Raw genomic sequence first — 57,129 nt, forward strand, 5'->3', positions numbered from 1 at the left:
TCGCGCGCTCGATCGCCGAGCGGTATCTGACTGGTGGTCAGATCGAGGAGAAGCTGGTCTACCCGCTCACCGTCGAGACCACCGACCACCCGGGCGGCTACCGGGGCGCGCTGGACGAGTTCTACGAGGAGGCCGCCGCCCGGCTGGCCGCCCACCTGGACGCCGGACGCGACGTGGTGGTCCTCGCCGAGGGCGACCCGCTGTTCTACGGCTCCTACCAGCACATGCACAAGCGGCTGGCGCACCGCTACCCGACCGAGGTGGTGCCCGGCGTGACCTCGGTCAGCGCGGCGGCGGCCCGGCTCGGACAGCCGCTGACCGAGGCCGAGGAGACGCTCACCGTCATCCCGGGCACCCTGCCCGAGGAGGAGCTGACGGCGCGGATCGCCTCCGCCGACTCCGCCGTGATCATGAAGCTGGGCCGCACCTTCCCGACCGTCCGGCGGGCGCTGGAGCGGGCCGGGCGGCTGGCGGACGCCCAGTACGTCGAGCGCGCCTTCATGGCGGGGGAGCGCATCGCGCCACTCGCGGAGGTCGACGGCGAGACCGTCCCGTACTTCTCGGTGGCGGTGCTGCCGAGCAAGGTCGCGCCGCTGGAGCCGACCGTGCGGCTGTCGGACGGCACGGGCAGCGTGACCGTGGTCGGCACCGGGCCGGCCGGGCCGCTCTGGCTCACCCCCGATGCGCGCGGCGCGCTGGCCGAGGCCACCGACCTGGTCGGCTACACCACCTACCTGGACCGGGTGCCGGAGCGGCCGGGGCAGCGGCGGCACGGCTCGGACAACAAGGTGGAGTCGGAGCGCGCCGAGTTCGCCTTGGAGCTCGCCCGGCGCGGGCACCGGGTCGCGGTGGTCTCCTCGGGCGACCCGGGCGTCTTCGCGATGGCCACCGCGGTGCTGGAAGTCGCCTGCGAGGAGGCGTACCGGGACGTGCCGGTGCGGGTGCTCCCCGGGATGACCGCCGCCCACGCGGCCGCCTCCCGGGCCGGGGCCCCGCTGGGGCACGACTACGCGACGGTGTCGCTGTCGGACCGGCTCAAGCCCTGGGACGTGGTGGCCAGGCGGCTGCGCGCCGCCGCCGAGGCGGACCTCGTGCTGGCGCTGTACAACCCGGGTTCGAAGTCCCGCACCACCCAGGTCGGCCTGGCTCGGGACCTGCTGCTGGAGTACCGCGCGCCGGAGACCCCGGTGGTGATGGCGCGCGACGTCGGCGGCCCGACCGAGCGGATCCGGATCGTCAAGCTGGGCGAGCTGGACCCGGCGCTGGTCGACATGCGGACGATCCTGCTGATCGGCTCCTCGCAGACCCGGGCGGTCGAGCGGGGCGGCGGCGTGGAGGTCGTCTGGACGCCTCGGCGCTACCCGGAGGCGTGACGGGCAGGGCGCCGGCGGCGGACGACTGACGGTCGCCGGCCGGCAGTCAGCGGCCGGCAGCAGTGGCCAGCGGCCGTCGGTCGGCCCGTGTCCGACCGACGGCCGCCGCCTGTCACCGGGTCGGCTTGGTGATCAGCAGCTCGGTGTTGTGGTCCTCCCCGGCGCCCAGCAGGGCCGAGACCCTCCCGTTGGGGTCGTTGTACGACAGCTCGCGGTACAGCGCCGCGAGGTTGGCGTCCGAGGTGCTGCCGAAGTCGGTCGTGTACGGCGCGGAGGACTCGATCAGCGTGGTGAACAGGGAGAGCGTGCCGTCCCCGTTGTCCGCGACCTCGATGATGCGCCCGTGCTGCGGGTAGTCGATGTGCGAGGCGGTGTTGATCTCCCAGAACGCCCGCTCCGGCACCTGGTGGCCGTGCGCCGTGATCTTGTTCATGTGGGTGTGCCCGTTCACCCACGCGACCACGTTCGGGTAGCGCTGCAGCAACGCGACCAGCTCGTTGCCGTCGTGCCGCTTCTCGAAGATGTTGCGCGGGTCCGGCAGCAGGTTGCCCATCGAGCCGCTGGTGTGGTGGCTGAAGACCAGGATCACGTCGTCGGTGTTGCCGCCCGTCACCCGGTTCCCGTTGGTGTCGTACCAGTGTCCGCTGTGTTCCTTCAACTGCTGCTCCAGCCAGCGCAGTTGGGAGGTACCCAGGGAGCCGTCGGCGAATCCGGCCTGGTTGGTGGTGTCCAGGCTGATGCCGACCACCTTCTCCGAGATCCGGAAGGTGTAGTAGAGCTTGCCGCTGCTCACCATGTCCGAGGTGAAGCCGTGCCCGTGCGGGCCCGCGCCGGTGACGGCCGCGTCGAGGTGGGCCTGGGCGAACTCCTTGAGCGTGAACGGGTGCCGGCGCTCGTCCGGGGTCACCCGGCGCACGGCCTCGCCGTTGGCGAGCAGCTTGGCCAGCAGCAGCACGGCGCCCGCCGGGTCGCGGCGCAGCGAGTCCATCAGCTGGCCCGCGGTTGCGTCGTCGCAGCCCTCCAGCTTGAACTCGCCGGTGTAGAGCTCGTTCAGCAGCCCGAAGTCCGGCAGCGTGCCCTCGATGCTGTCGTCGTGGTTGCCGACCGTCGTGTACCAGGGGGTGTGCAGGCCCGGCGCGTCGAAGGGCCGGCCGGCGGCCGAGAGGAAGCCGGGTACCTGCGGGAAGCCCTTCGCCTTGTAGCTGTCGTTGTAGGCGAGTTCGGGGTTCCAGAAGGCCGAGTTGCCCGAGTTCTGCACGCCCTCGTAGCGGTTGGGGTCACCGGTGTTCTGGGCCATCCGGCCGCCGCCCATGACTGTGAGGTACCAGTCGAGCTCGGCCAGTTCGTGGTTGTCGGTGTTGTCGCCGGTGGCCATCACCATGCTGAACGGCATCCCGGTGTAGGGGCCGCCGTCGAGCGAGTTGACCCGCTCGACCAGGGACGACACGCCACGGGCGTTCAGGGCCTCCTGCGGCCGGTAGGCACTGCCGTTGCTCTTGGCCAGGAACTCGAATCGCACCGGGGACTCGGTGTCCACCAGGTGCAGGTCGCTGAACTGCACGAAGCTGGCCAGCCCGGTGCGGCGGTCGTCCCGCCCGGCGCCCGGCGCCGCGAGGTCCCCGCGCACCACCAGCGGCCAGCCGGGCCCGGCCGTCAGCCGCTTGTAGGATCCGGTGCCGACCGGCGTGGCCACCTGCTCCAGGGTGGTGCCGGTGACCTTGACGGCCCGTGCGGCCGTGGTCGCCAGCGCCTGATCGCGCGCCGCGGCCGAGGCGAACTGGGCGCCGCCGAGAGACAGGGCCGACCAGGCGGCGGCCACCGACGTACCCGTGAGGAACGTACGACGTTTCATCCCTGCCACAAAAACCCCCACATGCTGATGGCCCGGCCGGGCGAACGCCCCGTCCACCGGACCTGAGTGTCATGAACCCGCACTTCTGGCGGACCGCCAGATTACCCACGGGTAGGCGCAGGGTGTTAGGCCGGTGCAGAGAACTTCTCGGGAACGCGGGGCGGCGCCTGCTGCGCAGCTCACGCACGGGGCGGCCGCCGTGGGCGGACCGGGACGCGTACCGCCACCCCGGTCGGCGCGGCGCCGACCGGATGGGGGAAAATCGGCGGCGACGGCCGGTGCGGCCGCCGGGGCAAGCGGGACGGCGCGCGAGCGCGGTCCGACGCTCGGACGTTCGGAAGTGAGGCGCAGGTGGCCGCAGCGGGAGCCGAGGCGGGAGGCCGGGCCGGCCAGCTGAAGAGCAGCGGCCTGCGGCACGGCTGGACGACGGGCGCCTGCGCCACCGCCGCCACCAAGGCCGCCTACACCGCGCTGCTCACCGGCGACTTCCCGGACCCGGTGACCATCGCCCTCCCGAAGGGCCAGCAGCCCGCCTTCGCCCTCGCCGCCGAGGAACTGGAGACCTCCGACGGTCGGCCGGTCAGTGCCATGGCCGGGGTGGTCAAGGACGCCGGGGACGACCCCGACGTCACCCACGGCGCGCTGATCCGCTCGACCGTACGGGCCGGCGAACCCGGCGCCGGGGTGGTGTTTCGGGCGGGCCCCGGGGTCGGGACGGTCACCAAGGCGGGCCTGCCGCTGCCGGTCGGCGAGCCCGCGATCAACCCGGTGCCCCGGCAGATGATCCGGGACGCGGTGGCCGAGGTGGCGGCGGCGCACGGCGGCAGCGGGGACGTGGTGGTCGAGGTCTCCGTCGACCGCGGGGAGGAGATCGCCCGCTCGACCTGGAACCCGCGTCTGGGCATCCTCGGCGGACTCTCCATCCTCGGCACCACCGGGGTCGTCGTCCCCTACTCCTGCTCGGCCTGGATCGACTCGATCCGCCGCGGTGTGGACGTGGCCCGGGCGGCGGGGCGCACCCACGTGGCGGGCTGCACCGGTTCGACCTCGGAGAAGGTCGCCGTCGCGGTGCACGGACTGCCCGAGGACGCGTTGCTCGACATGGGCGACTTCGCCGGCGCCGTCCTCAAGTACCTCAAGCGCCACCCGGTGCCCCGGCTGACCATCGCGGGTGGCTTCGCCAAGCTGTCCAAGCTCGCGTACGGTCACCTCGACCTGCACTCCGCGCGCTCCCAGGTGGACAAGGGCTATCTGGCCGAACTGGCCCGGCGTGGTGGGGCGGAGGAGGAGCTCGCCCAGGCGGTGGCGGGTGCCAACACCGGGCTGGAGGCGGTGCAGCTGTGTCGTGCGGCCGGGGTGCCGCTCGGGGACCTGGTCGCCGAGGCGGCCCGGGCGACCGCGCTCGACGTGCTGCTGGGTTCGCCGGTCACGGTGGACGTCATCTGCATCGACCGCGCGGGCACCGTCGTCGGTCGCGCGGAACCGCTCGGGCCCTGAGGAGCGTCGAGTTGAGTGCCTCGCTCGTGCAGCGGAAGCTCAACGCCACCGCGTGGTGATGTGAAGATCTGATGCCTATACGGGGTGAGAAACGGACAAAAGCGGTGCATCGCCCACCCTTGATTCTGTCGCAATCTCAACCATGAGATATGGTCTGCCGGGTGACAGGCGACTACCTCAACCGTATCGGCACCCTCATCCGTACCGCGCGCCAGCACCGCGGCTGGTCCCAGGCGCAGCTCGGAGAGGCACTCGGCACCAGCCAGAGCGCGGTCAACCGCATCGAACAGGGCAAGCAGAACGTCAGCCTTGAGATGATCGCCCGCATCGGCGATGCCCTCAACAGCGAGATCGTCTCCCTCGGCTACTCCGGCCCGATGCACCTGCGCGTCACCGGCGGCACCCGACTCTCCGGCGCGATCGACGTCCGCAGCAGCAAGAACGCCTGCGTGGCGATCCTCTGCGCCTCGCTGCTCACCACCGGCCGCACCACGATCCGCAGCGTCGCCCGGATCGAGGAGGTCTACCGCATCCTCGAAGTGCTCACCAGCATCGGCGTCAAGAGCCGCTGGATCAACGACGGCCGCGACCTCGAACTCACCCCGCCGGCCGAGCTCGACCTCGCCGCGATGGACGTCGAGGCCGCCCGCCGCACCCGCAGCGTGCTGATGTTCCTCGGCCCGCTGATGCACCGCGCCGAGCGCTTCGCCATCCCGTACGCGGGCGGCTGCGACCTCGGCACCCGCACCGTCCAGCCGCACCTGACCGCGCTTCGCCGCTTCGGCCTGGAGGTCGCCACCACCGGCGGCGCCTACCACGCCTCGGTCGAGCCCGGCGCCCCGCTGGACCGCCCGATCGTGCTGACCGAGCGCGGGGACACCGTCACCGAGAACGCCCTGCTGGCCGCCGCGCGGCACGACGGCGTCAGCGTCATCCGCAACGCCTCGCCCAACTACATGGTCCAGGACCTCTGCTTCTTCCTGGAGGAGCTGGGCGTCAAGATCGAGGGCATCGGCACCACCACCCTCACCGTCCACGGCGTCCCGGAGATCACCTGCGACGTCGACTACACCCCGGCCGAGGACCCGGTGGAGGCGATGAGCCTGCTCGCCGCCGCCGTGGTCACCGCCTCCGAGCTGACGATCCGCCGGGTGCCGATCGAGTTCCTGGAGATCGAGCTCGCGGTGCTGGAGGGCATGGGCCTCGACTACGACCGGACCCCGGAGTACCGGGCCCACAACGGCCACACCCGCCTGGTCGACCTCACCGTGCGCCCGTCCAAGCTGACCGCGCCGATAGACACCATCCACCCGATGCCGTTCCCCGGCATCAACATCGACAACGTGCCGTTCTTCGCCGCCATCGCGGCGGCCGCACACGGCACCACGATGATCCACGACTGGGTCTACGACAACCGCGCGATCTACCTCACCGAGCTGACCCGGCTCGGCGCGGACGTCAAGCTGCTCGACCCGCACCGCGTGCTGGTCCAGGGTCCGACCCGCTGGCGCGCCGCCGAGATGATGTGCCCGCCCGCGCTGCGCCCGGCCGTGGTCATCCTGCTCGCCATGCTCGCCGCCCAGGGCACCTCCGTCCTGCGCAACGTCTACGTCATCAACCGCGGTTACGAGGACCTGGCCGAGCGCCTCAACTCGATCGGCGCGCAGATCGAGACCTTCCGCGACATCTGACCGTCCTGACGGCCAGTCATCAGGAAGACCGGCCCCACCCGTTGAGGCCGGTCAGCGGCACCGCGACGTCCAACCCGGTGTTCAGGTAGTCCACGAACACCGGGTTGTTCAGTGCCCAGGGCGAACGCCGCTCCCGGACCAGCCGGATCGCCTCGCCGCTCTCGTGCCCGAGGTCGACCAGCGCCTGCGCGACCACCGAGCCCGAGCGGTTGTAGCCGGAGTGGCAGCACACCAGCGTCCGACGGCCCCGGCAAACGGCGGCCGCCCGGCAATTTCACTGGGTGGACGCCCTACGGCAGTTGCTCCAGCCAGTGCACCGCGCCCGGTACGTCCGGCGCGACCGGCACGCCGTCCGGGACCGGCGGGCGCTCCACCATGACCACCGGCAGCCGGAGTTCGCGCGCGGCGGTGAGCTTGGGCGCGGTCGCGGCGCCGCCGCTGTCCTTGGTGACCAGGACGTCGATCCGGTGCTCGCGCAGCAGGGCCCGCTCGCCGTCCAGCGTGAACGGCCCGCGGTCCAGCAGGACTTCGAAGGAGGGTGGCAACGGTGGCTCGGGCGGGTCCACCGAGCGGGCGAGGAAGTGGACCCCGTCGAGGTGGGCGAAGGCGGCGATGCCCTGTCGCCCGGTGGTGAGGAAGACGCGCCGCCCCAGGCCGGGCAGCAGATCGGCGGCCGCCGCGAGCGAGGGGGCGGGGTGCCAGCGGTCCCCGGGGACGCGGGTGAAGCCGGGGCGGCGCAGCACCAGCAGCGGCACGTCGGTGGCGGCGGCCGCGAGGGCGGCGTTGTGCGAGATCCCGGCGGCGAACGGGTGGGTGGCGTCCACCACGGCGTTCACCCGTTCGGCGCATAGCCAGGCGGCCAGGCCCTCCGGTCCGCCGAAGCCGCCGATCCGCACCTCCCCGGCGGGCAGCCGGGGTTGGGCGACCCGGCCGGCCAGCGAGCTGGTGACCTTGTGCGGGGACGGGGCGAGGGCGGCGGCCAGCGCCCGCCCCTCGGTGGTCCCGCCGAGGATCAGGATGTGCCGCGTCATGCGCCGCAGGGCTCGTGCGGGCGCTCGCGGTCCGCCGAGTAGAGGTGGCTGTCGCGGAACTGCTCGGCGGCGAGCGTCCGGCCGACGATGATGACGGCGGTGCGGACCACGCCCGCGGCCTTGACCTGCTCGGCGATGTCGGCGAGCGTGCCGCGCAGCACCAGCTCGTCGGGGCGGCTGGCCATCGCGACCACGGCGGTCGGGCAGTCGGCGCCGTAGTGCGGGAGCAGCTGCTCGACCACGTCGTCCACGTACCCGGCGGCCAGGTGCAGCACCAGCAGGGCGCCGCTGCGGCCCAGGGTGGCGAGGTCCTCGCCCTCGGGCATGGGGGTGGCGCGCTTGGCGATCCGGGTGAGGATCACGGTCTGGCCGACGGTCGGCACCGTCAACTCCCGCTTCAGCGCGGCCGCGGCGGCAGCGAACGCGGGCACACCGGGGACCACCTCGTACGGGACGCCGGCCGCGTCCAGGCGGCGCATCTGCTCGGCGACGGCCGAGAAGACGGACGGGTCGCCGGAGTGCAGCCGGGCCACGTCCTGGCCCGCCTGATGGGCGGCGACCAGCTCGGCGGTGATCTGGTCCAGGTTGAGCTGCGCGGTGTCGATCAGGCGGGCACCGGACGGGCACTCGTCCAGCAGCTCGCGCGGGACCAGGCTGCCGGCGTAGAGACAGACCTCGGCGCGGGCCAGGACACGCTGGCCGCGCAGGGTGATCAGGTCGGCGGCGCCCGGGCCGGCTCCGATGAAGTAGACGGTCACGAGGCGTCCTCCTGGGGGGTGTTGGGCTTGACGGCGGACCACTGGGTGACCGGCATGGCCTGCCGCCACCCGGTGAAGCCGCCCACCGGGACGGCGTGGGCGACGGCCAGTTTGACGAGCTCCCCGCCGTGGCGCCGGTACCACTCGGTGAGCAGCGCCTCGGACTCCAGCGTCACGGTGTTGGCGACCAGCCGGCCGCCGGGGCGCAGCGCGGCCCAGCAACTGTCCAGCAGGCCGGGCGCGGTGAGGCCGCCACCGATGAACACCGCGTCGGGGGTGGGGAGTTCGGCGAGCGCGGCGGGGGCGGGGCCGGTCGCGACCCGAAGCCGGGGCACGCCGAGGCGGCGTGCGTTGCGGGCGATGCGCTCGGCCCGGACCGGGTCACGTTCGATGCTGACGGCCTGGCAGTCGCGGTGGGCGCGCAGCCACTCGATGGCGATCGAGCCGGAGCCGCCGCCGACGTCCCAGAGCAGTTCGCCGGGGGAGGGGGCGAGCGTGGCGAGGGTGGCGGCGCGCACGTGCCGCTTGGTGAGCTGGCCGTCGCTCTCGTACGAGGCATCGGGCAGGCCGGGGACGAGGGAGCTGCGGGGACCGTCGCCGAGTTCGACGGCGATGACGTTCAGCGGATCGCCGGCCGGGTGCGGCCAGCCGTCGGCGGGGCCGTCGAGCAGGCGCTCGGTGGGGGAGCCGAGCTGTTCGAGGACACGCAGGCGGGCGGCGCCGTACCCGTGCCCGGTGAGCAGTGCGGCGACGGCGGCCGGGGTGGCGGCGTCGGCACTGAGCACCAGCAGTCGGCGGCCGGGGTGGAGGGCGAGCGCGAGGGTGTCCAGCGGGCGGCCGACCAGGCTGATCACCTCGGTGGCCTCCAGCGGCCAGCCGAGCCGGGCGCAGGCGAAGGAGACTGAGGAGGGGTGCGGCAACACGCGCAGCCGCTCGGCGCCGACGGTCTCGGCGAGAGTGCGGCCGATGCCGTAGAACATCGGGTCGCCGCTGGCCAGGACGGCGATGCGGCGGTCGGCGTGGGCGGCGAGCAGTCTGGGGACGGCTGGGCGCAGCGGGGACGGCCAGGGCACGCGCTCGGCGGCGACCTCGTCATGGGGGAGCAGGTCCAGCTGCCGGGGGCCGCCGATGATCACTCCGGCGGACTGCAGCGCGGCCCGGGAGGTCGCGGCCAGGCCGGGCCAGCCGTCGGCCCCGATCCCGACGACGGTGATCGGAGGGGGCAGCTCGGGCACCGGGTGGCTCCTCGTCGTTCGGCGGGCCAATGCGTTGTGGATCTACCAGCCGGGGCAGCCTACCCGGCTGTTTGCGGCTGGTCTCCGGCGAGGTGACGGGCGACGGGTGACGCCGACCAGAGTTCAGCTGACAGAATTCAGACTTTGAACGCTGAAAGCTGTCAGCTGAACGTTGTCGGCCGTCGGCCGTCGGCCGTCAGCCGTCGGCCGTCAGCCACTGCCCGCCGGCCGACACCCGCCGTGCCTCACCGGTCCGCCCAGTCCCCTGAGGCGATCAGCGCCGGCCACGCCCGCAGCCGCGCCTCGGCGGCCAGCCCGGCGAGGTAGACCCAGGCCTCCCGCTGCTCCCCCGTCGTCGTCCGCACCGCCAACTGCCGCCGTACGTACAGCCCCGTCCCGTCCGCCCGGCACTCCTCCAGCTCGTCCAGTGTCGCGAGCGCCCCGGCGTACGCGCCCGGCCGTACGGTGATCAGCTCGCCCACGATCCGGCGTCCGGGCGTCGGATCGGGCACCGCGTACGGGAACCCCGGTCCCGAGTGCAGCGCGGCGCCCTCGAGTACGGCCGGACGGATCTCGACACAGCGCCCGGCCAGGTGGACGGCATGGTTGCGGCCGCCGCTGCGCAGCGTGCCGTACACGAAGAACGGCAGGGCCTCCTCGACCGGCAGGGCCTCCTCGGGCGCGGACACGGGTTCGACCTCCTCGGTGCGGCAGCGCCCACGGTACGTCCTGCTGCCCGATCCGTGATACCCACTGGCGCAGCGGGCGCCCAATGCGCTGTCATGTCGGATGTTCGGCCAGCAGCGTCCAAGGGGGACACACATGACACCGCCCGCCTCTTCCCAACCGGCATCGACCCCCGGCACCCCCACCGCCCCCGTAAACCCCCCAATCCCCGCCACCCCCACCGAACCGACCGCTCCCGACACCCCGTCCCCCGACTCCGGCGCCGCCACCCGCCTCGGCAGCGCCGTCTGGCTGGCCCTCGGCGTGGTCTACGTCGTCTGGGGCTCGACCTATCTGGCGATCCGGATCGCGGTGGAGACGATGCCCTCCTTCCTCTCCGCCGCCGCCCGCTTCCTCACCGCCAGCCTGATGCTGGTCGGCTACCTGCTGGTCCGCCAGGGCCCGGCCGGCCTGCGGGTGAGCGGGCGCCAGCTGGCCTCCGCCGCCCTGGTCGGCGTACTGCTGCTGACCGGCGGCAACGGCCTGGTGGTACTGGGCGAGACCTCCGTCCCATCCGGTCTGGCCGCCCTGCTGGTGGCCGCCGTCCCGCTGTGGATGGTCGTGCTGACGGCCTTCGGCGGCGAGCGCCCGAAGCCCGCCGAGACCGTCGGGGTGCTGCTCGGCCTGGTCGGCCTCGGCGTGCTGTCCGCCCCCGCGATCGGCGGGTCGGTCAAGCCGCTCGGCGTGATCCTGATCATCTGCGCCACGCTGACCTGGGCAGCCGGCTCCTTCGTGAGCAAGCGGATCCCGATGCCGGGCAATGTGCTCGCCGCGAGCGCGTACCAGATGCTGGCCGGCGGCTTCTGCAATCTGCTGATCGGACTGGCGCGCGGTGAGCAGCGCGGTTTCGACCCCTCGGCCGTCTCCGGCCGGTCCTGGCTGGCCCTCGCCTACCTGGTGCTGTTCGGCTCGCTGCTCGCCTTCACCGCGTACGCCTGGTTGCTGCGCTCGGCGCCGCTGACCCTGGTCGCCACCTACGCGTACGTGAACCCGGTGGTCGCGGTGCTGCTGGGCTGGTTGATCCTGGCCGAGCCGCTGACCGGCCCGACCCTGGCGGGCGGGGCGATCGTGGTGGCCGGTGTGTGCCTGGTGGTGAGCGTCAGCCGGCGTCCGGGGCGCTCAGGGCGTCCGGCGCGTCCGCGTCCGTCGAGGGCGACGTCCGCGCGTAGGTGAGGATCACGTTCCCGCGCTCGAAGATCCGGCTGTCGGTGAGCGTGAAGGCGCGCGGCTCGAAGCCGGCGCGGAACAGTGGGATGCCCGACCCGACCACCACCGGGTACTGCTTGATGATCAGCTCGTCGATCTCGGGCAGCAGCTGACCGGCCAGGTCGGCGCCCCCGCAGAGCCAGATGCCGAGTCCGTCCTCCTGCTTGAGCCGGCGGACGACGCTCAGCGGGTCCTCGGCGGTGACCTCCACCGCCGGGTCGGGGCTCGACTCCAACGTGCGGGAGAAGACGATCTGCCGCAGGTGGGCGTACGGGCTGGTGAGGCCGACGGCCAGCCCGGCGTCGTAGCTGCCGCGCCCCTGGAGCACGGTGTCGAAGCGCTTGTTGGGCTCATCCGCGATGCCGACCGCCGTGCGGCCGGGGGTGGCGACGGTCTCCGGATACTCGCCGAAGAGCGTCGGGGTGTAGTCCTCGGTGACGAACGGGGCGTAGAAGTCGTAGCCGCCGTCCGGAGCGGCGATGAAGCCGTCGATGGTGGCACCGATGAAGTAGCTGAGCTTGCGCACACAGGTCCTTGGGATCGAGGAACGGGATCGAGGCGGCGCGGGCCGGTTGGGCCCGCCCCATCAACCACTGCATTTATAGTACTTCGACCGTAGTGGTTGCAAGAGGGTCGCCCGAGTTCGAACCCGAGCCCGAGTCGCCCGAGCCCCTGGAGGCGCGCAGAAGCGCAGGAGGGAGAATCGGCCCATGGCTCAGAACCCCGCCCGCCGCACCGCCCTCGCCGACGCCGCCATCGAGGTCCTCGCCCGCGAGGGCGCCCGCGGCCTCACCTTCCGTGCGGTCGACGCCCAGGCTGGCGTCCCCAACGGCACTGCCTCCAACTACTTCGCCAGCCGGGACCACCTGCTCCATCAGACCGCCCGGCACATCCACCAGCGGCTCACCCCCGACCCGGCGATCCTGGCCGAACTGCTGCGCGCCCCCCGCGACCGCGCGCTGGTCGCGGCCCTGATACACGACGTCTTCCGTCGCATCGCCGCCGACCGGGCCGGCTACCTCGCGATGCTCGAACTTCGCCTGGAGGCCACCCGCCGCCCCGAACTGCGGGCCCAGCTCACCGGCACCATCCGGGACCAACTGGAGGCCAACATCGCCTACCACCTGGACGAGGGCCTCCCGGGCGGCCGCGAGACCGTCCTGGTCCTCTACCTCGCCATGACCGGCCTGATTCTCGAACACCTCACCCTGCCCGAGGTGTTGGGCGCCGACGGACTGCCCGCACTGATCGACACCATCGTCGAACGGATCGTCCCGGCCGCCTGACCGGCCGCCTTAGCGTTCGCCCGACTGCCCGCCCGACCAGGTGTATCGCCCGCGTGGCGGACCCGCCGCCCCGAGTGTCGCGTCCGCTACCCGCCAATCCCCGCGACGCGAACGGACGCCAGCCGTGCGGAAGTTACGATCATCCGAGCGAGCGGGCCACCGAGTGGCCCATCAGGACGTGCAAGCGATGTCACGTCGTCAGCACGTTAACGCCTTGAGCCGCTCGCGCAGCCGAACCTCGCGCAGCCGAACGAAGGGCGAGCGGCGCGCACCGCTGCCCCGGTTCAGTCGTCCTGGTGGTCGGCCCAGATGTACGCCTCCGGCAGCAGGTCCGGCACCGGCAGCGCGCACAGCTGCCCGTCCCGCTCGACGATGACCTCCGCCTTGGGGAAGTAGTCCAGCAGCACCTGGCGGCAGCGCCCGCACGGCGCCACTACCCCGCGCCCCTGGTCGCCGACCGCCACCACCGTGGTGAGGTCGTACGCCCCCTGCCCGGCCGCCGCCCCGATGAGCACCAGCTCCGCGCACGGGCCGCCGGTGAAGTGGTAGACGTTCACGGCCGTGACGATCCGCCCGTCGGCATTGCGCCCGGCCGCCGCGACGGTGTGGTTGTCGCCCCGTGAGTACCGCTCGGCCACCTTCTGGGCCGCGGCGACGAGCTCCTGGTCGACACCCGTGTGATCGATGTCGGACATATTCGCCAGTCCTTCCTGATCGAACCTGACACGCTTCGATCATGACCGTCCCGTCCCTGATCGTGCCAACCCTTTCCGCAGGCTCGTTCCGGCTGCGGCCCTGGCACCTCACCGACCTGGCCGCCGTCCGGGAGGCCTCCGTCGACCCGTTGGTGGTCGAGGTGCCCGGCGGACAGCCCGAGCTGCTCCAGTAGCTCTGCCGAGCGCTCCCGCCGCTGCGCCGCGTCGAGCGACGTGTGCAGGCGCAGCGGGGTGTCGAGGAGAGGCGTACTCCCCGAATTTCTCCGCCCCGTGGGCGAGGGTGCGCTGACGGGCATTTCCACGTCGGTCTCCGGGGGCTTCCCGGAGGCTGTTCGAGCGACAACAGATCGGATGTGTCCGGGTTCCGCAAATCATCGGAAGGTACTCCGGAGGAATTCATTCCGGACTGTTTCGGGAATTGTGGCGGCTTCATTCCGCCGCAACGCGGGCATTGCGGAAGAACGGACATACGCCCCGAAGCGGGCCGATCGTTCCGCATTCTGAGACCTCCACCGCAGCCCCTCGCGGTGTTGGTACGATCCCGGTGGACCGCGACTGGCGCGTAGGGATGGAATCGACCATCGGGAAGCGGTCCCGTGGATCCTCACGTCGACGTGATTCCTCACATCGAGTTGCCGAGCGCCTGGGCCGCCCGCATCCCCGCCAGGAGACCGCCATGGCCCAGCCCCAGCAGACGCCCCACACCGCCGCCGTCCCCGCGGCCGACACCGCCTTCCGCAGCGCCCTCGACGTCGTGGCCGGCGTCGAACCGCGGATCGCCGCCGCCATCGGCCAGGAGCTGGAGGACCAGCGCGCCTCGCTCAAGCTGATCGCCAGCGAGAACTACGCCTCCCCGGCCGTCCTGCTCGCCATGGGCAACTGGCTCAGCGACAAGTACGCCGAGGGCACCGTCGGCCGCCGCTTCTACGCCGGCTGCCGCAACGTCGACACCGTCGAGGCCATCGCCGCCGAGCACGCCCGCGAGCTGTTCGGCGCCGAGCACGCCTACGTCCAGCCGCACTCCGGCATCGACGCCAACCTCACCGCCTTCTGGGCCGTCCTCTCCCAGCGGGTCGAGAGCCCGGCCCTGGAGCGGGCCGAGGTGCGCAACGTCAACGACCTCACCGAGCAGGACTGGGCCCGGCTGCGCCAGGAACTCGGCAACCAGCGCATGCTGGGCATGTCCCTGGACACCGGCGGCCACCTCACCCACGGCTTCCGGCCCAACATCTCGGGCAAGATGTTCGAGCAGCGCAGCTACGGCACCGACCCGGCCACCGGCCTGATCGACTACGACGCGCTGCGCGAGACCGCCCGCGAGTTCCGTCCGCTGATCCTGGTGGCCGGTTACTCGGCCTACCCGCGACTGGTGAACTTCGCCAAGATGCGCGAGATCGCGGACGAGGTCGGCGCGACCCTGATGGTCGACATGGCGCACTTCGCCGGCCTGGTCGCGGGCAAGGTGCTCACCGGCGACCACGACCCGGTGCCGCACGCCCACATCGTCACCACCACCACCCACAAGTCCCTGCGCGGCCCGCGCGGCGGCATGGTGCTGAGCAACGCCGATCTGGCCGAACACGTCGACCGCGGCTGCCCGTTGGTGCTCGGCGGCCCGCTCTCGCACGTGATGGCGGCCAAGGCCGTGGCCCTCGCCGAGGCCCGCCGCCCCGAGTTCCGGGCCTACGCCCGCGCCGTGGTCGACAACGCCCAGGCGCTCGCCGAGGGCCTGCTGCGCCGCGGCGGCAAGCTGGTCACCGGCGGCACCGACAACCACCTGGTGCTCGCCGACGTCTCCGGCTACGGCCTGACGGGCCGCCAGGCCGAGGCGGCGCTGCTCGACTCGGGCATCGTCACCAACCGCAACTCCGTCCCGCTGGACCCGAACGGCGCCTGGTACACCTCCGGCGTGCGCCTGGGCACCCCGGCCCTGACCACCCGCGGCCTGGGCACCGCCGAGATGGACGAGATCGCCGCCCTGATCGACACCGTGCTGCGCGGCACCACCCCCACCACCGCTGCCAACGGCAACCCGTCCAAGGCGAACTACGCCCTCGACGAGGCCTTGCGCGACGGCATCGCCAAGCGCGCCACCGACCTGCTCGCGTCCTTCCCGCTCTACCCGGGCGTCGACCTGGTCTGATCCCAACCCGGGGCTGCCGACGACGAGTTCGGCAGCCCCGGTCCAACCCGGCTAGTACTGCAACGACTTGTACTGCAGGAACTCCTCCAGACCGTGCCGACCGAGCTCGCGGCCGAGGCCGGAGCTCTTGTAACCGCCGAACGGGGCAAGCGGGTTGAAGCGGCCGCCGTTCAGGTCGACCTGGCCGGTGTCCAGGCGGCGGGCGAAGGCGGCGGCGGTGTCGGGGTCCGCGGCCCAGACGCCGCCGGCCAGGCCGTAGACCGTGCCGTTGGCGATCTCGGCGGCGTGGTCCTCGTCCCGGTAGGGGAGGATCGACAGCACCGGGCCGAAGACCTCCTCCTGGGCCACCGTCATCTCCGGGGTGACGTCGGCGAGCACGGTCGGGCGGACGTAGAAGCCGGTCGGCAGCTCGGGCAGCGGCTCCGGACCGCCGACCACCACCCGGGCGCCCTCGGCGAGCGCGCCGTCCAGGTAGCCGCGCACCCGGTCCAGCTGCTTGGCGTTGACCAGCGGGCCGATCCGGGTCTGCGGGTCGGTCGGGTCACCCGGAACGTACTTCTCGGCGGCCTTGGCCGCGATCGCGACCGCCTCCTCGTACTGGTCCCGGTGCACCAGCAGCCGGGTCCAGGCGCTACAGGTCTGGCCCGAGTTGGCGAAGACGTTGGCGACGTTGACGTTGACCGCGCGGGCCAGGTCGGCGCCCGGCAGCACCACGTTGGCGGACTTGCCGCCCAGCTCCAGGGCCACCCGCTTCAGTCCGCGCCCGGCCGTCTCGGCGACCTGCCGGCCGACCGCGGTGGAGCCGGTGAACGACACCACGTCCACCTCCGGGTGGGCCGCGAGCGCCGCGCCCGCCACCGCGCCGGTACCGGTCACGAGGTTGAACGCCCCGGCCGGGAAGCCGGCTTCGTGCACCAGCCGGGCGAACAGCCGGGCCACCAGCGGGGTGTCCTCGGCCGGCTTGAGAACCACCGGGCAGCCGGCCGCCAGCGCCGGGACGACCTTGGCGACGATCTGGTGCAGCGGGTAGTTCCACGGGGTGATCGCCGCGACCACCCCGGCCGGCTCGGCGAGCACCACCGAGTTGCCGATCCGCTCCTCGAAGGGGTGCTCGACGAGAAGGGTCAGGTAGGAGGTCGCCACCGCCAGCGGCAGCCCGGCGTGCACGGCCCCGGCGAAGCCGACCGGGGCACCCAGCTCGGCGACCACGGTCGAGGTGATCTCCCCCTGGGCGGCGGCGAGTCCGTCCCGCAGGCGGGCCAGCAGCGCGGTCCGCTCCTCGAGGGTGGTGGCACCCCAGCCCCGGGCCGCCCGGCGGGCCGCCGCCACCGCGGCGTCGACGTCGGCCGTCCCGCCCGCCGGTACGGTGGCGAGCACCTGCTCGGTCGCCGGGTTCAGCACGGTGATCGACCCGGAGTCCCCGGAGGGCCGCCAGTCGCCGTCGGTGTACTGGTCGCCGTACTCCGCGTACTCCTGCACGGATCGTCCTCTCGGGTGGTCATTCAACTAACAGCGCTGGTCAAGGGCCAGTCAAGGCGGTCGGGCGGCCATGCGCAAGAGCCAATCCGGCGGGGGCCGGACGGTCATCTCGGGGCGAACCGCGCGGTGTACTCGTCGAACGGTTCGATCCCGACCTCCGCACGGCGCTCGTCCAGCCAATCCGGGTCCTCGCACGGCCACGGCACCGGGCGGCCGTCCGCCACCGCGCCGATCTGGGTGCCGTAGCGCTGCTCGCGTCCCTCGTTGACGGCCAGCCGGTCCTGCAGGAACGCCAGGTCCCTGGCGCTCGCCGCGCCGCTCGCCACGGCCTCCGCCATCAGCACCACCGCCCTGCGCTGTACGTCCAGTTGACGGTCCGCATGCTGCGCGACCAGCCAGGCCGCCCGTGCCGCGTCGGCGCCGACGGTCCGCTCGGTCGGCCAGCCGTGCTCGGCCATGATCTCCGCCAGCCGGTCCCCGTGCCGGGTGGTGAGCCGCCGCCAGACGGCCTGTTCGGCCAGGTCGGAGCTGTTCGCCAAGCGGGCGTGGGCGCCGTCCTCGGCCATCATCAAGGCCAACTCCACTGCGAGGTTGGAGTTCTGATTGTCAATCCGATCCCGCTGTGTTGCGGTCATGTCGATCCGCTCCCTGTTTTCGGGCCCTCCGCTCGGGCCGTCCGTCACCACCGTAGGCGTGGGATTCGAGACGAAGATCATTCCTCAGGTCGGTGACACAGCGCAGTCGAATGGGACACAATGGATGTACGCCAGCTGCCCGGCCGTGCTCATCTCCGGCCGCGAATCGGCAGCTTCGACAAGTCATCGACGGAAAGTCTCCTCACCGGCGGTAAAGCCGCTGTAGATTGCAGCGAACTCCGCGGTGGGGCCTACTGTCGGTGGAGGGTCGACTCGCGTACGGTCGGTGGTCCGGTGCGTGCCCGCGGCCGAGAGGGCCGCCACCGCGCCGAGACGTGGCTTAGTTTCCGCAGGTCATTCGTACCGCTAAGGAGCATCCCGTGACCGACGCAGCGTTGAGGGGCGGATCCCAGAAGCCCATCGAGCCGGCCGGGTTGGACGACGTTCCGGGGTGGTTCTGGGACCATGACCGGCACTCCTTCGACTGGTTCCTGGGCCGACAGGAGAAGAAGGGCGTCACCGGCGACCTGCTGGAGATGGGCGCCTACCTGGGCCGCAGCGCCATCGTGATAGGCGAGCACCTCCAGTCGGGTGAGGCGTTCACCGTCTGTGACCTCTTCGACTCGGACGCGCCGGACGAGGAGAACTCCGAGGAGATGGCCGTCTCCTACCGGAAGACGCTGACCCGCTCGGCCTTCGAGGCCAACTACCTGTCCTTCCACGACGAGCTGCCGGAGATCATCCAGGCTCCGACCTCCGTCCTCGCGGGCGGACGGATCCCGGCCGGGGCGTTCCGGTTCATCCACATCGACGCCTCGCACCTGTACGAGCACGTGGTGGGCGACCTCCAGGTGGCCCGGGTCGCGCTGCAGCAGCAGGGCGTCGTGGTGCTGGACGACTACCGCGCCCAACACACCCCCGGCGTCGCCGCCGCGACCTGGGAGGCGGTGTTCAACCACGGCCTCAAGCCGATCATGCTCACCGAGTGCAAGTTCTACGGCACCTGGGGGGACCCGGAGCCCTTCCAGCGCGAGCTGCTCGACCGGGTGGACCTGGCGGTCGGCTGTCACCTGAGCGCCGAGACCCTCAACGGGCAGCAGGTGCTGCGGATGACCGGCAGCTCCGAGGGCATTCGGCCGTTCCGCGGCTCCCGCCACCAGAAGCGGCTGTCCGCCGTGGCCGCCGAGCGGTCGGCGCAGGAGTCCCGCCAGGCGATCCGGGCCGCCCAGGACGAGGCGGCCCTGGACCTCGCCGCCCGCCGGGCCCGCGCTGCCGAGGCGCGCCGCCCGGTCAACGTCGCCAAGCGCGCCGCTCGTGACCTGCTCCCGCCGGTGGTCACCTCCGCGATACGCCGCGCTCGCCAGGGCTGACGGCTAACAGCTGTCGGCTAACAGCTAACAGAGTTCAGGTGACAGATTTCAGGGTCTGTCATCTGAACTCCGTCACCTGAACCCTGTCGGCCGAACCCGCCAGCCGAGCTCCACCCACCCCCGCACAAACCCCGAAGGGCCGGTCGGATCCCCGACCGGCCCTTCGATGCAGTTACGCGCTCAGACCCGTGAAGGCTCCGCGGCCCCGGTGGCCCCGGCAGCCACCGTGTCGGACGGCGCCGCGGCCTCCTCGGCCGCCAGCTCCCGGCGCACCTCCTCCAACGAGGGGTTGTTCCAGGCGCTGGCGACGCCCCAGTAGTAGAAGGCCAGAGCGATCGCGGCCACGATCAGCAGGTCCCAGCCCTCGGGCAGGTACCCCTGGCCGCCGAAGTCGGTGCTGCCGGCCCAGGAGATCCCGGCCATCACGAACAGGTAGGCGACCATCCAGGCGCCCGCCTTCAGGTGCGGCTTCAGCTCGACGAACGGCTTGCGCAGCTCGTACCAGGCCCAGATCGGCAGACCGGCGGCCATCAGCAGGATGACCTTGCCGGTGAGCGGCCAGCGGGCCCAGTACAGGACCAGCGAGCCGAAGACCATCGCGACCGGGGCGATCACCGGCATGGCCTTGAGCTTCACCGGACGCTTCAGGTCCGGGGCGAGGCGGCGCAGCGCCATCACGGCGACCGGCCCGGTGATGTACGAGATCACGGTGGCCACCGAGACGATCTCGGCCAGCGAGCCCCAGCCGCGGAAGACCGCGAGGAACAGGAAGGCGACCACCAGGTTCAGCAGCAGCGCCGGACGCGGGATGCCGGTCTTGGCGTCGACCTTGCCGAAGACCTTCGGCAGGTGGCCGTTCTCCTGCACTCCGTGGATCATGCGCGAGGTGGTGGCGGCGTAGATCATGCCGGTGCCGGACGGCGAGATGAAGGCGTCCGCGTACAGCAGGATCGCGAGCCAGTTCAGGCCCCAGGCGATCGCCAGGTCGGCCAGCGGCGAGGTGTACGCGAGGCTGCTCCAGCCCTTCGACAGGTCGCCGCTCGGGATGGCGCCGAGGAACGCGATCTGCAGCGCGACGTAGATCACCAGGGCGATCAGGATCGAGCCGATGACGGCCTTCGGCAGCGACTTGCCCGGGTTGCGGGCCTCACCGGCCAGGTTGAGCGGCGACTGGAAGCCGTTGAAGGCCCAGACGATGCCGGAGACCGCGACGGCGGTGAAGACCGCGCTCCAACCGTTCGGCGCGAAGCCGCCGGCGTCGGTGAAGTGGGCGCTGTCGAAGTGCGCGAAGAGCAGCGCGCCGGCGGTCAGCGTCGGCACGACGACCTTGAAGACGGTGATCGCCGTGTTGGTCTTGGCGAACAGCGTGATCGCGAACCAGTTGAGGACGAAGTACACGATCAGCAGCACACTGGCGAGCGCCACGCCGCTGAGGGTGAGCTCCTGGCCGTCGTACAGGCCCTTGGCCCAGCCGAAGTGCCAGGAGCTCATGTACTGCACGGAGGCGGTGGCCTCACCCGGGATGACCGAGACGATGGCGATCCAGTTGGCCCAGGCGGCCAGGTAGCCGGCCAGCGAGCCGTGCGAGTACTGGCCGTACCGGACCATGCCGCCGGCCTTGGGGAACATCGAGCCCAGCTCGCTGTAGGTGAGGGCGATGGTCAGCGCCACGGCGGCGCCGATCACCCAGGCCAGGATCGAGGCGGGACCGGCCAGCTTGGCGGCCCGCTCGGCACCGAACAACCAGCCGGATCCGATGATCGACCCCAGCCCGACCGCGGTCAGGCTGATCGTGCCGAGCGATCGCCGGTAGTTCTGATGCGATGCCGTCGACGATTCAGGCTCACTCAACGTATCGGTCCTCTCGCTCGGGGCTCATCGGGTGGTGTCGGAGCTTTTACGGTTTTGAGTCGGTATTCCGGACAAACCCCAGCAGCCTATGGTCCGAAATGGGACGAATACCTCAGAGGAAGCTCAAACCGCCCGATCGTTGCCATCTCGTGTCCGGTTTCCGGACGGCGGGCCTCGTGGAGAGGCCGACGCCACACCGCCACAGGCGGTGGAGCAAGGATCGAGCCAGGAACGTCGGGCCGAGGGAAATGAACCGGCGGAAGCCGAACCGGGAAAAAGGAAATTCCCCGCGGGTTCCTTTCGGATCCCACGGGGAATTCGACTGTGTCCGAGGGGGGACTTGAACCCCCACGCCCGATAAAGGGCACTAGCACCTCAAGCTAGCGCGTCTGCCATTCCGCCACCCGGACGGGGTGTGTGCTTCGGGGGTTTTTCTCTCGCCCCCTCGGCGACAGAGAGAACATTACCAGGGTTCTGGAGTGCTTCTCACCTGCGTTTCCTCGGCCTGATGTTCGCGAGTCCCGTTCGGACGCGCGGCCGGTGGGCACCCGAGGCCTGGCCGGACTGGCTGGGACGGCTCGCCAGGGCGCTCGAACCTCGGCCGAAGCGGTGGCGAGCGCGAAGCAAACGGTCGGTCTCAGTGCCGTGATCGATCGACTCAGGTCGGAACCGATCCGACACGGGCAAGTTGTCGACGGTGCCACGGCCGCGCCGACCGCTCTCCTAGCCTCTGTGGACCGAGGGCACCATGAGCGGATCGCCTGATTCCCGGGTCGCGGACGAAGGGCGGCTGGACGTGGAGCAGATCAGCGGAACGGCGGAGGCCGAACCGAGACGCGGCAGCCAGGGCGGCGCGCGCACCGACGCCGGCCACCCGGACCGGCCCGGCCGACCCGAGAAGCCCGAGAATCCCGAGCAGCCGGAGCAGCCCGACCAGCGGGGCCGGCCCGGCCGACCCAGAAGGCCCGACCGGGAACCCGGACGAAAACCGGGCCGGAAGGCCGCCGACGGCCCCGCCGAGGGCGTCTGGCGCTTCCGGGTGTCCGCGGAGGAGACCTCCGTGCCGCGCACCCGGCACGCGGTCCGAGACCGCCTGCTGGCCCAGGGCATGGCCGGGGTGCGCTACCAGGAGCTGGTGGACGACCTGCTGCTGATCGTCTCCGAGTTGGTCAGCAACGCCGTGACGCACGCCGCCGAGCTGTCACCCGAGGTGATCACCGAGTTGTCGGTGCGCCGAGGCTGGGTGCGGGTGTCGGTGGAGGACGGTGACCCGTACCGCCCGAAGGCTTTGGAGAGCGACACCGGACGCACCGGCGGGCGCGGCCTGCTGCTGGTGAAGAGCGTGACCCTGCAGGCCGGCGGGGTGTGCGACGTCGAACGCACGGGGGAGGGCGGCAAGGTCATCTGGGCCTCGCTGCCCGTCCCCCCGGAGCCCGGGCACTGACGGGCGCGCTCAGGGAGGAATGCGGCCGTCGAGTCGAAAGCCGCCCCGGAGGCCGAGCCAAACCGACCAGGGAACCGGCCGCCCTACCAGTCCCGCCCGGCGATCTCCCGGATCCCCGGCAGCGCCGCCTCGAAAACCGTCTCGAACCACACCGAGAACGGCCGCTCCGCCCGCAGCTCCCGCAGCTCCTGCGCGGTCACGAAGGCGAAGTCGTCCACCTCGTCCGGGTTGGGGGTGACCGGAGCGGTGACCAGACCCACGAACAGGTGGTTCCACTCCCGCTCGATCAGCCCGGAGGCCTCGTCCGGCAGGTCGTAGCGGACCGTCCCCGCCTCGCAGAGCAGCGCCGGTGCGACGCCCAGTTCCTCGGCGGTGCGCCGGGCGGCGGCCACGAAGGGCGGCTCGTCCGGGTACGGGTGCCCGCAGCAGGTGTTCGACCAGACACCGGGGGAGTGGTACTTGCCGAGCGCCCGGCGCTGCAGCAGCAGTCGGCCCTGGCGGTCGAAGAGGAACACCGAGAAGGCCCGGTGGAGTCGGCCGGGCTGCTGGTGGGCCCATAGCTTCTCGGCAGTGCCGATCGTGACACCCGCGTCGTCGACCAGTTCAAGCAGGATCTCGGTGCCCGTGGGGGCGGTGGACAGGCCCCGTGGGTCGACCGTCACGTCTGTCTCCACGTTGAGACCGGTGTCGATCTCGGCATCGAAACGTGTCGGTTCGGTCGGCAGACTCTGGGGCATGAGGCCTCTTTCGGGGGCGGTGGCAACGGAAGCATCGGGTGCGTCGTGTGCACCGGGTGGAGTGCAGCGGACACAGCGGGGGCACCGGCGCCGGCGTCGGGCTCCAGTCTGCCGTATGGGTGGCGGTCGGGACGGGTCCCACGCACAACCGGGCGGATCATGACCCGCAGGAGTCCGGATCCGGGCAGAGAAGGGTCCAGGGCACCCTCGGAAGGGTCATTCGGTTCGCAGAACCGTTCGGAACCCGTTTGAAGTCCGTTCGATCACGACATGGCCACCTCGCCGTCACCCGGCCGCCACCGGGCGCGTTCGGGTCGATCGCCCGGGTCGCCTACCATCACTTACGACACGCTGCCCGGATCTGTGCCGGTATCGGCGCGCCGCCGCCCGGCCAGGTCGAACACCGGTCCGGCGCACCGGAGCGTCGCCGCCCCGTCGGCACATCCCCGCGCGCACAGCACGACGTACGACGGATCAGGAGACCCCGCATGATCGGCCTCGTTCTGGCAGCCGGCGCCGGCCGCCGGCTGCGCCCGTACACCGACACCCTGCCCAAGGCGCTGGTGCCGGTCGACGGGGAGCGGACCGTCCTGGACCTCACCCTGGGCAACTTCGCCGAGGTCGGACTGCGCGAGGCCGCGATCGTCGTCGGCTACCGCAAGGAGGCGGTGTACGACCGCAAGGGCGCCCTGGAGAACAAGTACGGCGTCAAGCTCCACCTGGTCGAGAACGACAAGGCCGAGGAGTGGAACAACGCCTACTCGCTCTGGTGCGCCCGTGAGCTGTTCTCCGAGGGCCTGCTGCTGGCCAACGGCGACACCGTCCACCCGGCCTCCGTCCAGGCCACCATGCTGGAGGGCAACCAGCGCCTCGCCGAGAGCGGCCGGGCCCCGGGCATCCTGCTCGCCCTCGACACGGTGAAGAAGCTCGCCGACGAGGAGATGAAGGTCGTCGTCGACCCGGCCGCCGGCATGCGCCGCATCACCAAGCTGATGGACCCGGCCGAGGCGACCGGCGAGTACATCGGCGTGACCGTGATCAACCCCTCCGCCGCCGCCGACCTCACCGACGCGCTGCGCGCCACCTACGAGCGCGACCCGCAGCTGTACTACGAGGACGGCTACCAGGAGATGGTCGACCGGGGCCTGCGGATCGACGTCCAGCCGATCGGCGAGGTGTCCTGGGTCGAGGTCGACAACCACGACGACCTGGCGAAGGCGCGGGAGATCGCGTGCCAGTACTGACCCGACTGGTCCCGTCGCCGCTGTTCGTGGAGATCCGCCCGGGCGCGCTGGACGCGCTCGGCGGCATCCTCGCGGACCAGCGGCTGTCGGCCTCGGGCCGGATCGCGGTGGCGATCAGCAACGGCTCCGGCGCGGCGATGCGTCGCCGCCTGGAGCCGGCCCTGCCCGGCGCCGACTGGTACAACGTGGACGACGGCAGCCTGGACAGCGCGGTGCGGCTGGCCGAGGAGATGCGCGGCGGGCACTACGACGCGATCGTCGGCCTCGGCGGCGGCAAGATCATCGACGCCGCCAAGTACGCCGCCGCCCGGGTCGGACTGCCGCTGGTCGCGGTCGCCACCAACCTGGCCCACGACGGCATCTGCTCGCCCGTCTCCACCCTCGACAACGACGCCGGCCGGGGCTCCTACGGGGTGCCCAGCCCGATCGGCATCGTCATCGACCTGGACGTGATCCGGCAGGCCCCGCAGCGCTTCGTGGCGGCCGGCATCGGGGACGTCGTCTCCAACATCTCGGCCTGCGCGGACTGGGAGTTGTCGCACGCGATCACCGGCGAGCCGGTGGACGGACTGGCCGTCGCGATGGCCCGTTCGGCGGGCGAGAACCTGCTGCGGCACCCAGGAAACACTCAGGATCAGGACCTCCTGACGGCCCTCGCGGAAGCCCTGGTACTGTCCGGCATCGCGATGAACATCGCGGGCAGCAGCCGACCCTCCTCGGGCGCCTGCCACGAGATCTGCCATGCCCTGGACGTGCTGTTCCCCAAGCGGTCCGCCCAGCACGGCGAGCAGGTCGGTCTCGGTGCGGCGTTCGCCAGCTTCCTGCGGGGCGAGCACGAGCTGACCGGTCTGATCGTGGAGCGCCTGGCGAGTCACGGGCTGCCGGTGACCGCGGCTCAGATCGGTTTCACCGAGGCGGAGTTCACCGAAGCGGTGCACTACGCTCCGAACACCCGGCCAGGGCGCTTCACCATCCTGGAACACCTCGACCTCTCCCCCTCCGCAATCAGGGACGCGTACGCCGACTATGTCCAAGCCGTCAACAGCTGACCCCTCCACCGCGGGCGCGCGGCCCCCGGTGGACCTGACCCGCCGGCCCTCGATCGAGGAACTGCGCGCGGTGATCCACCCGGAGGGCATGCTCCAGCGCCGCAGCGCCGAGCACTGGGCCGGGCGCCTGTACATGCGGAAGATCTCGCTGCGGATCACCCGCGTGCTGTCCACCATGACGGCGATCACGCCCAACGGCCTGACGTACCTGATGATGTTCACCGGCATCCTGGCCGGTGCCGCGCTGGTCGTGCCGGGCATCGCCGGGGCGGTCCTGGGCGCCCTGCTGATCCAGGTCTACCTGCTGCTGGACTGCGTGGACGGCGAGGTGGCCCGCTGGCGCCGGCAGACCTCGCTCACCGGTGTCTACCTGGACCGGGTCGGCCACTACATGTCCGAGGCGGCCCTGCTGACCGGCCTCGGTCTGCGCGCCACCGACCTGCTGCACCGTGAGGGCCACGGCTCGCACTGGGAGTGGGCGTTCCTGGGCACGCTGGCCGCGCTCGGCGCCATCCTGATCAAGTCCGAGACGGACCTGGTGGACGTGGCCCGGGCCCGCAGCGGCATGACGGCGGTCGAGGACAGCGCCTCGGTGCCGCGCTCGGCCTCGGTGGCCAAGGCCCGCAAGGCGGCCTCCTTGCTGAAGTTCCACCGCCTGGTCGGCGCGGTCGAGGCCTCGCTGTTCATCCTGGCGGCCGGGATCGCCGACGCCGTGCACGGCGGGCTGTTCTTCACCCGGCTCGCGGTCGTGGTGCTGGCGGCGATCGCCATGCTGCAGACCGTGCTGCACCTGCTGTCCATCGTCCTGTCGAGCAGGCTGCGATGAGTGTTCCCACCACTGCGGAGAGCTTCCGCCTCGGCGTCGTCATCATCACCATGGGCAACCGGCCCGCCGAGCTCAACGCCCTGATCGAGTCCGTCCGCGCCCAGGAGGGCCCGGCCGTCGAGTTCGCCGTGGTCGGCCAGGGCGCCGAGCTGCCCCCGCTGCCGGAGGGCGTGCGCAGCGTCGAGCTGCCGGAGAACCTCGGCATCCCGGGCGGGCGCAACGTCGGCATCGAGCTGTTCGGGCCGGACGGCCGGGACGTGGACGCCGTCCTCTTCCTGGACGACGACGGGCTGCTGCCGCGCACCGACTCGGCCCGCCTGCTGCGCGAGGCCTTCACCACCGACCCGGAGCTGGGCATCGTCTCCTTCCGGATCGAGGACCCGGACACCGGTGTCACCCAGCGCCGGCACGTCCCCCGGCTGCGCGCCAGCGACCCGATGCGCTCCTCCCGGGTGACCACCTTCCTGGGCGGCGCGAGCGCCGTGCGTTGCAAGGTGTTCGAGCAGGCCGGGCAGCTGCCCGCCGAGTTCTTCTACGCCCACGAGGAGACCGACCTCGCGTGGCGCGCGCTGGACGCCGGCTGGGCCATCGACTACCGGTCCGACGTGGTGCTGCACCACCCGGCCACCTCGCCGGCCCGGCACGCCGCCTACTTCCACAACGTGGCCCGTAACAGGGTCTGGCTCGCGAGGCGGAACCTTCCGGCCCCGCTGGTGCCTCTCTATCTGGGAACCTGGTTTCTGCTGACCGTGGCCCGACGCCCCTCTGCCGAGGGACTGAAGGCCTGGTTGGGCGGATTCCGGGCGGGTTTCCGCGAACCCTGCGGTCCGCGGAAGCCCATGCGATGGCGTACCGTCTGGCGACTGACCAAGATGGGCCGACCTCCGATCATCTGATTTGATCAGGTGATCGATCGCCACGGTCGGTGACCACACACCGACCGGAATCCCCCCGTGATCCCAGTGGATCCCCATCGGCGCAAGGCTGGCGGACCCCCGCCGACCGGCCGCCCCGACCGATCCCGCGTGAAGGACGAATGTGTCGACAGTGAGTGAACCCGTCAGCCTCTCGGCCCCGAGGGGGGCAGATGCGGGCCTGACCCCCAAGCAGCTTGCGGACAAGTACCGTCTGTCGGTGAGCGGTGCACGGCCCGGTCTGTTCGCCTACACCAAGCAGCTCTGGGCCCGGCGCCACTTCATCTGGGCCTTCGCCACCGCCCGCCTGGTGGCCCAGTACACCGACGCCAAGCTCGGGCAGCTGTGGCAGGTCGTGACCCCGCTGCTCAACTGCGGTGTGTTCTACCTGGTCTTCGGTGTCATCCTGAAGAGCAAGGACAACTTCCCGCCGAACACCTACATCGCCTGGCTCTGCATCGGCGTCTTCGTCTTCCAGTTCACCCAGAACGCGGTGCAGTCCGGCACCCGGGCGATCTCGGACAACCTCGGCCTGATCCGCGCGCTGCACTTCCCGCGCGCCAGCCTGCCGATCGCCTTCACCGTGATCCAGCTCCAGCAACTGCTGATCTCGATGATCGTGCTGGTCATCACCGTGCTGGCGGCCGGTATCACCCCCGGCAAGACCTGGCTGCTGATCCTCCCGGCGCTGTTCCTGCAGACCCTGTTCAACACCGGCGTCTCGCTGATCTTCGCCCGGATCGGTTCCAAGACCAGCGACATCTCGCAGCTGATCCCGTTCGTGATGCGCGCCTGGATGTTCCTGTCCGGTGTGATGTTCAGCATCCAGGACAAGATCTCGACCTGGCCGCACTACATCCAGACGATCATGGCCCTCAACCCGGCCTCGGTCTACATGGACCTGCTCCGGCACGCCTTCGCGCCGATCATCTACAACAAGCACCAGTCCGCGCACCAGACCATCCCGCCGCACCAGTGGACGTACGGTCTGGCCTGGGGCGTCGGCATGTTCGTCATCGGATACGTCTTCTTCTGGAAGGCCGAGGAGGAGTACGGCCGTGGCTGACACCGACCTGAGCAAGCGCGACGCCGTCCCGGCTGCGAACGTGGCCCGCGAGCCCACCGTCGTCGTCGACGACGTGCACATCGTCTACCGGGTGCACGGCGCCGGCTCCGGCAAGGGCAGCGCCACCTCGGCGCTGAGCCGCATCATCAGCCGCAAGCGCGCCGCCGGCGTGCGCGAGGTGCACGCGGTGAAGGGCATCAGCTTCACCGCGTACAAGGGCGAGGCGGTCGGCCTGATCGGCTCCAACGGCTCCGGCAAGTCAACCATGCTGGCCGCCATCGCGGGCCTGCTGCCGACCGAGAAGGGCGGCATCTACACCAACGGCCAGCCCTCGCTGCTGGGCGTCAACGCGGCCCTGATGAACGAGCTGACCGGTGAGCGCAACGTCATCCTGGGCTGCCTGGCGATGGGCATGACCCCGGCCCAGGTGAAGGCGCGCTACCAGGAGATCGTCGACTTCTCCGGCATCAACGACAAGGGCGACTTCATCTCCCTGCCGATGCGCACCTACTCCTCCGGCATGGGCGCCCGCCTGCGCTTCTCGATCGCCGCCGCCAAGGCCCACGACGTGCTGCTGATCGACGAGGCCCTGGCCACCGGTGACCAGGCCTTCCAGCAGCGCAGCAAGCGGCGCATCGACGAGCTGCGCGGGTCCGCCGGTACGGTTTTCCTGGTCAGCCACGACAACAACTCGATCCGCGAGGTCTGCGAGCGGACCATCTGGATCGAGGCCGGTGAGCTGATCATGGACGGCCCGACCGAGGAGGTCGTCGGCCGTTACGAGCGCGGCGAGCGCCCGTAAACCCGGCTGCGAAAATTCCTGGCTCCGAAGGGCCGGCCCCGGAATACTCCGGAGCCGGCCCTTCGGCATGCGGGCCACCGGTACCCGGGTGGCCCGCCGCCGCGGGGGTGAGCGCCCCCGTGCGCCGGGCGGGGCGCTCTTCTCGGGCGCGGCCCGTGGTGTCAGGCTGTAGGCGCGGGGGTGGTGTGTCGTACGTGACGCCCGCGCTCGGACGCGTGTCCGAGTCGGACCGGTGATACCCGGCGGTGTAGAACGGGGGAGTGACAGCAGTGTCGGCTTCGGCCCAGCCCAGTGATACGCCGGTGAACCCATCCGCGGGACAGACCCTGGAGAAGGCGGGTGCGGAGAACTTCCCGGTCGCCCCGTTCTTCCTGCCCGCGGCCTGGCGCGACGACCTGATGAGGGTCTACGGCTTCGCCCGGCTGGTCGACGACGCCGGCGACGGCGACCTGGCCGACCCGGCCGCCACCGCCGCCCTGCTCGGGGTCGAGCAGCGGCCCCCCGCCACCCCTTCGGAGCAGTCCGGCCCGCCGAGCCCGGCGGAGGTCGCCTTCCGGCTCGCCCTGCTCGACGGGCTGGAGCGCGACCTCGACCGGGTCTTCGAGACCACCGTGCACCCCGGTGGCGCCGACCGACCCCGCCACCCGCTGCTGCGGGCGCTGGTCCCGCTGGTCGCCAAGCGCAACCTCACCCCCGAGCCGTTCCGCCGTCTGATCGAGGCCAACCGGGTGGACCAGACCACCACCCGCTACGCCACCTACGACGACCTGATCGGCTACTGCACGCTCTCCGCCGACCCGGTCGGCCGCCTGGTGCTCGCCATCGCGGGGGTCGCCACCCCCGAGCGGATCGCGCTGTCGGACGCCGTCTGCAGTGGTCTCCAGGTGGTCGAGCACCTGCAGGACGTGGCCGAGGACCTTTCCCGCGGCCGGATCTACCTCCCCACCGGGGACCTCGACCGCTTCGGCGTCACCGAGGCCGAGCTCGCCGCCCCCAGCGCGAACGGGGCGGTGCGGGAACTGATCGCCTTCGAGGCCGAACGGGCCCGCACCCTGCTCGACCGCGGCGCACCATTGGTAGGTACGGTTCGGGGGAGGCTTCGACTGCTCCTGGCGGGATTCACCGCCGGCGGCTACGCGGCCCTGGCGGCCGTCGAGGACGCCGGGTACGACGTACTCGCCCAGCAGGCGAAGCCGGACAAGCGCCGCCTCGCAGCGAAGGCGGCGGCCATCTTCGCGAAGGGAAGGTGAACGCCCGAGTGGCGGCATCACCACTGGCGTCGGCCCAGGTCATGGCGGCGTACCGGTACTGCGAGGCAGTGACCGGGATGCAGGCGCGCAACTTCAGCTACGGCATCCGGCTGTTGCCCGAGCCCAAGCGGCTGGCCATGTCGGCCCTGTACGCCCTCGCCCGCCGGGTGGACGACATCGGCGACGGCGACCTCCCGGACGACCGGAAGGCCGAGGCGCTGCTGCGTACCCGGGAACTGGTGGACGAGGTCCGCTCCGGGGTGGTGGCCGAGGACGACACCGACCCGATCAAGGTCGCCCTGGCCGACGCGGCCCGGCGCTTCCCGATCCCGCTCGGCGGCTTCGACGAGCTGATCGACGGCGTCGAGATGGACCTCAAGGGCGCCGAGTACCAGACGTACGAGGAGCTGAAGGTCTACTGCCGCTGCGTGGCCGGCGCGATCGGCCGGCTCTCGCTGGGCGTGTACGGCTGCGACGACCCCGAGCGCGGGGCCCGGTACGCGGACACCCTGGGCCTGGCCCTGCAGCTCACCAACATCCTGCGCGACCTGCGCGAGGACGCCCTGAACGGCCGCACCTACCTGCCCACCGAGGATCTCGTCCGGTTCGGCTGCGAGCAGGGCTTCGCGCTGCCCAAGCCGCCGGTCGGCGCCGACTTCACCGGCCTGGTGGCCTTCGAGGCCGCCCGCGCCCAGGCCGCCTTCGAGGAGGGCCTGCGGCTGCTGCCGATGCTCGACCGCCGCAGCCGGGCCTGCACCGCCGCGATGGCCGGGATCTACCACCGGCTGCTCGGCCGGATCGCCGCCGACCCCGAGTCGGTGCTGCGCGGCCGGGTCTCGCTGCCGGGCTGGGAGAAGGCGTACGTGGCGCTTTCCGGGCTCGCCGGGGGGCGTTCTTGATTCTTGCCACAGTTCTGTCACGCTGTGTCAGCGGGGAATCACATCCGGGTAGAGCCGTGTTGACCACGTTGACCACGACCGGGTCGACCACGACGACGCCGACCGTCTGCGTGCCGGCCACAGCGACCGCCGCCGCGCGGTCCTGCGACTTCGAGGGGGAGGGCTGATGACCGGGCGAGCCGATGCCGCGCGCCCGGCCGCCGTCGTGGTCGGCGGCGGCCTGGCCGGGATCACCACCGCACTGCGGCTGGCCGAGGCCGGCCACGACGTCACCCTCGCCGAGGGCCGGCCCCGGCTCGGCGGGCTGGCCTTCTCCTTCCAGCGCGGCGAGCTGACCGTCGACAACGGCCAGCACGTCTTCCTGCGCTGCTGCACCGCCTACCGCGGCCTGCTGGAGCGCCTCGGCGCCACCCGGATGACCCACCTGCAGGAGCGCCTGGACGTCCCGGTGCTCTCCGCCACCGGCCCCGACGAGGCCCCGGTGCGCACCCTGGGTCGACTGCGCAGGGCCGGCCTGCCGGTCCCGCTGCACCTGGCCGGCAGCCTCGCCCGTTACCCGCACCTGTCGGCGGCCGACCGCGCCCGGGTGGTCCGCGGCGCGCTCGCCCTCAAGGGACTGGACCTCGACGACCCGGCGCTGGACCGGCTCTCCTTCGGAGAGTGGCTGCGCCGCAACGGGCAGAACGCCGCCACCACGGCCGCGCTGTGGGACCTGGTCGGCATCGCCACCCTGAACGCCCGGGCCGACCAGGTGTCGCTGACGCTCGCCGCCAAGGTGTTCAAGACCGGCCTGCTCTCCGACCCGGGCGCCGCCGACATCGGCATCGCCGCCGTCCCGCTCGGCGTGATCCACCACGACCGGGCGCTCGCCGAGCTGGAACGCGCCGGCGTGAAGGTGCGGCTGCGCGCCCGGGTCGCGGAACTCAAGCCGGCCGCGCCCCAGCACGCGGTCCGGCTGGAGAGCGGGGAACTGCTCACCGCCGACACCGTGGTGCTGGCCGGTGCCCAGGACACCGCGGCCGCCCTGTTGCCGCCGGGGGCCGTGTCCCAGCGGCTGGCCGACTTCGGCACCGCGCCGATCCTCAACGTGCACGTGGTCTACGACCGCAAGGTGCTGCGCCGACCCTTCTTCGCCGCGCTCGACTCCCCGGTCCAGTGGGTCTTCGACCGCACCACCCACTCCGGCCTGGTCGGCACCTCGATCGGCCGAGCCCACCCCGGTGCCCAGTACCTGGCGCTCTCCCAGTCCGCCGTCCAGGACGAGATCGACCTGCCGGTGGCCGAACTGCGCCGCCGCTACCTGCCCGAGCTGGCCCGGCTGCTGCCGGCCGCGGCCGGGGCCGAAGTGCTGGACTTCTTCGTCACCAGGGAGCGCACCGCCACCTTCGACGGCGCCCCGGGCACCGCCGTGCTGCGCCCGTCGGCCGAGACGGCCGTCGCCGGTCTGCTGCTGGCCGGCTCGTGGACGGCCACCGGCTGGCCCGCGACGATGGAGGGTGCCGTGCGCAGCGGCCACGCCGCCGCCGACGCCGCGCTCGCCGCGGCCGGCGCCCGGGTGCCGGTGGACTGCGGCGACGGGAGGTGGCCCAGGTGACGGCGGGCCCCTCCGCCGGAGAGCCCGCGAGAGCCGACGGGCGTACTGTCGGCCGCACCGACACCGTTCTCTTCGGTACCACTATCGACACCAGCCGCACCGACAGCACCCGGCCGCCCCGTGCGGTCCGGCACCACGAGGGAGAGGGAACGCACGTGGAGTCACGCACCGGCTTCGCCGTCGGAGGCACGGCGCACGCCGAACCGGTCTCGGTGCCGGAGCTGCTCGCCCGCAGCCGTACGCTCTGCACCCCGCCGCTGCGGGCCGCCGTCGCCCGGTTGGCCGCACCGATGGACACCGTCGCGGCGTACCACTTCGGCTGGATCGACCGGGACGGCACCCCGGTCGAGGGGGACGGTGGCAAGGCGGTGCGCCCGGCGCTGGCGCTGCTGTCCGCCCAGGCCACCGGTGCGGCGGCCGAGGTGGGCGTGCCCGGTGGGGTGGCTGTTGAACTGGTGCACAACTTCTCCCTCCTTCATGATGATCTGATGGACGGTGACGAGACCCGGCGGCATCGCGCCACCGCCTGGACGGTCTTCGGACCGGCCCAGGCGATTCTGGTCGGCGACGCCTTGGCCACGCTCGGCACGGAGGTGCTGCTCGACGCCGCGGTGACCGGTGGCGCGAGCCCCGCCGACGCCGCTCGCGCCGTCCGGCTGCTCACCACGGCGACCCGTCGGCTGATCGACGGCCAGGCCTTGGACGTCGCCTTCGAGCAGCGCGACAGCGTCACCGTGGCCGAGTGCCTGGAGATGGAGGGTGGCAAGACGGCGGCACTGCTGGCCGCCGCCTCGGCGATCGGCGCCGTGCTGGCCGGGGCCGACGACAAGGTCTCCGACGCGCTCGAGCGCTACGGCCACCACCTGGGCCTGGCCTTCCAGGCGGTGGACGACCTGCTCGGCATCTGGGGCGCGACCGAGGTCACCGGCAAGCCGCACTGGGGGGACCTGCGCCAACGCAAGAAGTCCCTGCCGGTCGCCGCCGCGCTGGCCGAGGGCGGCCTGGCCTCGCGTCGGCTTGCCGAGCAGCTGGCGGACCCGACGGGCCGGGGCGAGGAGAGCGAGCCCGAGCTCGCCGCCCGGGCCGCGCTGATCGAGGAGGCCGGCGGTCGGGCCTGGACCCAGGAGGAGGCCCGCCGCCAGCACACGACTGCCCTCGCCGCCCTGGACGAGGTGCCCATGTCCGACGGGGTGCGCGAGCACTTCGTCGCACTCGCCGAATTCGTGGTGGTACGAGAGAGGTGACGTTACGTTGACAGCAACCGCGGACGGCCGGCTCGACCCTGAGTACGATTCCGAGCCGGTCGCGGTGGGCGACCGCCCCCCGACCCTGCTGGGCACGGGGCGGTGGCAGCCCGAGGACACCGACCAGCTCCGGCCGGCCGGTGAGGCGGAACTCCGGCCCGCCGACGCGCACGAGGCCCTGGCGCGCGCCACCACCCACCTGCTCTCGCTGCAGTCCTCCGAGGGCTGGTGGAAAGGCGACCTGGAGACCAACGTCACCATGGACGCCGAGGACTTACTGCTCCGCCAGTTCCTGGGCATCAGGACCGAGGAGCAGACCCGGGCCACCGCCGAGTGGATCCGCTCACAGCAGCGGGAGGACGGCACCTGGGCCACCTTCCACGGCGGGCCGCCCGAGCTGTCCACCACCGTCGAGGCGTACGTCGCCCTCAAGCTCGCCGGTGACGACCCGGACGCCCCGCACATGCTGGCCGCTGCCCGCTACGTCCGCTCCGCCGGGGGCATCGCGGCCGCCCGGGTGTTCACCCGGATCTGGCTCGCGCTCTTCGGCTGGTGGCCCTGGGAGCGGCTGCCGGAGATGCCGCCCGAGATCATCTTCCTGCCCAAGTGGCTGCCGCTGAACATCTACGCCTTCGGCTGCTGGGCCCGCCAGACCATCGTCCCGCTGACCGTCGTCTCGGCCCACCGCCCGGTCCGTCCGGCCCCCTTCGCGCTCACCGAGCTGCACACCGACCCGGACCACCCGTACCCCGACCGGCCGCTCGCCCCCGCCACCAGCTGGGACGGCATGTTCGAGCGCCTCGACAAGGCGCTGCACGCCTACCACCGCCGAGCCTTCCGGCCGCTACGCCGACTCGCCGTCTCCCAGGCCTGCCGCTGGATCGTCGAGCGGCAGGAGGCCGACGGCTGCTGGGGCGGCATCCAGCCCCCGGCCGTCTACTCGCTGATCGCCCTGCACCTGGAGGGCTACGAGCTGGAGCACCCGGTGGTGAAGGCGGGGCTCTCCTCCTTCGACCGCTTCACCGTGCACACCGAGGACGGCATGCGCTGGATGGAGGCCTGCCAGTCCCCGGTCTGGGACACCTGCCTGGCCACCATCGCGCTGGTCGACGCCGGGGTGCCGGCCGACCACCCGGCGCTGGTCTCCGCCGTCGACTGGATGCTCGGCGAGGAGATCCGCAAGCGCGGCGACTGGTCCGTCCAACGGCCCGGGCTGCCGGCCGGTGGCTGGGCCTTCGAGTTCGAGAACGACACCTACCCCGACATCGACGACACCGCCGAGGTGGTGCTCGCGCTGCGCCGGGTCGCCCACCCCGACCCGGCCAAGGTCGACGCGGCGATGGACCGGGGCGTGCTCTGGAACCTCGGCATGCAGTCCAAGAACGGCGCTTGGGGCGCCTTCGACGTCGACAACACCAGCGTGCTGCCCAACAAGCTGCCGTTCTGCGACTTCGGCGAGGTGGTCGACCCGCCGTCCGCCGACGTCACCGCCCACGTGGTGGAGATGCTCGCCGAGACCGGCCGGGCCCGGGACCCGCGGACCCGGCGGGGCATCGAGTGGCTGCTGCGCAACCAGGAGGCGGACGGCTCCTGGTTCGGCCGTTGGGGCACCAACTACATCTACGGCACCGGCTCGGTGCTGCCCGCCCTGGTGGCGGCCGGCGTCCCGGACGAGCACCCGGCGATCCGCCGGGCGGTGCGCTGGCTGGAGGACCGGCAGAACGCCGACGGCGGCTGGGGCGAGGACATGCGCTCCTACGACGACCCGGCGCGCTGGGCCGGGCGGGGCGACTCCACCGCCTCGCAGACCGCCTGGGCGCTGATGGCGCTGCTCGCGGCCGGCGAGGGCCCGGACGGCCGGGCCAACCCGGCGGTGGAACACGGCGTGGACTGGCTGGTGCGCACCCAGCTGCCCGAAGGCACCTGGGACGAGCCGCAGTTCACCGGGACCGGCTTCCCGTGGGACTTCTCCATCAACTACCACCTGTACCGGCTGGTCTTCCCGGTCACCGCGCTCGGCCGCTACCTCAACGGCGCCCCGGGCCGGGCGAAGCCGAGCGGTACCCCGGCGATCGGGGCGGCGCGGTGACCACCGCCCCCCTGCTGGTGCTCTGCGCGCTGGGCCCCGAGGTGTGGGCGCTGCGCGGCGGTGACTGGCGCGGCGCCGCCGGCGGGCCGCCGGTGCTGGTGCGCACCGGGGTCGGTCGGCGGCGGGCCGGGCTGGCTGTCCGACGGCTACTCAACTCCGCCCCGGGCGGCTACGGCGCGGTCGTGGTGGCCGGCTTCGGCGCCGCCGTCGGCCCGGGCGTGGCGCCGGGCGACGTGGTCGCCGCGGACGGCGTGCGCGACGCCGAGGGCCACCTGTACCCGGTCGACTCCGGGCCGGAGCTGGCCCGGGCGCTCAAGGAGTACGGCCTGACCGTCCACACCGGGGTGCACCACACCGCCGACCACGTGGTGCGCGGCATCGAGCGGCGCGCCCTGCACCTGCAGGGCGCGCTCGCCGTCGACATGGAGGCCGCCGCCGTCCTGGCCGCGCTGCGGGAGGTGCGCCCGGTGTTGCCCGTCGCCGTCCTGCGGGTGGTGGTGGACACCCCCGAACGCGAGCTGCTGCGGCCCGGCACCCTCCCGGCCGGGGTGCGCGCCTGGCGGACCCTGCGGGCGACGGTACCCGCGCTGGTCGACTGGTACCGACAGGAGCCCGGGACCGGCTCCGCAGACCTGAACCACCCCACATCCTCGACGCTCCCCCAGGAGGCGAGCTAGCCATGGCCATGCCGTTGCGCCAGACCGTGCGGGTCGGCACCTACCTGATGCAGCAGAAGCTGCTCAAGCGACGGGACAAGTTCCCGCTGATCGTCGAGCTGGAACCGCTCTTCGCGTGCAACCTGGCCTGTGAGGGCTGCGGCAAGATCCAGCACCCGGCCGGCGTGCTCAAGCAGCGGATGCCCGTCGCACAGGCGGTCGGCGCGGTCCTGGAGTCGGGTGCCCCGATGGTCTCGATCGCCGGCGGCGAGCCGCTGATGCACCCGCAGATCGACGAGATCGTCCGGCAACTGGTCGGGCACCGCAAATACGTCTTCCTCTGCACCAACGCGCTGCTGCTGCGCAAGAAGATCGACAAGTTCAAGCCCTCGCCGTACTTCACCTTCGCGGTGCACATCGACGGCCTTCGCGAGCGGCACGACGAGTCGGTGGCCAAGGAGGGCACCTTCGACGAGGCGGTGGCCGCGATCAAGGAGGCCAAGCGGCGCGGGTTCCGGGTCACCACCAACAGCACCTTCTTCAACACCGACACCCCGCAGACCGTCATCGACGTCCTCGACTACCTCAACGACGAGTTGAAGGTGGACGAGATGATGATCTCCCCGGCCTACGCCTACGAGAAGGCACCCGACCAGGAGCACTTCCTCGGCGTCGAGCAGACCCGGGAGCTCTTCCGCAAGGCCTTCGCCGGCGGCAACCGCAAGCGCTGGCGCCTCAACCACAGCCCGCTCTTCCTGGACTTCCTGGAGGGCAAGGCCGACTTCGAGTGCACCCCCTGGGGCATCCCCAACTACTCGCTGTTCGGCTGGCAGCGGCCCTGCTACCTGATGGCCGACGGCTACGTGCCGACGTACCGCGAACTGGTCGAGAAGACCGACTGGAGCAAGTACGGCCGCGGCAAGGACCCGCGCTGCGAGAACTGCATGGCCCACTGCGGCTACGAGCCGACCGCCGTCCTCGCGACCATAAGCTCGCTCCAGCAGTCGCTGCGCGCCATCACTGAGACCGTCAGCGCCAACCGCGGGCACTGAGTCCGGTCGAGCTCCCGTCCGGCCCGGGCCACGGTGCCCGGGCCGGCCCCGCCCCTCGGGGCGGAGGCACCACCGCACCACTTCGAGTCGTGAGGTGTACCCATGTCACTGCTCTCCCGCGTCACATCCCCGGCCGAGCTGCGCAAGTTCCCCGCGTCGGAACTCCCGCTGCTCGCCGAGGAGATCCGCGACTTCCTGATCGACGCCGTCACCCGCACCGGCGGCCACCTCGGGCCCAATCTCGGCGTGGTGGAGCTGACCATCGCGCTGCACCGGGTCTTCGACTCGCCGTACGACCGGATCGTTTTCGACACCGGGCACCAGAGCTACGTCCACAAGCTGCTCACCGGCCGCCAGGACTTCTCGAAACTGCGGACGAAGGGCGGGCTGTCCGGCTACCCCTCGCGCGCCGAGTCCGAACACGACCTGGTCGAGAACTCGCACGCCTCCACCGCGCTCTCCTACGCCGACGGACTCGCCAAGGCCGCCAGGCTGCTCGGCCAGCACGACCGGCACACTGTCGCGGTGATCGGCGACGGCGCGCTCACCGGCGGGCTCGCCTGGGAGGCGCTCAACAACATCGCCGAGGCCCGCGACCGGCCGCTGGTCATCGTCGTCAACGACAACGAGCGCTCCTACGCCAAGACCATCGGCGGCCTGGCCAACCATCTGGCCACCCTGCGCACCACCCAGGGCTACGAACGCTTCCTCGCCCTCGGCAAGGAGGCGCTGCAGCGCACCCCGCTGGTCGGTCAGCCGATCTTCGACGCGCTGCACGGCGCCAAGAAGGGGTTCAAGGACGCCTTCGCTCCACAGGGCATGTTCGAGGACCTCGGGCTCAAGTACCTCGGACCGATCGACGGCCACGACCTGGGCGCGGTCGAACAGGCGCTGCGCCAGGCCAGGAACTTCGGCGGCCCGGTCATCGTGCACTGCCTGACCGTCAAGGGGCGCGGCTACCTGCCCGCCGAGCAGGACGAGGCCGACCGATTCCACGCCGTCAACCCGATCGACCCGTACACCTGCCTGCCGATCTCGCCCAGCGCCGGGGTCTCCTGGACCTCCGTGTTCGGCGAGGAGCTGGTCGAGCTCGGCGCCGGGCGGCCCGACCTGGTGGCGATCACCGCCGCGATGCTCCAGCCGGTCGGGCTGGGGCCGTTCGCCAAGGCGTACCCGGACCGGACCTTCGACGTCGGTATCGCCGAGCAGCACGCCGTCACCAGCGCGGCCGGCCTGGCCATCGGCGGGCTGCACCCGGTGGTCGCGGTGTACGCGACCTTCCTCAACCGGGCCTTCGACCAGGTGCTGATGGACGTCGCCCTGCACAAGCTGGGCGTCACCTTCGTGCTCGACCGCTCCGGGGTGACCGGGCCGGACGGCGCCTCGCACAACGGCATGTGGGACATGTCGATCCTCCAGGTCGTCCCCGGCCTGCGGCTGGCCGCCCCGCGCGACGCCGACCAGCTGCGCGCCCAGCTGCGCGAGGCCGTCGAGGTCGAGGACGCGCCCACCGTGGTCCGCTTCCCCAAGGGGAACGTCGGGCCCGCCGTCGCGGCGATCGAACGGATCGGCGGGACGGACGTGCTGCTGCGCACCGGCGCGGAGCCGGAGATCCTGCTGATCGCGGTCGGCACCACCGCCTCCGCCTGCCTGGACGCCGCCCGGCTGCTGCTCGCCGAGGGTTTCACCGCGACCGTGGTCGACCCGCGCTGGGTCAAGCCGGTCGACCCGGCGCTGCCCGAACTCGCGGCCGCCCACCGGCTGGTGGTCACCGTCGAGGACAACGGCCGTACCGGAGGCGTCGGTTCGGCCGTCTCCCAGGCGCTGCGCGACGCCGACGTGGACGTCCCGGTGCGGGTCCTCGGCCTGCCGCAGGAGTTCCTCGGCCACGCCGCGCGCGGGGAGATCCTGGAGGAGACCGGTCTGACCGGGACCGGGGTCGCCGCCCAGACCGCGGTCTTCGCCAAGAACCTGCTACCGACCCGAGGAGCGAACCCGCGCCATGCCGGCTGACCCAGACCGCCCCGCCTTCGACCTCGCCGCCCTCATCGCCGAACGAGGCGCCGAGCGGTACGAGTTGCACAGCCGCTACCTCAACCCGCAGCTGCCGCGGATGCTCCACACCATTGGCTTCGACAAGTACTACGACCGCGCCAGGGGCCAGTACTTCTACGACGCCGAGGGCAACGAGTACCTCGACATGCTGGCCGGCTTCGGCATCTTCGCGCTCGGCCGCCACCACCCGGTGGTGCGCTCGGCGATCCAGCAGGTGATGGACCTGGACCTGCCGGACCTGGTCCGCTTCGACTGCTCGCCGCTGCCCGGGCTGCTGGCCGAGCGGCTGCTGTCGTACGCGCCCGGGCTGGACCGGGTGTTCTTCGGCAACAGCGGCACCGAGGCGGTGGAGACCGCGCTCAAGTTCGCCCGGTACGCCACCGGGCGCAAGCGGGTCCTCTACGCCGACCACGCCTTCCACGGGCTGACCACCGGCTCGCTCTCTGTCAACGGGGAGAGCGGCTTCCGCAAGGGCTTCGACCCGCTGCTGCCGGACACCGCCATCCCGCTCGGCGACATCGGCGCGCTGGCCAAGGAACTGAAGCGGGGCGACGTCGCGGCGCTGATCGTCGAACCGATCCAGGGCAAGGGCGTCCAGGCGCCGCCGCCCGGCTGGCTGCGCGCGGCCCAGGCGCTGCTGCACGAGCACAGGGCGCTGCTGATCTGCGACGAGGTGCAGACCGGGATCGGCCGCACCGGCGAGTTCTTCGCCTACCAGAGCGAGGAGGGCGTGCTGCCCGACCTGGTCTGCGCGGCCAAGGCGCTCTCCGGCGGATATGTGCCGGTCGGGGCGACGCTCGGCAAGAGCTGGATCTTCGAGAAGGTGTACTCCTCGATGGACCGGGTCCTGGTGCACTCGGCCAGCTTCGGGTCGAACGCCCAGGCCATGGCGGCGGGGCTGGCGACCCTGGAGGTGATGCGCGACGAGAAGGTGGTGGAGAACGCCCGACGGGTCGGCGACCGGTTCCGTGAGCGGCTGGCCGCGCTGGTCGACAGGTACGAGCTGCTCGCCGAGGTACGCGGCCGCGGGCTGATGATCGGCATCGAGTTCGGCCGGCCCAAGTCGCTGAAGCTGCGCACCGGTTGGACGGCGCTGCAGGTGGCGCGCAAGGGGCTGTTCGCGCAGATGGTGGTCGTGCCGCTGCTGCAGCGGCACCGGATTCTGACCCAGGTGTCCGGCGACCACCTGGAAGTGATCAAGCTGATTCCGCCGCTGATCATCACCGATCAGGATGTGGACCGGTTCGTCGATGCGTTCACCGAGATCATGGACGAGGCCCACCGGGGCAACGGCCTGGTGTGGGACTTCGGACGGACGCTGGTGAAGCAGGCGGTCGGCAACCGCTGACGGCCGGCCCCGGAGCCGGGGAGTGGGAAGTCGGCCGGGCAGACTTCCCACTCCGTGGGAGACACCGCGTCAGAGCTCGGTCCGGCGGCGCCGGATGACCACCATGAGATCGACGGCGGCGAACAGGGTGAGCAGGCCGAGGGCTACGGCGAAGCCGGTGAGGGTGCCCCGGCTGGGAGCGCCGTCGACGGGGGAAGCCGCCGCCCAGACGGCAAAGCCCACGGTGGCCAGCGCGAACAGCGGGGTGAAGGTGAGCGAGAGCAGGTACCGGAGCTTGAGGTCGCTGCGGGCGGTGGCCGGCTCGGTGCCGCTGCGCCACCGTCGCGGGGTGGTAGTGGTACGCATGGCCGATCACCTCCGGGCCGCGCGGGTGGGGGCTACGATTCCAGCGTACGTCCGAGGGGGCGAGCCGGGGGAGGCGCGATGACGGGGTCGGACACTGCGGGGGCGGGTGCGATGGGGGAGGACGCCGAGGGGTACGCGGGGCTGCGTATCGAGCGGGCCCGGGAGCTGGCCCGGCGGCACGGCTGGGTCTCGGTCCGGGTACTGGAGCCGGAGCAGTTGATCACCATGGAGTACCGGCAGGGGCGGCTCAACCTCTTGGTGCGGGACGGTGTGGTCGAGCGGAGCTGGGAGGGGTAGTGCTGCCGTCCGGCAGGGCGCGCGGGCCGGGCTCAGCGTGCGAACCGGCGGTGCAGGCGCTGCTCGGCGCCGGCGACCAGCGGTTCCAGCAGCGGCAGCGAGAGCAGTACCAGCAGTCCGGCGGCCCAGCCGGCCAGGACGTCGGTGACCCAGTGGGTGCCCAGGTAGACCGTGGTCAGGCCGATCGAGCAGGCGGTGGCGGCGGCGATCACCGCGCCGGTGCGCCGCCAGCGGACCGCGAGGTAGGCGAGCACGCCCCAGGTGACCACGGCGTTGGCGGTGTGGCCGGAGGGGAAGATGGTGCCGCCGGAGAACAACTCGGGTGAGCCGACGTACTGGGCGTAGTGCGGCCCGAGCCGGCCGGTGACGATCTTGACCGCGCCGACCGTGATGTTGAGCAGCAGCAACGCGATGCCCATGACCAGCAGCGGGCGCAGCCGGCCGAGGCGGTGGGCGCGCCAGGTGAGCCAGACGAAGGCGGCGATCGCGCTGGGCCCGCGCTGCCCGGCGACCACCCAGGTGGCGAGCAGCGGCTCCAGGCTGGGCCACCGGTCGTAGGGGCGGAGCAGGCGGACCGACCAGTCGAGGTCGACCAGGGCGGTGTTGAGCAGCACGCCGGCCAGCACCAGCAGGTAGACGCCGCAGGTGGCGGCGAGCAGGGCGGCCCGGCGGCGGCTCATCGGGGGCCAGCCGACCTCGCCGCCGTGAGGGATGGCGGGGGTGCGGGCGGGACTCCGGAGGTCCCGGTGGTCGGCGGTGCGGCGTTCCGGCTCCTGTCGCGGAATGCGGGCGGGGGTACTTCTGGATTGCACGGGGGTGACCTTACCCATCCAGCCGGGGCCATTCCGGAGGGAATTGTCATTTTCCCGGGAAATCGACAATTGATTCGTCCCGTGGTGGCCCGGGGAGTGATTTCCCGTATTCCGGAGTCGAATGCCAGTGTGGTCTTCGAATGATTCTGCAAAAGCCCCGGTAAAGAAGACGGGGCGGGACGCCGGTCCGACCGGCCTCCCGCCCCGTGGTCACCCTGTGTAGGTCCGGTGCTCAGTCGAGGGGGCCGCCCGCCACGTAGATCACCTGTCCGGAGACGAAGCCTGCGCCTTCGCTGGCGAGGAACGAGATGGTGTGGGCGACGTCCTCGGGCTCACCGACCCGCTGGACCGGGATCTGAGAGGCCGCAGCCCGCTTGAAGTCTTCGAAGTCCATGCCGACCCGGGCCGCGGTGGCCGCTGTCATGTCCGTGGCGATGAAGCCGGGGGCGACCGCGTTGGCGGTGATGCCGAACTTGCCCAGCTCGATGGCCAAAGTCTTGGTGAAGCCCTGCAGGCCGGCCTTGGCGGCGGAGTAGTTGGCCTGGCCGCGGTTGCCCTGGGCCGACGAGGAGGACAGGTTGACGATGCGGCCGAAGCCGGCGTCGACCATGTGCTTCTGCACCGCGCGGGTCATCAGGAAGGCGCCGCGCAGGTGGACGTTCATGACCGTGTCCCAGTCGGACTCGGACATCTTGAAGAGGAGGTTGTCGCGGAGCACGCCGGCGTTGTTGACCAGCACGACCGGCGCGCCGAGCTCGGCGACCACGCGGTCGACGGCGGCCTGGACCTGCTCGGCGTCCGAGACGTCGGCGCCGACGGCCAGTGCCCGGCCGCCCGCGGCGGTGATCCGGTCGACGGTGTCCTTGCCGGCCGTCTCGTCCAGGTCCAGCACGGCGACCGCGTAGCCGTCGGCGGCCAGCCGGACGGCGGTGGCGGCGCCCAGGCCGCGGGCGGCGCCGGTGACGACGGCGACCCGGGGGGCGGTGCTCTGCTCGGTCATGCTCGCTCTCGTCTCTCTCGGGGGTGCCTCCGGGGGAGTGCCCCCGGAGAGGGTGCCCACACCCTACCGGCGGGTAGGGGAGGCGGCCAGGGTGGAGAGACGCAGGTGACGGTCGGTAAGGACCGACCGGTCGGCTTTCTGCTGAGAACGGGTTACTGCAAGGGCGTGGCAGCGCGTAAATATGCCAATGTTGCCGAACCTGCGTCTACTATCCGCCCCTGCCTGCCAGCGAGGGCCCGCCGTTTGTATAGTGTCCGCCAGCAGCCACCGGCTGCACGGCTGGCGCGCCCTCCCTCATAGCTGGACGCCCACTCGCCGTTACTGCCCCACCCGGGTGTCCCACACACACCGGGTGTGACATCGGGACGGATACATGGTGCTGGGGGAGATCCCGACAACCCGCGTGTCGGCGCGACTGCAGCAGTCGCCCGGACACCTCATTCGCGTTGCGCAGCAGGTCCACACCCGGCTGTGGTCCGAGCACGTCGGAGCCGATCTCACGGCTCCGCAGTTCGCGGTCCTGCTGGTGCTCGCCCTGGAACCGGGCGCGGACCAGCGCACGGTGGGTGAGCGTGCCTCGCTCGACAAGGCCACGATGGCGGAGATGGTCGCGCGGCTGGTCCGCCGCGGCCTCGTGCTGCGAAGGCGCGACCCGGCCGACGGCCGGCGCAAGCTGCTCGCGCTCTCGCAGAGCGGCGCCCAGGCGGTGCGCGAGGCCACCGGTGGTGTGGTCCGCGTGCAGCGGGTGCTGTTCGAGCCGCTCACTCCGGACGAGCAGATCGAGATCGTCCGGGTGATGGCCAAGATAGCCAGGCTGGAGCCCGCCGCGGTCGCCGTCTTCACGGACGCGCGGCCGATACTGGACGCCCAGCGGGCGATCGGCTATCTGATCAGGGTCGGCCAGCAGGTGCACACCAAGCTCTGGTCGGAGCACGTCGGCGCTGAGCTGACGGCCCCGCAGTACGCCGTGCTGGACGCGCTGGAGCTGGAGCCGGGCGCGGACCAGCGCACGGTCGGCGAGCTGGCCTCGCTGGACAAGGCCACGATGGCCGAGATGGTCAGCCGACTGGTGCGCCGCGGTCTGGTGCAGCGCCGGCGCGACCCTTCGGACGGTCGCCGCAACCTGCTCTCGCTCTCACCGGCGGGCCAGGACCTGCTGCACCGCTCGGCCGCCGGGGTGGCCGAGGTGCAGCGGCTGCTGCTCGCGCCGCTGGCGGAGGAGGAGCACGAGGCCGCGCTCACGCTCATCGCCAAGGCCGCCCGGCTCTAGGCAAAGCCTCTGTAACTCCAGCCAAAACGATTCGCCAACGCACCGAAGATCCGTAGCTTTTCGCGTGGTGAAATCGCGGCACGCCGAAGTGCCGCCCGTCCCCGGCCGGGGCGGGCGACACTTCGACATGACTGGCTGCCAGCCAGTGTTCGCCCTGGCGGGGGCGCGGCGCCGTGGGTGCCGGCGCCCCCGGGTCAGGTGTCAGTTCCAGTCGAACCCCTGCGGGTCCGGGCCGATCCGCTTGCCGGTGGCCACGGCGGCGATCGCCGTGAGGTCCTCGGTGTCCAGCTCGAAGCCGGTGACGTCCAGGTTCTCCCGGATGCGGGACGGAGTGACCGACTTCGGGATGGCGATCACGCCGCTCTGCAGGTGCCAGCGCAACACCACCTGAGCGACCGTGCGGCCGTGCTTCTCGGCGATCTTCACCAGCGCCGGCTCGGCCAGCAGCTCACCGCCCTGGCCCAGCGGGCTCCACGCCTCGGTGGCGATGCCGTGCTGGGCGTGGAAGGCGCGCAGCTCCTCCTGCGGGAAGTACGGGTGCAGCTCGACCTGGTTCAGCACCGGGACGATCGAGGCCTCGTCCAGCACCCGGGTCAGCTGCTCGGTGCCGAAGTTGGAGACGCCGATCGACTTGACCCGGCCGTCCGCCTTCAGCTGTTCCAGGGCCTTCCAGACGTTCAGGTAGCTGCCGTGCATCGGGCGCGGCCAGTGGATCAGGTACAGGTCGAGGTAGTCGAGGCCGAGCTTGGCCAGCGAGGCGTCGAACTCGCGCAGCACCGCGTCCCGGCCCTGCTCGCCGGACCAGTCACGGGTGCCCGAGTTCCACAGCTTGGTGGTGATGTAGAGGTCCTCGCGGGCGACGCCGCCCGCCAGGGCCCCGGCGATCGCAGCGCCGGTGCCGGCCTCGTTCTCGTAGATCGCCGCGGTGTCGATGGAGCGGTAGCCCGCCTCGATCGCGGTGCGGACGGCGGCGGTGGCCTCGCCGTCCGGGACCTGCCACACGCCGAAGCCGAGCTGCGGGATGGTAGCGCCGTCGTTCAGGGTGACGCTGGGGATGTTGCTCACGGGAAGGGATGCCCTCCTGGTCGTCCGCTGGTTCCAGTGGGGGCAACTGGTGCCCCGGGACGATTGTTCCCGCCGTCCGGGCGAATCTTTGGCGAAGCTTTACGACGGCGTGGCGTACTCCTCGGGCCGTCGGCGGCGGCCCGCGGCCGTCCGGGTGGGGCACCGGGGCCGGGGCGGCGAAAAACCTGTTGCGTGGATCACATCGGGCTTGGCAGGCTCGCTGGCATGACCTCCTGAAATCCGGGCCCTTCGTGTCCAATCCTCGTCCGTCCGGGCCCTCCCTCCGGACGTATGGGCGCCGCTGCGCCGCTGCGCCGCGCGTCCTTCGCCCGTCCCCGTCGTGTCCGTGCCCGTGGGCCCTCGCGGCCCTTTGCGTGCTCGCACCCTCGCACCCTCGCACCCTCGCACCCCCGTACCTCCGCACCTTCCGTATCGGAGTGTCATGCCGCTCACCCCCCTGCCGTTGGCCGACCCCGGCAGTCCCGACCTGTCCTCACCCCTGGCATTCCTGCGCTGGCTGCAACGCGCCCAGCGGCGCGGGCAGGTGCGAGCCACCTGCTGGGCACTGGTGGAGATGGGCGCCCAGGCCGCGCTGCCGATACCGCTCGGGCACGGCGTGCAGGCCGCCGTCGACGGCGATGCCGCCGGGATCTGGCAGGCTGGCGCGCTCGCGCTGCTGCTGGCCGCGACCGCCTCGCTCGGCACCGTGCTGCTGCACCGGCAGGCGGTCTGGAACTGGATCCACGCCGCCTGCCACGTAAGGCAGTTGGTCGCCGGGCAGGCCTCCCACCTGGGGGCCGGGCTGTCCCGGCGGATCGCCACCGGCGAGGTGGTCGCGGTCGGCAGCGGGGACGTCGAGCGGATCGGCTGGTACGTCGAGCTGGTCGCCCGGGTCCGGGCCGCGGTCATCGTCTGGCTGGCCGTCAGCTCGGTGGTCCTGGTGGTCGAACCGGTGCTCGGGATCGGGGTGCTGCTCGGCGTCCCGGTGCTGGCCGCCTCGGTCTGGCCGCTGATCGGGCCGTTCGAGCGGCGCTACGAGAAGCAGCGCGCGCTCGGCGGAAAGGCCACCGAGCTGGCCGCCGACACGGTGGCCGGGCTGCGGGTGCTGCGCGGCATCGGCGGTGAGGAGCTGTTCCTGGAGCGGTACCGGGCGGCCTCCCAGAAGGTCCGGGCGGCCGCGGTGCGCTCGGCCCGGGTCTGGTCGCTGATGCAGGCCCAACAGGTCCTGCTGCCAGGCCTGTTCGTGGTCGGGGTGACCTGGTACGGCGCCCGGTTGGCGGCCGACGGCGAGCTCGCCGTCGGCACCCTGATCGCGGTGTACGGCGCGACCGCCTTCCTGGCCGCGCCGCTGCGGATCCTCGGCGAGGCGGCGCACGCCTGGAGCGTCGCCCGGGTCTCCGCCGGGCGGGCCGTGCGGGTGCTCTCGCTCAGCCGGACCAGTGGAGCGGCCGAGGCCGCGCTGACCCGGCCCGGCAAGTCCGACCTGCACGACCCGGCGACCGGGTTGACCGCCCGGGCCGGCGAGCTGACCGCGGTGGTCTGCGGGGACCCGGACTTCGCCGGGGCGCTCGCCGAGCGGCTCGGCGGGCACGTCCCGCTGGCCGAGGGCGAGGAGCCGCTGCCACGCGTCCGGCTCGGCGGCACGGAGCTGGACGCGGTGCCGCTGGCCGAGGCCCGGGCGGCGGTGCTGGTCCACGACAAGGAGCCGGTGCTGCTCTCCGGCACCCTCGCCGAGCTGTTGGACATCCCGTCCTCGGGCCGGGTCCCGGCGGCCGAGGCGCTGGCCGCGGCCCGCTGCGAGGACGTGCTGGAGGCACTGGCGGACGGCTCGCCGGACTGCGGGGGCGACGCGATGCTCGCCCGCGTCACCGAGCGCGGGCGCTCGCTCTCCGGCGGCCAGCGCCAGCGGCTGGCCCTGGCTCGCGCGCTGCTGGCGGACCCGCCGGTCCTGGTGCTGGACGAGCCGACCAGCGCGGTGGACGCCCACACCGAGTCCCGGGTCGCCACCGGGCTACGGGACACCCGGGCGGGGCGCACCACCGTGGTGTTCGCGACCAGCCCGCTGCTGCTCGACCAGGCGGACCGGGTGGTGCTGTTGCAAGGCGGCCGGGCGGTCGCGGCCGGGCGGCACCGCGAGCTGATGCGCACCGAGCCGGCGTACCGGGCCGTGGTCACCCGGGACGAGGAGAGCGCCCCGGTCCCGCCCCGAGTCGAAGGGCGCGCCGGTGCCGAGGGCGAGGAGCGACAAGCGATAGACGAAGGAGGGAGTGCCGGAGCGAAGAACGTCGGCACCGGACCGGAAGCGCCCGGAGACGAGCGGGCGAGTCACGGAATCGGTGTGGCCGCCCGCGTCAACTGTCCGGTACCGCAGGACATGAGGAGTACGTCATGAAGCCCCCCGTCCATCAGGAGCAGGGGCCGGCCACCACCCTGCCGGTCGGCTCACCGGCCGCCGTGCGCGGGTACCTGCGGCTGCTCGCGGAGCGGCACCGGGGCGGGTTCGCCGGGGTGGTGGCGCTGCACTCGGTGGCCACCCTGGCCGGACTGGTCGGACCCTGGGTGCTCGGCAGCCTGGTCGAGTCGCTGGCCACCGGCACGGCCGGGGCCACCATCGCGGTGGCGGTCGGCTGGTACCTGCTGGCGCTGGTGGTGCAGTCCGCGTTCACCGGCTGGTCGCGGATGCGCGGCGCCGTCCTCGGCGAACGGGTGCTGGCCGACCTGCGGGAGGACTTCCTGGTCTGCTCGGTCGCGCTGCCCACCGGCATGCTGGAGCGGGCCGGCACCGGGGACCTGGTCTCCCGGGGCACCACCGACATCGACCGGCTGGACAAGTCGGTGCGCGAGGCGGTGCCCGAACTCGCCGTCGCCGTCGTGTCGTTGCTGTTGGTGCTCGGCGCCCTGCTGGTCACCTCGCCGTTGCTCGCCCTGACCTCGCTGGTCGGACTGCCGCTGCTGCTGGTCAGCTCCCGCTGGTACTTCCGGCGTGCGCCGCAGTCCTACCGCAACGAGTCGGCCGGGTACGCCGCGGTCAGCAACGTGCTGGCCGAGACGGTGGACGCCGGGCGGACGGTCGAGGCGCTGCGGCTGGGCGAGCAACGGGTCCGGCTGACCGACCGAAAGCTGCGGGAGTGGCTGGCCTGGGAGCGGTACACCCTGTGGCTGCGCTCGGTCTGGTTCCCGACCATCGACGCGGTCTACACCTCGGCGGTGCTGGCCACCTTGGTGGTCGGCGGGTTGTTCACCCTCAAGGGCTGGCTCACCGTCGGCCAGTTGACCACCGGCGTGCTGTACGCGCAGATGCTCACCGGCCCGGTGGACCTGATCCTGCGCTGGTACGACGAGCTGCAGATCGGGCAGGCCTCGCTGGCCCGGCTGGTCGGCGTGTACGAGGTGCCGGAGCACGAGGGGGACGCTTCCGTCCAGCCGGACGGCCAGCGGGTCGAGGCCCGGGACGTCCGCTTCGGCTACCGCGAGGGCGCCGACGTTCTGCACGGGATCAGCCTGGACGTCGCCCCGGGCAGCCGGGTCGCGCTGGTCGGTCCGTCCGGGGCGGGCAAGTCCACCCTCGGGCGGTTGCTGGCCGGGATCTACGCGCCCGGCCGGGGCAGCGTCACCCTGGGCGGGGCGGCGCTGTCCCGGATGCCGGCCGAGCGGGTGCGTGCCGAGGTCGCGTTGGTCAACCAGGAGCACCACGTGTTCGTCGGCACCCTGCGGGACAACCTGCGGCTGGCCGCGCCCGAGGCGGACGACACCGAACTGCGGGCCGCGCTGGACGCGGTGGACGCCGGAGCCTGGGTGGACGCCCTGCCGGAGGGGCTGGACACCGAGGTCGGCTCCGGAGGCACCTCGCTGACCCCGCCGCAGGCCCAGCAACTGGCCCTGGCCCGGCTGGTGTTGGCTGATCCGCACACCCTGGTGCTGGACGAGGCCACCTCGCTGCTGGACCCGCGTGCCGCCCGGCACCTGGAGCGTTCGCTCTCCCGGGTACTGGAGGGGCGGACGGTCATCGCCATCGCCCACCGGCTGCACACCGCGCACGACGCGGACGTGATCGCGGTGGTCGAGGGCGGTCGGATCAGCGAGTACGGCAGCCACCCGGAACTGGTCGCGGCCGACGGCCCGTACGCGGCGCTCTGGCGCTCCTGGCGGGACGAGCGGTAGCGGCCGGAGGAGTCGACGCCCCAGGAGATCGGTAAACCCGCACGGGGTCGGATTGCCCCGTGCGGGTTACTCCCAGACCCGTATGGGCGCGTAACCGGGCAAATCACCGTCCAGGCCAGCAGACTGCTCCGGTGACCAAGATTTCAGACGGCTCGTCCCGCTCCCAGCGCAGTGAGATCGGCGGGATCCCCACGCGGTACATCGGGATCGGCGTCATCGTGATCCTCTCGGTGTGGTTCCTGTTCGCCAACCTCGACAAGGTCGAGATCCAGTTCTGGGTGTTCACCGTCACAGCGCCGCTCTGGATCGCGCTGCTGGCCACGTTGGTCGCCGGCGCTGTGCTGGGCTGGCTGATGAAGGGGCGGCGCGGCCGGTGACCACCGCCCCCGGGCCGGCCCCGACCGGAGCCTCGACCTTCACCCCGTTGATCGAGATGCGCGAGGTCAACAAGTACTTCGGGGACCTGCACGTGCTGCAGGACATCGAGTTGACGGTCGGCCGCGGCGAGGTCGTCGTGGTGATCGGCCCGTCCGGCTCCGGCAAGTCCACGCTCTGTCGGGCGATCAACCGGCTGGAGCCGATCGAGCGCGGCACCATCCTGATCGACGGCCAGCCGCTGCCCGAGGAGGGCAAGGGTCTGGCCAAGCTACGCGCCGAGGTCGGCATGGTGTTCCAGTCCTTCAACCTGTTCGCGCACAAGACCGTGCTGCAGAACGTCTCGCTCGCCCAGATCAAGGTCCGCGGCCGCCCCAAGACCGAGGCGGACGCCAAGTCCCGCTCACTGCTGGAGCGGGTCGGCCTCGCGGCGCACGCCGACAAGTACCCGGCCCAGCTGTCCGGCGGCCAGCAGCAACGCGTGGCGATCGCCCGCGCGCTGGCGATGGACCCCAAGGCGCTGCTGTTCGACGAGCCGACCTCGGCGCTCGACCCCGAGATGATCAACGAGGTGTTGGACGTCATGCGTCAACTCGCCAGCGAGGGCATGACGATGGTGGTGGTCACGCACGAGATGGGCTTCGCCCGGGCCTCCGCGAACCGGGTGGTGTTCATGGCCGACGGCCGGATCGTCGAGGACCGCGCCCCGGAGGAGTTCTTCAGCGCCCCCGAGAGCGAGCGCGCCCGGGACTTCCTGTCCAAGATCCTGAAGCACTGAGGCGGCGCCGTGACCCGTAAGAGGACGCCCACCGCGTGGGCGCGCCACCGCGTGCTCGCCGCCGCCCTGCTGCTCACCGCGCTGGCGGCCGGCTGTGGCAAACCCGGCACCCCGCCGCCCAAGGGTCCGCAGCCCAGCGCGCTGCCCAGCTACCAGGTGCAGGACGCCTCCTCGATCACCGGCTCGCCGACCCTGGACGCCGCCCGCAGCCGGGGCTACCTGGTGGTCGGCGCCAAGGAGGACCAGCCGTACCTGGGCCAGAAGAATCCGGCCACCGGCGTGTACTCCGGCTTCGACATCGAGATCGCCAAAATGCTCGGCGCCTCCCTCGGCTTCGGACCGGACAAGATCCAGTTCAAGACCATCGCCTCGGCCAACCGCGAGACCGCGCTGCAGAACGGCCAGGTGGACTACTACGTCGGCACGTACACCATCAACGACAACCGGAAGAAGCTGGTGGGCTTCGCCGGGCCGTACTTCGTCGCCGGGCAGTCGCTGCTGGTGCGCAAGAACGACAACAGCATCCACGGGCCGCAGGACCTCGACGGCAAGAAGGTCTGCTCGGCGGCCGGCTCGACCCCCTACCAGCGGATCCAGTCGCAGTTCCCCAAGGCGCACCTGATCGGCTACGACACCTACTCGGCCTGCGTGGACAATCTGATCACCGGCCAGGTCGACGCCGTCACCACGGACAACGCGATCCTGCTGGGCTACGCGGCCAAGGCGCCGGACGAGCTCAAGGTGGTCGGCCCGCTGTTCTCGACCGAGCCGTACGGAATCGGGACGCCGAAGAACGACACCGTGCTGCGCACGGCGCTGAACGACGCGCTGGCCCACCACGAGCAGAACGGCGACTGGAAGGAGGCCTTCGACGCGACCCTCGGCCTGTCCGGGGAGCCCGCCCCCACCCCGCCGCCGATCAACCGGTACTGAGAGGGCCGCCCTGTGAACACGCTGATCGACAACTGGTCGACCTACTGGGAGGGCTTCCTCGGCACGCTCTCGCTGTTCGTGGTGAGCGCCGTGCTGTCGCTGGTGCTGGGTGTGCTGGTCGCGGGCTTCCGGGTCTCGCCGGTGAGGCCGCTGCGGGTGTTCGGGACGGTCTGGGTGACGGTGCTGCGCAACACGCCGCTGACCCTGCTGTTCTTCATCGTGGTGCTGGGCCTGCCCCGGTTCGACATCACCCTGCCCTTCTACACCTTCGCGGTGCTGGCGCTCGGCTGCTACACCTCGGCCTTCGTCTGCGAGGCGATGCGCTCGGGCATCAACACCGTGCCGTCCGGGCAGGGCGAGGCGGCCCGCAGCCTGGGCATGAGCTTCGGGCAGACGATGAGCCTGGTGGTGCTGCCGCAGGCGTACCGCTCGGTGGTGGCGCCGATCGGCAGTGTGATGATCGCGCTGGCGAAGAACACGGCGATCGCCGGTTCCTTCAGCGTCACCGAACTGCTGGGCACTTACCGGACCATCAACGAGCTGGGCTACAGCATCGTCTGGACCTTCGTCTGGATCGCCGTCGGCTACCTGATCATCACCCTGGCCATCAGCGCCGTCTTCAACCTGCTGGAACGACGAGTGGCGGTGTCCCGATGACCGTTGAATCCTCGGCGCTGTACGACGTCCCCGGCCCGAAGGCGCTGGCCCGGCACCGGCTGTACGGTGGGATCGCGCTGGTGCTGATCGCGGTGCTGATCGGCTGGGTCGTCTACATGCTGTTCCACACCGGCCAGTTCACCTACGCCAAATGGGAGCCCTTCGAGTACCGCGGCGTGCAGGAGCTGCTGTTGCGGGGACTGGGCAACACCCTGAAGGCCTTCGGCTGGACGGTGCTGTTCGCGCTGCCCTTCGGCGCGCTGTTCGCGGTCGGACGGCTGTCCGACCACCGGGTGGTGCGCTGGTTCGCCACGCTGGTGGTGGAGTTCTTCCGGGCCATGCCGGTGCTGGTGATGATCTTCTTCGTCTTCGTCGCGCTCAAGGTGCAGCCGCTGTGGGCACTGGTCGCCGGGCTGGTGCTCTACAACGGCTCGGTGCTGGCCGAGGTGTTCCGGGCCGGCGTGCTCGCGGTGCCCAGGGGGCAGCGCGAGGCGGCGTACGCGCTGGGGATGCGCAAGACCCAGGTGATGGCGTACGTGCTGGTGCCGCAGGCCAACCGGGCGATGCTGCCGGCCATCATCAGCCAGCTGGTGGTCGCCCTCAAGGACACCTCGCTCGGGTTCCTGATCACCTACGAGGAGTTCCTGCACGCGGGCAAGCTGATCGCCACCAATCTGGACTACGACCTGCCGTTCATCCCGGTGGTGATCGTGATCGCGCCGATCTACATCGGCATGTGTCTGCTGCTGTCCTGGCTCGCTCGCTGGGTCGAGCGGCGCAGCCGGCGCAGCCCGCGCATGCGCGGCGGGGCGCCGGTGGTGAAGGCCGAGGTCGCGATGGGGTTGCCGCCCTCGGCGCAGTGAGCCTGCAGTGGTGGGAGGCTTGGTTCGGGACTTAACCATAGGTGTGGGTGGGACTGGGGTCGATACCTCCAAATTCCTCTTATGATTGCGCGGAAGGCGACGACGACCAGGCGGAGGGGCCATGGAGCCGGTGTTCGACTCACGGCACATCAGGACGTTCCACGAGGTGGTCCGGGCCGGTTCGTACTCGGCCGCCGCCCGGGAACTCGGTTACACCCAGCCCGCCATCACCCAGCAGATGAAGGCGCTCGAACGCAGCGTCGGCGTCCCGCTGTTCACCCGCGCCGGGCGCGGCCTGCGGCTCACCGAGGCGGGCGAGGCGCTCTCCCGGCACGCCGAGCTGATCCTCGGCAGCCTCTCCGCCGCCCAGCAGCAGCTCGCCGCGCTCGCCCGGCTGCGCGCCGGGCGGGTGCGGGTATGCGCCTTTCCCAGTGCCAACGCCACCCTGATACCCGAGGCGATGGCCCGGCTGCTCGCCGAGCACCCCGGCGTCCGGGTCGAACTGCTGGAGGCGGAGCCGCCGGACTCCGTCCAGCGGCTGCTGCGCGGCGAGTGCGACATCGCGCTGGCCTTCCGGTATCCGGGCGCGGCGACCGAGGTGCCGGACGGCCTGGACGAGATCCCGCTGATGGAGGACCTGCTCACCGTGCTGCTGCCGGTCGGGCACCCGCTCGGCCGCCGGCACGCCGTACGGCTCGCCGACCTGGACGGCGAGCGCTGGATCGCCGGCTGTCCGCGCTGTCGGGCCAACCTGCTGCACGTCTGCGCGGAGGAGGGCTTCGCGCCGGACATCGTGTTCTCCACCGACGACAACCTCGCGGTGCAGAGCCTGGTCGCCGCCGGGGTCGGGATCGCGCTGATGCCCGCGCTGGTGCTCTCCTTCATGTGCCACCGCAAGGTCACCGGGCGGGCCGTCGAACCGCACCTGCGCCGGCAGGTGAGCGCGTACGTGCTGAGCGAGCACCGGCGGATCCCGGCCACCGGGCTGGTGCTGGACCACCTGCGGCAGGCGGCGGCCACCCGGGTCGGGTGCTGACCCATAAGCACTAGTGGGGGATCGCTTACGAACCCTCCTTGGACGTGATAGGTCGGTGGGTCCGAACCTGCTGACATGACACCCCCAGCCACGGTCGGCACTGACCGGCTCACCGAGCGGATGACCGCGCTGATCAGTGAGATCCGCGCCGTCGTGGACCGCGGGCTCCCCCCGGAGCTCACCGCCTACCTGGTCGGCGAGCGCCTCGCCCCGCACCTGCTCGCCGACCCCGACGGACCGGACGCGCTGCTCACCCCCGCCCAGCGCGAGGGCGACCCACAGCGCTACCGCCAGCATGTCGTGCACGCCGAGGAGGACGGCGGCTTCTCCGTCGTCGCCCTGGTCTGGCTGCCCGGGCAGCAGACCCCGATCCACGACCACGTCTCCTGGTGCGTGGCCGGCGTCCACCAGGGCCAGGAGAGCGAGATCCGCTACCGGCTGGTCTCCGACGGGCGCAGCGCGCGGCTGGTCGAGACCGAGCACGTGGCGGGCCCGGCCGGGACGGTCGCCGCCTTCGCCCCGCCCGGCGACATCCACCTGGTGCGCAACTCCTGCAGCAGCACGGCGATCTCCATCCACGTGTACGGCGCCGACATCTCGCGGCTCGGCACCAGCATCCGGCGGGTCTACCGGCTCCCCGCCGACCAGGAGCGGTGAGCGGCGGCGTGGCACTTACCCTCCGGGAGCGGGCCACCCGCACCCGTTCACTCCCCCCGTTCGGCGGGGACGCCCCCGGCCTGCTGCTCGCCGCGGTCGGCGTGGCCGCGGCCCTGGGCGTCCACGCGCTCGTCCCCGCCGTGCCCAAGCTCACCGCCGCCGTCGTGCTCGGCATGGCGGCGGCCCACCTGCCCGGGCTGCGCCCGGTGGTGCGCGGGATCGCCCGGCCGGGACTGTCCATGGCCGGGAAGCGGCTGATGCGGCTCGGCATCGTGCTGCTCGGACTCAAGCTCAGCCTGGACGACGTGCTCGGCCTCGGCTGGGCCACCGTCGCCATGGTGCTCACGGTGGTCGCGGCCACCTTCGCCGGCACGATGTGGCTCGGCCGCAAGCTCGGACTGCCCGGCGACCAGCCGCTGCTGGTCGCCACCGGGTACTCGATCTGCGGGGCCTCGGCGATCGGTGCGGTCAGCCAGGCGGCCGGCAGCGAGGAGGAGGACGTCGCCTCCTCGGTCGCGCTGGTCACCCTCTGCGGGACGCTGGCGATCGCCGTGCTGCCGCTGCTCCAGCACCCGCTGGGGCTCGGCGAGGTGGAGTTCGGGCGCTGGGTCGGTGCCAGCGTGCACGACGTCGGGCAGGTGGTCGCCACCGCGCAGACCGGCGGGGCGGCGGCGCTGCGCGAGGCCGTGCTGGTCAAGCTGATGCGGGTGGTGCTGCTGGCGCCGCTGGTCGCGGGCGTGGCCGTGATGGTGCGGCGCAACGCGCGCGGGGCCGCTGCGACGGGTGAGGCGAAGAGCGGCAGCCGGCCGCCGATCGTGCCGCTGTTCGTGGCCGGGTTCCTCGCGATGATCGTGCTGCGGACCACCGGAGTGCTGCCCGAGCGGGCGCTCACCCTGGCCGGCGACGCGCAGGAACTGCTGCTGGCCGCCGCGCTGTTCGGCCTCGGCAGCGCGGTGCACCTGCCGACGATGGTGCGCACGGGCGGGCGGATCGCGCTGCTCGGGCTCGGGTCGTGGGTGATGGTCGCGGGCGTGTCGTACGCGGGGGTGTTGGTCACGACCTGACGGGCGCGGCCTTGCGGGCTGGGCTTCGTGGGCTGGGCTTCGCGGGCCTCGCTGCTCGCCGGACCCGGTGGCGGGGACTCGGTTATTGTCGGGAGGATGATCGCCCGCACCGGTACGGTCCTGTTGCCGAGTACGTCGAGGAGGACGCATGACCACCGCACTGCCCGAACGGGACGGCCACGAGGCCGTCGTCACGCTCGACCGACGGGAGGGGCCGTTCGGCGAGGTGGTGCTGCGGCAGCGCGGACGGCACTACGAGATCATCGCCAACGGCTGCTTCCTGATGGACACCGCGGACGGCCGCTCCGAGCGGCTGCTGATCCAGGCGGCGCTGGACGAGTTGGACCGGACGGGCGGTGGGGGTGACGGCGCGGGCAGCGGCTCGAACGGGCCGTCGGTGCTGATCGGCGGGCTCGGGGTCGGGTTCTCGCTCGCGTACGCGGCGGCCGAACCGCGCTGGGGGCGGATCGCGATCGTCGAGCGGGAGAACGCGATCATCGACTGGCACCGCAACGGCCCGCTCGGCGCCTTCTCCGGCGGCGCACTGGACGACGAACGGGTCGCGGTACTCCACGCCGATCTGCTGGAGTACCTCGCGGCGGCCGACGGGGAGCGCTACCACGCGCTGTGCCTGGACATCGACAACGGGCCGGACTGGACCGTCACCGACTCCAACAGTGGGCTCTACGGCGCGGACG

52 protein-coding genes, 1 tRNA gene, 1 pseudogene and 1 riboswitch (2 of these 55 running past the window's edge) are annotated in these 57,129 nt (G+C 71.9%); of the genes and pseudogenes, 37 read left to right on the top strand and 17 right to left on the bottom strand.

Annotated elements, in window-relative coordinates; translation table 11 throughout:
• Nucleotides 1-1,373, top strand: partial view of a precorrin-2 C(20)-methyltransferase gene (locus tag ACWC9T_RS05960; protein WP_449819826.1) — the 3' portion only. 145 nt of this gene lie to the left of the window's left edge; 1,373 of the gene's 1,518 nt are visible here — the last part of the coding sequence; the start codon falls outside the window, past its left edge; the stop codon is at nt 1,371-1,373.
• A gap of 112 nt (nt 1,374-1,485) precedes the next feature.
• Here the strand turns inward: ACWC9T_RS05960 and ACWC9T_RS05965 are convergent, their stop codons facing one another.
• Nucleotides 1,486-3,225, bottom strand: a complete 1,740-nt coding sequence (locus tag ACWC9T_RS05965; RefSeq protein ID WP_449819827.1) for a TIGR03767 family metallophosphoesterase — start codon at nt 3,223-3,225, stop codon at nt 1,486-1,488.
• 351 nt (nt 3,226-3,576) lie between these two features.
• On the opposite strand from ACWC9T_RS05965, the gene ACWC9T_RS05970 reads away from it, so the two are divergent.
• The gene (locus ACWC9T_RS05970; RefSeq protein ID WP_449819828.1) at nt 3,577-4,722 is read left to right on the top strand and encodes a cobalt-precorrin-5B (C(1))-methyltransferase; all 1,146 of its coding nucleotides are present in this window, start codon (nt 3,577-3,579) and stop codon (nt 4,720-4,722) included.
• Between the two features lie 161 nt (nt 4,723-4,883).
• Nucleotides 4,884-6,413 (top strand): UDP-N-acetylglucosamine 1-carboxyvinyltransferase, encoded by a 1,530-nt coding sequence (locus ACWC9T_RS05975; RefSeq protein ID WP_449819829.1) that lies wholly within the window; start codon nt 4,884-4,886, stop codon nt 6,411-6,413.
• 19 nt (nt 6,414-6,432) lie between these two features.
• Here the strand turns inward: ACWC9T_RS05975 and ACWC9T_RS05980 are convergent.
• The 5 genes and pseudogenes from ACWC9T_RS05980 to ACWC9T_RS06000 form a co-directional block, all read right to left on the bottom strand.
• Nucleotides 6,433-6,660, bottom strand: a pseudogene (locus tag ACWC9T_RS05980) (protein-tyrosine phosphatase family protein); the annotation flags it as partial.
• 43 nt (nt 6,661-6,703) lie between these two features.
• A complete protein-coding gene (locus tag ACWC9T_RS05985) occupies nt 6,704-7,444 on the bottom strand; it encodes a cobalt-precorrin-6A reductase (RefSeq protein WP_449819830.1) in 741 nt (246 codons plus the stop codon).
• A complete protein-coding gene (cobM, locus tag ACWC9T_RS05990) occupies nt 7,441-8,202 on the bottom strand; it encodes a precorrin-4 C(11)-methyltransferase (RefSeq protein ID WP_449819831.1) in 762 nt (253 codons plus the stop codon). Before cobM ends, ACWC9T_RS05985 begins: the two co-directional genes overlap by 4 nt.
• On the bottom strand, nt 8,199-9,437 hold the full coding sequence (gene cbiE / locus ACWC9T_RS05995; RefSeq protein ID WP_449819832.1) for a precorrin-6y C5,15-methyltransferase (decarboxylating) subunit CbiE: 1,239 nt from the start codon (nt 9,435-9,437) through the stop codon (nt 8,199-8,201). The genes cobM and cbiE overlap by 4 nt, the downstream gene beginning before the upstream one ends.
• Nucleotides 9,438-9,682: 245 nt before the next feature.
• On the bottom strand, nt 9,683-10,126 hold the full coding sequence (locus tag ACWC9T_RS06000; protein ID WP_449819834.1) for a gamma-glutamylcyclotransferase family protein: 444 nt from the start codon (nt 10,124-10,126) through the stop codon (nt 9,683-9,685).
• A gap of 133 nt (nt 10,127-10,259) precedes the next feature.
• Here ACWC9T_RS06000 and ACWC9T_RS06005 point away from each other — a divergent pair, with 133 nt between their 5' ends.
• Complete coding sequence (locus tag ACWC9T_RS06005; protein ID WP_449819835.1) at nt 10,260-11,336, top strand: EamA family transporter; 1,077 nt, start codon at nt 10,260-10,262, stop codon at nt 11,334-11,336.
• On the opposite strand, the gene ACWC9T_RS06010 is transcribed toward ACWC9T_RS06005, so the two are convergent.
• Complete coding sequence (locus tag ACWC9T_RS06010) at nt 11,263-11,895, bottom strand: dihydrofolate reductase family protein (RefSeq protein ID WP_449819836.1); 633 nt, start codon at nt 11,893-11,895, stop codon at nt 11,263-11,265. The genes ACWC9T_RS06005 and ACWC9T_RS06010 overlap by 74 nt on opposite strands.
• 184 nt (nt 11,896-12,079) lie before the next feature.
• On the opposite strand from ACWC9T_RS06010, the gene ACWC9T_RS06015 reads away from it, so the two are divergent.
• Nucleotides 12,080-12,655 (top strand): TetR/AcrR family transcriptional regulator, encoded by a 576-nt coding sequence (locus tag ACWC9T_RS06015; RefSeq protein WP_449819837.1) that lies wholly within the window; start codon nt 12,080-12,082, stop codon nt 12,653-12,655.
• A 284-nt stretch (nt 12,656-12,939) separates the two neighbouring features.
• On the opposite strand, the gene ACWC9T_RS06020 is transcribed toward ACWC9T_RS06015, so the two are convergent.
• A complete protein-coding gene (locus ACWC9T_RS06020; RefSeq protein WP_449819838.1) occupies nt 12,940-13,350 on the bottom strand; it encodes a cytidine deaminase family protein in 411 nt (136 codons plus the stop codon).
• A gap of 41 nt (nt 13,351-13,391) precedes the next feature.
• Here ACWC9T_RS06020 and ACWC9T_RS06025 point away from each other — a divergent pair, with 41 nt between their 5' ends.
• Both ACWC9T_RS06025 and ACWC9T_RS06030 read left to right on the top strand, forming a co-directional pair.
• The gene (locus tag ACWC9T_RS06025; protein ID WP_449819839.1) at nt 13,392-13,544 is read left to right on the top strand and encodes a hypothetical protein; all 153 of its coding nucleotides are present in this window, start codon (nt 13,392-13,394) and stop codon (nt 13,542-13,544) included.
• A 368-nt stretch (nt 13,545-13,912) separates the two neighbouring features.
• Nucleotides 13,913-14,027: riboswitch (ZMP/ZTP riboswitch) on the top strand.
• Between the two features lie 20 nt (nt 14,028-14,047).
• Nucleotides 14,048-15,514, top strand: a complete 1,467-nt coding sequence (locus ACWC9T_RS06030; RefSeq protein ID WP_449819840.1) for a glycine hydroxymethyltransferase — start codon at nt 14,048-14,050, stop codon at nt 15,512-15,514.
• 51 nt (nt 15,515-15,565) lie between these two features.
• On the opposite strand, the gene ACWC9T_RS06035 is transcribed toward ACWC9T_RS06030, so the two are convergent.
• On the bottom strand, nt 15,566-16,993 hold the full coding sequence (locus ACWC9T_RS06035; RefSeq protein ID WP_449819841.1) for an aldehyde dehydrogenase family protein: 1,428 nt from the start codon (nt 16,991-16,993) through the stop codon (nt 15,566-15,568).
• Nucleotides 16,994-17,097: 104 nt separating this feature from the next.
• Nucleotides 17,098-17,628 carry a DUF6624 domain-containing protein gene (locus tag ACWC9T_RS06040; protein ID WP_449819842.1) on the bottom strand — a complete coding sequence of 177 codons (531 nt, stop codon included), beginning with the start codon at nt 17,626-17,628 and terminating at the stop codon, nt 17,098-17,100.
• 380 nt (nt 17,629-18,008) lie between these two features.
• On the opposite strand from ACWC9T_RS06040, the gene ACWC9T_RS06045 reads away from it, so the two are divergent.
• On the top strand, nt 18,009-18,998 hold the full coding sequence (locus ACWC9T_RS06045; RefSeq protein ID WP_449819843.1) for a class I SAM-dependent methyltransferase: 990 nt from the start codon (nt 18,009-18,011) through the stop codon (nt 18,996-18,998).
• Nucleotides 18,999-19,178: 180 nt separating this feature from the next.
• Here ACWC9T_RS06045 and ACWC9T_RS06050 read toward each other — a convergent pair whose 3' ends face one another.
• On the bottom strand, nt 19,179-20,849 hold the full coding sequence (locus tag ACWC9T_RS06050; RefSeq protein ID WP_449819844.1) for an APC family permease: 1,671 nt from the start codon (nt 20,847-20,849) through the stop codon (nt 19,179-19,181).
• A 325-nt stretch (nt 20,850-21,174) separates the two neighbouring features.
• A tRNA-Leu gene (locus ACWC9T_RS06055) sits at nt 21,175-21,259 on the bottom strand.
• A 629-nt stretch (nt 21,260-21,888) separates the two neighbouring features.
• Here ACWC9T_RS06055 and ACWC9T_RS06060 point away from each other — a divergent pair.
• A complete protein-coding gene (locus ACWC9T_RS06060) occupies nt 21,889-22,293 on the top strand; it encodes an ATP-binding protein (protein ID WP_449819903.1) in 405 nt (134 codons plus the stop codon).
• Between the two features lie 83 nt (nt 22,294-22,376).
• Here the strand turns inward: ACWC9T_RS06060 and idi are convergent, their stop codons facing one another.
• Nucleotides 22,377-23,030 (bottom strand): isopentenyl-diphosphate Delta-isomerase, encoded by a 654-nt coding sequence (gene idi / locus ACWC9T_RS06065; RefSeq protein WP_449819845.1) that lies wholly within the window; start codon nt 23,028-23,030, stop codon nt 22,377-22,379.
• Between the two features lie 488 nt (nt 23,031-23,518).
• Between idi and ACWC9T_RS06070 the strand changes: the two genes are divergently transcribed.
• The 15 genes from ACWC9T_RS06070 to ACWC9T_RS06140 all read left to right on the top strand — a co-directional run bounded on the left by ACWC9T_RS06070 (nt 23,519) and on the right by ACWC9T_RS06140 (nt 41,118).
• Nucleotides 23,519-24,274, top strand: coding sequence for a phosphocholine cytidylyltransferase family protein (locus tag ACWC9T_RS06070; RefSeq protein WP_449819846.1), 756 nt, complete (start codon nt 23,519-23,521; stop codon nt 24,272-24,274).
• Entirely contained in the window at nt 24,262-25,323 is a 1,062-nt protein-coding gene (locus ACWC9T_RS06075) for an iron-containing alcohol dehydrogenase family protein (RefSeq protein ID WP_449819847.1), read from the top strand. Before ACWC9T_RS06070 ends, ACWC9T_RS06075 begins: the two co-directional genes overlap by 13 nt.
• Nucleotides 25,324-25,411: 88 nt before the next feature.
• Nucleotides 25,412-26,149, top strand: coding sequence for a CDP-alcohol phosphatidyltransferase family protein (locus ACWC9T_RS06080; protein ID WP_449819904.1), 738 nt, complete (start codon nt 25,412-25,414; stop codon nt 26,147-26,149).
• Entirely contained in the window at nt 26,146-27,045 is a 900-nt protein-coding gene (locus ACWC9T_RS06085; RefSeq protein ID WP_449819848.1) for a glycosyltransferase family 2 protein, read from the top strand. The genes ACWC9T_RS06080 and ACWC9T_RS06085 overlap by 4 nt, the downstream gene beginning before the upstream one ends.
• Nucleotides 27,046-27,187: 142 nt before the next feature.
• Nucleotides 27,188-28,129 carry an ABC transporter permease gene (locus ACWC9T_RS06090; protein WP_449819849.1) on the top strand — a complete coding sequence of 314 codons (942 nt, stop codon included), beginning with the start codon at nt 27,188-27,190 and terminating at the stop codon, nt 28,127-28,129.
• Nucleotides 28,122-28,931: an ABC transporter ATP-binding protein gene (locus ACWC9T_RS06095; protein WP_449819850.1), complete on the top strand. Its 810-nt coding sequence runs from the start codon at nt 28,122-28,124 to the stop codon at nt 28,929-28,931. Before ACWC9T_RS06090 ends, ACWC9T_RS06095 begins: the two co-directional genes overlap by 8 nt.
• A gap of 302 nt (nt 28,932-29,233) precedes the next feature.
• Nucleotides 29,234-30,181, top strand: coding sequence for a squalene synthase HpnC (gene hpnC / locus ACWC9T_RS06100; protein WP_449819851.1), 948 nt, complete (start codon nt 29,234-29,236; stop codon nt 30,179-30,181).
• A 41-nt stretch (nt 30,182-30,222) separates the two neighbouring features.
• On the top strand, nt 30,223-31,080 hold the full coding sequence (hpnD, locus tag ACWC9T_RS06105; RefSeq protein WP_355670714.1) for a presqualene diphosphate synthase HpnD: 858 nt from the start codon (nt 30,223-30,225) through the stop codon (nt 31,078-31,080).
• Nucleotides 31,081-31,246: 166 nt separating this feature from the next.
• Nucleotides 31,247-32,674 carry a hydroxysqualene dehydroxylase HpnE gene (gene hpnE, locus ACWC9T_RS06110; protein ID WP_449819852.1) on the top strand — a complete coding sequence of 476 codons (1,428 nt, stop codon included), beginning with the start codon at nt 31,247-31,249 and terminating at the stop codon, nt 32,672-32,674.
• 155 nt (nt 32,675-32,829) lie between these two features.
• Nucleotides 32,830-33,918 carry a polyprenyl synthetase family protein gene (locus ACWC9T_RS06115; RefSeq protein WP_449819853.1) on the top strand — a complete coding sequence of 363 codons (1,089 nt, stop codon included), beginning with the start codon at nt 32,830-32,832 and terminating at the stop codon, nt 33,916-33,918.
• Between the two features lie 64 nt (nt 33,919-33,982).
• Nucleotides 33,983-36,007: a squalene--hopene cyclase gene (shc, locus tag ACWC9T_RS06120; protein WP_449819905.1), complete on the top strand. Its 2,025-nt coding sequence runs from the start codon at nt 33,983-33,985 to the stop codon at nt 36,005-36,007.
• The gene (locus ACWC9T_RS06125) at nt 36,004-36,684 is read left to right on the top strand and encodes a phosphorylase family protein (RefSeq protein WP_449819854.1); all 681 of its coding nucleotides are present in this window, start codon (nt 36,004-36,006) and stop codon (nt 36,682-36,684) included. Before shc ends, ACWC9T_RS06125 begins: the two co-directional genes overlap by 4 nt.
• Before the next feature lie 2 nt (nt 36,685-36,686).
• Nucleotides 36,687-37,715, top strand: a complete 1,029-nt coding sequence (gene hpnH / locus ACWC9T_RS06130) for an adenosyl-hopene transferase HpnH (protein WP_449819855.1) — start codon at nt 36,687-36,689, stop codon at nt 37,713-37,715.
• A gap of 102 nt (nt 37,716-37,817) precedes the next feature.
• Nucleotides 37,818-39,728 (top strand): 1-deoxy-D-xylulose-5-phosphate synthase, encoded by a 1,911-nt coding sequence (gene dxs / locus ACWC9T_RS06135; RefSeq protein WP_449819856.1) that lies wholly within the window; start codon nt 37,818-37,820, stop codon nt 39,726-39,728.
• Nucleotides 39,718-41,118: an aspartate aminotransferase family protein gene (locus ACWC9T_RS06140; RefSeq protein ID WP_449819858.1), complete on the top strand. Its 1,401-nt coding sequence runs from the start codon at nt 39,718-39,720 to the stop codon at nt 41,116-41,118. The genes dxs and ACWC9T_RS06140 overlap by 11 nt, the downstream gene beginning before the upstream one ends.
• Nucleotides 41,119-41,187: 69 nt before the next feature.
• On the opposite strand, the gene ACWC9T_RS06145 is transcribed toward ACWC9T_RS06140, so the two are convergent.
• Complete coding sequence (locus ACWC9T_RS06145; protein WP_449819859.1) at nt 41,188-41,463, bottom strand: DUF6343 family protein; 276 nt, start codon at nt 41,461-41,463, stop codon at nt 41,188-41,190.
• Between the two features lie 78 nt (nt 41,464-41,541).
• On the opposite strand from ACWC9T_RS06145, the gene ACWC9T_RS06150 reads away from it, so the two are divergent.
• On the top strand, nt 41,542-41,760 hold the full coding sequence (locus tag ACWC9T_RS06150; RefSeq protein WP_449819860.1) for an I78 family peptidase inhibitor: 219 nt from the start codon (nt 41,542-41,544) through the stop codon (nt 41,758-41,760).
• A gap of 32 nt (nt 41,761-41,792) precedes the next feature.
• Here ACWC9T_RS06150 and ACWC9T_RS06155 read toward each other — a convergent pair whose 3' ends face one another.
• Together ACWC9T_RS06155 and fabG are read right to left on the bottom strand one after the other, a co-directional pair.
• Nucleotides 41,793-42,572, bottom strand: a complete 780-nt coding sequence (locus ACWC9T_RS06155; RefSeq protein WP_449819861.1) for a phosphatase PAP2 family protein — start codon at nt 42,570-42,572, stop codon at nt 41,793-41,795.
• 232 nt (nt 42,573-42,804) lie between these two features.
• Nucleotides 42,805-43,572 carry a 3-oxoacyl-ACP reductase FabG gene (gene fabG / locus ACWC9T_RS06160; protein WP_449819862.1) on the bottom strand — a complete coding sequence of 256 codons (768 nt, stop codon included), beginning with the start codon at nt 43,570-43,572 and terminating at the stop codon, nt 42,805-42,807.
• Nucleotides 43,573-43,975: 403 nt separating this feature from the next.
• Here fabG and ACWC9T_RS06165 point away from each other — a divergent pair, with 403 nt between their 5' ends.
• Nucleotides 43,976-44,842, top strand: a complete 867-nt coding sequence (locus ACWC9T_RS06165) for a MarR family winged helix-turn-helix transcriptional regulator (RefSeq protein WP_396247615.1) — start codon at nt 43,976-43,978, stop codon at nt 44,840-44,842.
• Nucleotides 44,843-45,043: 201 nt separating this feature from the next.
• Here ACWC9T_RS06165 and ACWC9T_RS06170 read toward each other — a convergent pair whose 3' ends face one another.
• Nucleotides 45,044-45,907, bottom strand: coding sequence for an aldo/keto reductase (locus tag ACWC9T_RS06170; protein ID WP_449819863.1), 864 nt, complete (start codon nt 45,905-45,907; stop codon nt 45,044-45,046).
• 442 nt (nt 45,908-46,349) lie between these two features.
• On the opposite strand from ACWC9T_RS06170, the gene ACWC9T_RS06175 reads away from it, so the two are divergent.
• The 11 genes from ACWC9T_RS06175 to ACWC9T_RS06225 all read left to right on the top strand — a co-directional run.
• Nucleotides 46,350-48,299 (top strand): ABC transporter transmembrane domain-containing protein, encoded by a 1,950-nt coding sequence (locus ACWC9T_RS06175; protein WP_449819864.1) that lies wholly within the window; start codon nt 46,350-46,352, stop codon nt 48,297-48,299.
• On the top strand, nt 48,296-50,068 hold the full coding sequence (locus ACWC9T_RS06180) for an ABC transporter ATP-binding protein (RefSeq protein ID WP_449819865.1): 1,773 nt from the start codon (nt 48,296-48,298) through the stop codon (nt 50,066-50,068). Before ACWC9T_RS06175 ends, ACWC9T_RS06180 begins: the two co-directional genes overlap by 4 nt.
• 131 nt (nt 50,069-50,199) lie before the next feature.
• Nucleotides 50,200-50,445, top strand: coding sequence for a lipopolysaccharide assembly protein LapA domain-containing protein (locus ACWC9T_RS06185; protein ID WP_449819866.1), 246 nt, complete (start codon nt 50,200-50,202; stop codon nt 50,443-50,445).
• 47 nt (nt 50,446-50,492) lie between these two features.
• The gene (locus ACWC9T_RS06190; protein WP_449819906.1) at nt 50,493-51,221 is read left to right on the top strand and encodes an amino acid ABC transporter ATP-binding protein; all 729 of its coding nucleotides are present in this window, start codon (nt 50,493-50,495) and stop codon (nt 51,219-51,221) included.
• A 9-nt stretch (nt 51,222-51,230) separates the two neighbouring features.
• Nucleotides 51,231-52,154 (top strand): glutamate ABC transporter substrate-binding protein, encoded by a 924-nt coding sequence (locus ACWC9T_RS06195; protein ID WP_449819867.1) that lies wholly within the window; start codon nt 51,231-51,233, stop codon nt 52,152-52,154.
• A 12-nt stretch (nt 52,155-52,166) separates the two neighbouring features.
• Nucleotides 52,167-52,811, top strand: coding sequence for an amino acid ABC transporter permease (locus ACWC9T_RS06200; RefSeq protein ID WP_449819868.1), 645 nt, complete (start codon nt 52,167-52,169; stop codon nt 52,809-52,811).
• Nucleotides 52,808-53,674: an amino acid ABC transporter permease gene (locus ACWC9T_RS06205; protein ID WP_449819869.1), complete on the top strand. Its 867-nt coding sequence runs from the start codon at nt 52,808-52,810 to the stop codon at nt 53,672-53,674. Before ACWC9T_RS06200 ends, ACWC9T_RS06205 begins: the two co-directional genes overlap by 4 nt.
• A 130-nt stretch (nt 53,675-53,804) precedes the next feature.
• Nucleotides 53,805-54,710, top strand: coding sequence for a LysR family transcriptional regulator (locus ACWC9T_RS06210; RefSeq protein WP_449819907.1), 906 nt, complete (start codon nt 53,805-53,807; stop codon nt 54,708-54,710).
• 75 nt (nt 54,711-54,785) lie between these two features.
• The gene (locus ACWC9T_RS06215; RefSeq protein WP_449819870.1) at nt 54,786-55,367 is read left to right on the top strand and encodes a cysteine dioxygenase; all 582 of its coding nucleotides are present in this window, start codon (nt 54,786-54,788) and stop codon (nt 55,365-55,367) included.
• 8 nt (nt 55,368-55,375) lie between these two features.
• The gene (locus ACWC9T_RS06220; RefSeq protein WP_449819871.1) at nt 55,376-56,431 is read left to right on the top strand and encodes a YeiH family protein; all 1,056 of its coding nucleotides are present in this window, start codon (nt 55,376-55,378) and stop codon (nt 56,429-56,431) included.
• Nucleotides 56,432-56,579: 148 nt separating this feature from the next.
• A protein-coding gene (locus ACWC9T_RS06225) for a spermidine synthase (RefSeq protein ID WP_449819872.1) crosses the window boundary here: on the top strand, nt 56,580-57,129 show its 5' portion. The gene runs 182 nt beyond the window's last position; the window shows 550 of its 732 coding nt (coding positions 1-550); it begins with the start codon at nt 56,580-56,582; its stop codon lies off the right edge, out of view.

Source organism: Kitasatospora sp. NPDC001159 (assembly GCF_053598235.1).

What these genes read in the sequence shown, in the direction of transcription:
- idi (WP_449819845.1), bottom strand. Translation starts at nt 23,030, where the DNA reads ATGCCCCAGAGTCTGCCGACCGAACCGACACGTTTCGATGCCGAGATC.
- ACWC9T_RS05985 (WP_449819830.1), bottom strand. Translation starts at nt 7,444, where the DNA reads ATGACGCGGCACATCCTGATCCTCGGCGGGACCACCGAGGGGCGGGCG.
- ACWC9T_RS06215 (WP_449819870.1), top strand. Translation starts at nt 54,786, where the DNA reads ATGACACCCCCAGCCACGGTCGGCACTGACCGGCTCACCGAGCGGATG.
- ACWC9T_RS06030 (WP_449819840.1), top strand. Translation starts at nt 14,048, where the DNA reads ATGGCCCAGCCCCAGCAGACGCCCCACACCGCCGCCGTCCCCGCGGCC.
- fabG (WP_449819862.1), bottom strand. Translation starts at nt 43,572, where the DNA reads ATGACCGAGCAGAGCACCGCCCCCCGGGTCGCCGTCGTCACCGGCGCC.
- ACWC9T_RS06040 (WP_449819842.1), bottom strand. Translation starts at nt 17,628, where the DNA reads ATGACCGCAACACAGCGGGATCGGATTGACAATCAGAACTCCAACCTC.
- ACWC9T_RS06080 (WP_449819904.1), top strand. Translation starts at nt 25,412, where the DNA reads ATGCTCCAGCGCCGCAGCGCCGAGCACTGGGCCGGGCGCCTGTACATG.
- ACWC9T_RS06205 (WP_449819869.1), top strand. Translation starts at nt 52,808, where the DNA reads ATGACCGTTGAATCCTCGGCGCTGTACGACGTCCCCGGCCCGAAGGCG.
- ACWC9T_RS06005 (WP_449819835.1), top strand. Translation starts at nt 10,260, where the DNA reads ATGACACCGCCCGCCTCTTCCCAACCGGCATCGACCCCCGGCACCCCC.
- hpnE (WP_449819852.1), top strand. Translation starts at nt 31,247, where the DNA reads ATGACCGGGCGAGCCGATGCCGCGCGCCCGGCCGCCGTCGTGGTCGGC.
- ACWC9T_RS06085 (WP_449819848.1), top strand. Translation starts at nt 26,146, where the DNA reads ATGAGTGTTCCCACCACTGCGGAGAGCTTCCGCCTCGGCGTCGTCATC.
- ACWC9T_RS06015 (WP_449819837.1), top strand. Translation starts at nt 12,080, where the DNA reads ATGGCTCAGAACCCCGCCCGCCGCACCGCCCTCGCCGACGCCGCCATC.
- dxs (WP_449819856.1), top strand. Translation starts at nt 37,818, where the DNA reads ATGTCACTGCTCTCCCGCGTCACATCCCCGGCCGAGCTGCGCAAGTTC.
- ACWC9T_RS06175 (WP_449819864.1), top strand. Translation starts at nt 46,350, where the DNA reads ATGCCGCTCACCCCCCTGCCGTTGGCCGACCCCGGCAGTCCCGACCTG.
- hpnH (WP_449819855.1), top strand. Translation starts at nt 36,687, where the DNA reads ATGGCCATGCCGTTGCGCCAGACCGTGCGGGTCGGCACCTACCTGATG.
- ACWC9T_RS05965 (WP_449819827.1), bottom strand. Translation starts at nt 3,225, where the DNA reads ATGAAACGTCGTACGTTCCTCACGGGTACGTCGGTGGCCGCCGCCTGG.
- ACWC9T_RS06180 (WP_449819865.1), top strand. Translation starts at nt 48,296, where the DNA reads ATGAAGCCCCCCGTCCATCAGGAGCAGGGGCCGGCCACCACCCTGCCG.
- ACWC9T_RS06140 (WP_449819858.1), top strand. Translation starts at nt 39,718, where the DNA reads ATGCCGGCTGACCCAGACCGCCCCGCCTTCGACCTCGCCGCCCTCATC.
- ACWC9T_RS06025 (WP_449819839.1), top strand. Translation starts at nt 13,392, where the DNA reads ATGACCGTCCCGTCCCTGATCGTGCCAACCCTTTCCGCAGGCTCGTTC.
- ACWC9T_RS06070 (WP_449819846.1), top strand. Translation starts at nt 23,519, where the DNA reads ATGATCGGCCTCGTTCTGGCAGCCGGCGCCGGCCGCCGGCTGCGCCCG.
- ACWC9T_RS06020 (WP_449819838.1), bottom strand. Translation starts at nt 13,350, where the DNA reads ATGTCCGACATCGATCACACGGGTGTCGACCAGGAGCTCGTCGCCGCG.
- hpnD (WP_355670714.1), top strand. Translation starts at nt 30,223, where the DNA reads ATGGCGGCGTACCGGTACTGCGAGGCAGTGACCGGGATGCAGGCGCGC.
- ACWC9T_RS06145 (WP_449819859.1), bottom strand. Translation starts at nt 41,463, where the DNA reads ATGCGTACCACTACCACCCCGCGACGGTGGCGCAGCGGCACCGAGCCG.
- ACWC9T_RS06150 (WP_449819860.1), top strand. Translation starts at nt 41,542, where the DNA reads ATGACGGGGTCGGACACTGCGGGGGCGGGTGCGATGGGGGAGGACGCC.